This is a genomic window from Larkinella terrae (assembly GCF_009668025.1).
Lineage (GTDB): Bacteria > Bacteroidota > Bacteroidia > Cytophagales > Spirosomataceae > Larkinella > Larkinella terrae.
On record NZ_WJXZ01000014.1, the window covers coordinates 326119 to 383789 of the forward strand.

A 57671-nucleotide genomic window follows, 5' to 3' on the forward strand; every position below is an offset into this window, starting at 1 on the left:
AAAAAACCATTCTGGCCCGTTTTAATCTGCGGAATCCCAGTTCAGAATAATCCTTTGAATCTGTGTAATCCCAGTTCAGAAATCGTACAGCTATGCTAACGAACTACCTCAAAATTGCCTGGCGTAATCTCAAACGCAACAAAACATTTTCGCTGATCAACATCCTGGGGCTGGCCCTCGGCATGGCCTGCAGCCTGATCATTTTGCTGTGGGTGCAGGACGAACTTGCGATGGACCGGTTTCACGCGAACGACAGCCGGATTTACCGGGTCATGGAAAATCAGGCCTGGGCCGGGCAGGACGTCGGTTCGACATCTTCGACGCCCGGAATTCTGGCCGAAAACCTGAAAAAGGACTTTCAGGAAGTGGAAAAAGCCGCCATGATGACCTGGGAGCAGAATATCCTGCTGACCGTGGGCAATACGTTTGGGAAAGAAAAGGGGCGGTTTGCCAGCGGAGATTTCCTGAGCATCTTTTCGTTTCCGCTCAAGCAGGGCGACGCCCGAACCGCGCTGGCCCGGCCGGACGCCATTGTGATTTCCGAAAAACTGGCCCGGAAATACTTTCCCCACCAGGACGCGCTCGGAAAGGTGATTCGCGTCGACAATACCGACGACATGATGGTGACAGGCGTCATGGGCGAAATCCCGGAAAACAGCTCCCTGAAGTTTGACTACCTGATGTCGTGGGAGCGGTTTGTCAAATACAATAACTGGGTGAAAGAGTGGGGCAACAACGGGCCGCGGACGTTCGTGTTGCTGAGCAAAAATGCCGATTCGGAGAAGGTATCGGCCAAAATAAAGGATTATATCAAGCAAAAAACCAACAAGCAAACCAACAACATTGAGCTGTTTCTGCAAAAAAGCAGCGATGCGTACCTGCATTCCAATTTCAAAAACGGAAAGCTCAACGGCGGCCGGATCGAATACGTTCAGTTGTTTATCATCGTTGCGGTTTTTATTCTGATCATTGCCTGCATCAATTTCATGAACCTGGCCACGGCGCGGTCGGTAAAACGGGCCAAGGAAGTGGGTGTCCGGAAAGTAGTGGGGGCGGAACGCTCCTCGCTGATGGGGCAGTTTGTGGGCGAATCGATGCTGATTTCGTTGCTGGCCCTGTTGGTGGCGGTTTTGGTGGTGGTGATGACGCTGCCGGTTTTTAACGAACTCACGGAAAAACACCTGGCATTCCGATTCGATGATCCATTTTTCTGGCTGGTTTTGCTGGGGCTGACGCTGGTAACCGGCTTGGTTTCGGGGAGTTATCCGGCCCTGTTCCTGTCGTCGCTGAAACCGGTTGTGGTGCTGAAAGGCGTTCTGAAATTCAAACCAAGTGCGACGTTTTTCCGCAAAGGGCTGGTGGTTTTTCAGTTTTCGCTCTCCATCATTCTGATTGTGGGAATGATCATCATTTACCGGCAGATTCAATACATCCAGACCAAAAACCTGGGTTTCGACAAAGAGAACCTGCTGTATATGCCGCTGGAAGGCGATTTGAAAAAGAACTATCAGACGTTTCGCCGGGAATTGCTGACGCAGCCGGGCATCAAGGAGGTATCGGCCTCGTGGTCGGACCCGCTGGAGGTGGGCAGCTCGACCATAGGCGTCGGCTGGCGGGGCAAAGACACGACCCAGCGGATTCTGTTCAACCAGACCGCCGTGCATTACGGCTACCTCAAGGCGATGGATATCAAGCTGAAAGAAGGGCGGGATTTTTCGCCGGATTTTAGTACGGATACTACGAATTACATCATCAACGAAGAATCGGCGCGGAAAATCGGCTACAAAAACCCGATCGGGCAGGAATTGACGTTTTGGGGACGAAAGGGCATTATTGTCGGGGTCGTGAAAAATTACCACATTAATTCACTGCACGTGGCCATCGAACCGCTCATTCTGCACATGCAGCGGAAGGAATTTGACGGCGTGGTGCTGGTTCGCGCCGAAAAGGGCCGAACCCGGGAAGCAATGGCGAATCTGGAACGAACGTTCCATAAGTTCAATCCCCGGTATCCGTTCGAGTACAAATTCACGGATCAGGAGTTTGGCAATAATTACAAGAGCGAGAACATCGTGAGCAAACTGGCGAATTACTTCGCGTTTCTGGCCATTTTTATCTCCTGCCTGGGGCTGTTTGGCCTGGCGGCCTTTACCGCCGAACAGCGTACGAAGGAGATTGGCATCCGCAAAGTGTTGGGAGCCAGCATCACCAACATCGTGCTTATGCTTTCGAAGGACTTTTTGCTGCTGGTATTACTGTCGTCGCTGGTGGCCCTTCCGGTGGCCTGGTGGGCGATGAGCAGCTGGCTGGAAAAATACAAAAACCGCATCGACATCGAGTGGTGGATGTTTGCGGCCGCCGTTGTCGCTTCGCTCGCCATTGCGCTCTTCACCATCAGTTTCCAGAGCATTAAAGCCGCCCTGATGAATCCGGTGAAGAGTTTGAAGACGGAATAAAGACTATGATTACGCTGATTTCAGTGATTGATCTGATGGGCTGGCGCGGAAAATCGCCTAATCCGTTTCTATCAGGCAAATCATTGGAATCAGCGTAATCATCGTTACAGTATTTTTATCTCCTTTTACTCCTTTCATCTGCGGAATCCTGGCCGCGTCGGCGGTCCGATCAAGACAGTATGGAAAACTCCCGCAGATCCTTCCTCAAAAAAAGCACTTCGCTCGCTGCCCTGACGGCGGGCGGAATTCCAGTTGCACAGGCTGCAACGTCTTCGCAAAACCGCACGCAGTCGCTCGTTCGGGACGCCGGAATGCAGTTATGCGAAGCGTATTTCAGCGGGATGAACGAGCAGAAAATCGGATTGACGAAGCAGATGGACGTCCTCGGGGCCGTGGGCGGCATTAGCCCCGCGATGGTTGGTCTGAAGGACGTCAAACCCTGGGAATACAAAGCGGTTTTGGCGGTCAAGGAGGCCTGGGATAAGGTGGGGCTCAACCTGCGCGTCATTGAAGGGCCACCGGCTTTGGGCGAAAAAACCAAGCTGGGGCTGGCGGGTCGGGATGAGGAAATCGCGAATTTTATCACGCTGATGAAAAACCTGACGCAGGTCGGGATCGATACCATTTGCTACAACTGGATGCCGGTTATTGGCTGGTACCGAACGCAGAACGACCGTCCGGGCCGTGGTGGGGCGCTGGTGACGGCTTTTGATGCCGAAGCGATCAAGAATTTACCGTTGACGCAATACGGCGAAGTGTCGAAGGAAACCCTCTGGAAAAATCTGGCGTATTTCCTGAAAGCCGTGGTGCCGGAAGCGGAGAAAGTCGGGATGAAACTGGCGATGCACCCGGACGATCCGCAGGTGGACAGCATTCGGGGTATTTCGCGCATTATGAACACCGTCGATTCCTTCAGGAAATTGCTGGATCTGTATCCCAGTCCGAGCAACGGGATTACGATGTGCCAGGGAAATTTTGCGCTGATGGGCGACGATATTCCAACACTCATCGACTATTTCGGGAAACGCAAAAAAATCCACTTCGTGCATTTTCGCAACGTCCGGGGCGGCAAATTTTCCTTCGAAGAAACCTTTCATGACGAGGGGATCATCGACATGTACGAGGCCATGAAAGCCTATTACACCATCGGTTTTAAAGGCCCCATCCGCCCCGATCACGTGCCGACCATGTTCGGCGACAGCAACCAGAACCCCGGTTACAGCACCATCGGAACGTTGTATGCCCTGGGTTATATGCGGGGGCTGATGGAAGCGGTAAGCAAGCGAAAAACGTAATTACGCAACGGCTCCGATAATACAGGCTACTCCAATAATTGCCATTACAATTAATACAGACCACAAGGTACGCTCATTCACGGTAGAGTTGTTATTATGCATAAACTAAAGGATTAAAAGAGTAAAGCTACGGTGGTATATAGTCTACAAAAATAACATTGTTTTATATTAAAATGATTGATTTTTAGATAATTAACTACTATTTAATAGACATTAAATCAGATTAAAAATGATTAAAAATTAATGTGTTAGCTGGCCCGGAAAGCGGAAAACCCTGAGTGGAAAGAATAAATTACCGACCTTGCCGGGTTTGTCGGAAGGGTGAAAAATCCAATTTATTAGCAGTGCGAAAGGTAAAATGAATGGTCGGGCCCGGCAACCGTTTCACCACCCGCTATCTTTCCGGCAAATCAGAAAGGTGCCGATTTCGGCAACCAGGAGGTTGAAATGCGTGGCATCCAGACTGGGGATTTCGTAGGCCAGAAAGATCTCGTCGGACAGGAGAAAAGCCGCCCAGAGAGCAATGGTTACGGTCAACGCGCGGTACACGGCGGCTTTCTGCCCCGGAGTTTGTTGAACGACGGTCCCGAAAGCCCGCCAGAGCAAAACCGCCCCAATCGCCTGCCAACCGATAACCCCCGCGAAGAAAATGCCTGCCAGCCACGACGGCGGGTGGTAAATGCCGACCACCGAACGCACCATCTCGTAATTCCCCGAAACAAAAATCCAGTTGGCTGGCAGCCAGCCCAGCACCTTGAGCGCATCGCCGGTATTGCTGCACAGGACAATCGAGAAATAACCCGCCCAGAAAAAGAGTAAAACCGCCTGAATCCGACGGCCTGGAAGACTTTCCTTATCCATTGTTAATTCTTCATTTAATCAGAAAAGGACTGGAGACCGACACATTCCGGTGGTCTTTCAGGTAGAAAAAACCGTATTTGAATCCTTCTTTCGGCATCGGACTGGTGGCGGTTTGGGTGATCGGATCGATCATTGCCTTCTGTTTCGACCAGTTTCGCTGCTCGTTTAGCGAGGTGGTGTCAGCGGAATAATGAAATTCGGCGTTCAGAAGCGAAACCGGTGACTGATACGAAAAACGGAGCGTGGAATCCTGAACCGTAATCGGTCCGACCTGCACCAGCGGAACGTTCCCGTTCAGGATGCTTTCAAAGAAATACCGGATTTCGTGCGGAACCCAGCCCGCTTCGTGACCGTGCGCCATGTTCGGAATCAGGCATATTGTCCGTTGGTTCGGAGCAATCAGGCTGTAGGTTTTGTGGTAAGGAACGACGTTGTAAAACCGGTCTTTGTTGCCGTTTACGAACAGAAACTGCGGTTTGGCAAACGGCAGATAAACCGACGGATCAAAATACTTCATCCATCTTCGGTGGCTGCCCGCCGAAAGCTTCTCGATCGGAACTTTGAAAATATCGGATTCGTCGTAAAACGCGCAGCCATACACCGGCGCAGCCGCCTTAAACCGGTTGTCGAGACTGGCAACGAGGCAGGTCAGGTAACCACCCCAGCTAATGCCGGTTACCGCAGTTTTGGTCGCATCGACTTCGGGGAAACTCAGTAGGAGGGAGTGCGCCAGAATAGCCGCTGAAACCGCCTGATAGGTCCACATATCCCGGAGATCGGCTTTTTCCAGCTTCGAGAATTTATCGACATCGCCCTGATTGGGTCCGGCCTGAGCGAGCGGTTTTCCGGTGGCATCTTTCCCGGCCAGGTCCATCGCAATGGCGGCATAGCCGTCGGCGGCCCATTTTTCCACCCATTCCCTGAACGCTTTTCCGCCCCCGCCGTGGATCAGCACCACGCCCGGAAACGTCCGTTTGCTGGCCGGTTTTCCGCGGATCAGGTCGGGGTTGGAATAATACGCAAAAACCTGCGTTGGCTTTCCTTCGTAATCGACGCCTTTGTACAGCAGCGGACGCACGGTTCCGGTTTGGCTGAGCCACTCGACGGCCGGGGCTTTGCTCAGGGCGTTCAGATCCCACAGCAACGAATCGACTTTGACGACGCTGGCGTCGATGCGGGGAACGGTTTTCTTTTGGGCAAAACCCGCCGTTAGACCGAGCAGGAGAACGAAAAGCAAAGGTTTCATCAGGAAAAGCAGGGGACGGTTTAGGAATGGGCGAAAATACACAAATCCCGGCGGGTTTTACGGGAAAGCCCATGAAAATCATCCTGTTCACAAGCGGACAGCAACTGTCCGATTCCGTACAGTGCCTTTTCGGAAAAACAGCTAAAATGGCTGTTAAAAGCCGGTTTTTCCAAGTTGGCAAGGCATTTGATCAGCAAAAATAGAACTAATTGATAGCGATGAAACGAGGCTATTTAGGCGAGTTTGAAGAAATCGTACTGCTGACGGTAGCCGTCATGGAGGGAGGAGCGTATGGGGTTGCCGTCACGCACGAGATCGCGGAACAAACCGGGCGGTCGGTGCGGCTGAATCAGGTCCACGCGGCTCTCGAACGGCTGGAAGACAAAGGCATGCTGAAATCGGAGATGGGCGAGCCCACCGCCGAGCGGGGTGGTCGCCGGAAACGGCTGTTCACGACCACGGCCTATGGTCGCCGGACGTTGCAGGAAATTCAGGAAGTACGCGAAAGTTTCTGGGCCAAATTACTGAATCCGTTCCGGCCCGCGACGAGCCTTTGAGAAATGAACAATTAACAATGAATGTTGGACGCCGGCAGCGCCTGTTCATTGTACATTATTAATTATTCATTCAAAAAATATGAACCCGCCCCGACACGCCGACCGCCTTTTGCAACTTTTCTGTGCTCCACACCGGCTGGAGGAGATTCAGGGGGATTTGCACGAAGAGTTTCGGTATCAGGTTCGGCGGGTGGGGGTGCAGAAGGCAAAGTGGCGGTATTGGTGGGACATTGTAGGTTTTCTGAAACCCCGGGCTGGATGGCCATTCGCCATCAAACGCCGAAAACATTCAACAACGAATCAAATGAACGCAACCATGATCAGTAACTATTTCAAAATTGCCCGTCGGAATCTGATTCGCAACAAGGCTTTTTCGGGGCTGAACATCGCCGGTCTGGCGCTGGGCATGGCCTGTAGCCTGCTGATTATGTTGTCGGTGCAGGACGAACGGAGCGTGGACGGTTTTCACGCAAACGGCAGTCGGCTCTATCAGGTTTACGAACGCTCGTCCTACGACGGCAAGGTGGAGGCCAGTTACACAACGCAGGGTTTGCTGGCCGACGAACTGAAACGCGTCATTCCCGAGATTGAATTCGCCAGCAGTTACGAAGGAAACCACCTGTATCACTCGACGTTTGAGGTGGGCGAAAAGATCAATAAAGTGGAAGGCACGTACGCCGGAGCCGATTTTTTCCGGATGTTCAGCTACCCGCTGGTACAGGGAACGCCCGAAACAGCCTTGAACACGCCCATCGGCATTGCCATTTCCCGGAAAATAGCGGAACAGTTTTTTGGGAGCCCGGAAAAAGCCGTTGGCAAAGCCATTCGGTACGAAAACCGGGAAGATTTGATCGTCACGGCGGTTTTCGAAAATGTTCCGGCCAATTCGTCCCAGCAGTTCGATTTTCTGCGCAGTTGGCAGGCGTATGTGAAAGAAAACCAGTGGGTTACCAACTGGTCAAATACCAGCCCGCATACGCTGGTGCAACTGCGCCCGGCGGCTGATCCCGCCAAAGTGGAAGCCAAAATCAAGGACTTTATTTATCGCTATAAACCAAAAGATCAGGGTTCGCTGGTTGAACTGGCTTTGCAGCCGTACCCGGAAAAATATTTGCATTCGACGTTTAAAAACGGCCAGATCGACGGCGGGCGGATCGAATACGTCCGGCTTTTCAGCTTCGTAGCGGTTTTTATCCTGCTGATTGCCTGCATCAATTTCATGAATCTGGCCACGGCGCGGTCGACGAAGCGGGCCAAGGAAGTGGGCGTTCGGAAGGTGGTTGGTGCCGCTCGGACGGCGCTGATGGGGCAGTTTCTGGGCGAGGCCCTGTTGCTGACCTCCGTCTCGATCATCCTGGCCGTGGGGCTGGTTGCGCTGCTCTTACCGGTTTTCAATACGCTCACTGAAAAACACCTGGTTTTGCCGGTTGAACAACCGGTTTTCTGGGCCAGTTTGCTGGGATTGGTCGCGCTGACCGGTTTTGTTGCGGGCAGTTACCCCGCCCTTTTCCTTTCCTCGCTCAATCCGATCCGGGTGCTGAAAGGGAGCCTGAAATTCAGCGGTGGGGCTACGTTTTTCCGGAAAAGCCTGGTGGTTTTTCAGTTCTCGCTGTCGATTATACTCATCGTGGGCATGATTGTGATGTACCGCCAGATGCAGTTCATCCAGACCAAAAACCTCGGCTATGACCGCGAAAACCTCGTTTACATTCCAATTGAGGGCGATCTGATCCAGAAATACAATCTTTTTAAGGAAGAGTCGGGCCGGATTCCGGGCGTACGGTCGGTTTCCCGGATGCGCAATTCGCCGACCGTCAATGATCACGGCGTCAGCGACATCAGCTGGTCGGGCAAGGACCCCAACGTGGCGGTGTCGTTTTCCGATGAACTGGTTGGGTTTGATTTTGTGAAAACCATGAACCTGAAACTGAAGGAAGGACGCGATTTCTCGAAAGAATTCGGCGCCGATTCGGTCAGTTATTCCGGTTTTCTGCTGAACGAAACCGCCCTGAAGAAAATCGGCTACCAGAACCCGATTGGAAAACCGCTGTGGTGGGGCGGTCGGCAGGGAACGATCATCGGGATTGTGCAGGATTTCCATTTCAATTCGATGCACGAAGCCATTCAGCCGCTGGTGATCCGGCTGGATGAAACCAAACCGTACGGCACCATTCTGGTCCGGACCGAAGCCGGTAAGACCCGGGAAGCGCTGGCCGGGCTGGAAAAAACCGCCAAGGAACTGAATCCGAATTTTCCGTTCACCTACCAGTTTTCCGATCAGGAATACGCCAAGCTGTACAAAAGCGAGCAGATTGTGAGTCAGTTAGCAAATGCCTTTGCGGTTTTGGCCATTTTCATTTCGTGCCTCGGATTGTTCGGCCTGGCGGCTTTTACCGCCGAACAGCGGACCAAAGAGATCGGCGTTCGGAAAGCCCTGGGCGCGTCGGTCGCCAGCGTGGTTGCGTTGCTTTCGCAGGATTTCCTGAAACTCGTTGTCATCGCCATTCTGATTGCCTCGCCTTTGTCGTGGTACGCCATGAACCGCTGGCTCGACGGGTTTGCCTATAAAATCGACATCGGATGGTGGGTTTTTGCCCTCGCCGGTTTCCTCGCCATCAGCATCGCCCTGCTGACGGTGAGCTTCCAAAGCATCAAAGCCGCGCTGGTGAATCCGGTGAAGTCACTTCGTTCCGAATGAACAATGACCAATTAACAATGCATGTTGGCCATCGGCAGCGCCTGTTCATTATTCATTGTTAATTGTTCATTCAAAAAAATGAAACCGCCCCGCTTCGCCGACCATCTTCTCAAACGCTTCTGCTCCCCCGACCACCTGGAGGAGGTGTTAGGGGATTTGCACGAGGAGTTTGCGTATCAGCTTCGGCGGGGGAGCGAGTGGCGGGCGAGGGGGCGGTATTGGTGGGATGTGCTGGGATTTGTGCTATCGTTTGCGCTTAAAAGAAGATCAACTGAGTATTCAACAACGCATCTAACGAACCCGATGATGATTCGAAATTACTTCAAAATTGCCTCTAGGAATCTGGTTAAAAACCGGACTTACGCCTTAATTAACGTCACGGGACTGGCCCTGGGGATTGGCGCTGCGCTGTTGATTTTTGCGCTCGTTCGTTACCATTATGCCATTGATAAACACCATCTGAAATATGAAAGTATTTACCGGGTAACGACCCAGTTTGTGACGCCTGAAGGCAATTTTAGCATAACCGGTGTCCCTTATCAACTGGGAAAAGCCCTGAAGAACGACCATCCGGACATCGAAAATCTGGCGATGGTCGATCTATACTATGACCCGATCGTGGCGATTCCCGCAGCCAGCGGACCCGACCGGAAATTCAAGGATGCTCACCGAATGGGGGCGTTCGTGCAGCCTTCATATTTCAAAATCTTCGATTACGAATGGCTGGCGGGCGGCCCGACGGAACTCACGCAACCCAATACGGTGGTGGTCAGTGCTGAAAATGCCACGAAATATTTTGGTTCGACGCAGGTAATCGGGAAACTCATCAAAATCAACGCAACCCTGAACGCCCGAATTGTCGGGGTGTTTAAAGACTATCGGGATAACACCGACTTTGCCTATACCATCATGGCGTCCTGGGCCAGTCTGCCGGAATTTCGTGGCCACCCGCTGAACGAAGATTTTGACAATATTGACAGTGGTACGCAGTGCTTTGTGAGCCTGAATAACCATTTTACCCAGGCCGACTGGAATCGGCAGATGCCGGCCTTCGTAAAGAAATACAAGCCGCACGGCGTTAAGGATACCCGATTTCCGATGCAGCCCCTGCGTGATATTCACTTCTCAACCGATACCGGTGGAGTTAATCAGGGGTTGATCTGGTCGTTGTTTGCCATCGGTATTTTTCTGCTCATTACCGCCAGCATCAACTTTGTCAATCTGGCCACGGCGCAGGCGCTGAATCGCTCCCGGGAAGTGGGCGTCCGGAAAGTGCTGGGCAGCACCCGGGGCCAGTTATTCTGGCAATTCATCGGCGAAACCGCCTTACTGACTCTCACGTCCACGGGCATTGCACTCCTGCTTTTTCAGCTTGGCCAACAACTGGTTCAGGAGTATTTACACGGCGCCTTCCGGTTTACGTTCTATTTTGACCCCTCCGTTATTGGCTGGTTGGTACTAATGGTGGCCGGGGTGATTTTCCTGTCCGGTTTTTATCCGGCGCTGGTATTGACGGGCTTCAAACCGGCCCTGGCACTCGCCGGGCGAATCACCAGTCGGCAGGTTGGCGGTTTTTCAGTCCGCCGGAGTCTGGTCGTTGCCCAGTTTGCCATTTCGCAGATGCTGATTGTTGGTATGATCGTGGTGGCCAATCAGTTGCAATACATTCAGACGAAAGATCTCGGTTTTAGGCAAAACGCCATTCTGACGGTTCGATTGCCGCTTTTACCCAAACAGGATATCGGCAAAATGGAGAATTTTCGTCACCGGGTCATGGCGATTCCTGAGGTGGAAAAGTTGAGTTATTCCATGAGCGGCCCACCCCAAACGGGTTGGATCAGCCAAACCATCATCAAATTTGACAACCGGCCCGAACCGGAAAAATTTACACCCCAGCAAAAGCACGTCGATGCGGCTTATGTCGATTTATATGGGTTGAAACTGGTGGCCGGGCGTAACCTTCAGCCCGCCGATACGTCCCGCGAAGCGTTGGTTAATGAAACCTTTGTCAGGCAACTGGGCATTAGTGACCCGGCCCAGGTGGTGGGCAAAATCCTGCATTCGTCGAGAAAGCTGGAAATCGTGGGCGTGGTGAAAGACTTCAATGAGCGCGATCTGAGAAATGGAATTGGGCCGCTTTTCATGACCACCCGGGCGACTAATTATTTTATCGCGAGCCTGCAATTACACAACGGCAATTTTGAGCGGGTCATCCACCAACTGGAAAAAGAGTATAGTCAGGTGTATCCGGACAGTTATTTCACCGCGCAATTTGTCGATGAGCAATTGCAGGAAAACTATAGCCAGGAACAAACGATGGCCAAACTGGTCAATTTCTTCGCCGGAATCGCGGTGGTGATCGGTTGTCTGGGCCTCTACGGGCTGGTGTTGTTCATGGCCGCTCAAAAAACGAAAGAAATTGGCGTTCGGAAGGTGCTGGGAGCCAGCATCAGCAATATTCTGTGGCTGTTTGGCAAGGAGTTCGCCCGGCTGATTATCGTGGCTTTCGCGGTCGCAACGCCGGTGGCGTGGTGGGTGATGACGCACTGGTTGCAGGATTTTACCTACAAGATCGATATAGGACCCGGTATTTTCGGAATCGCCCTGCTGGCGACGGTGGTCGTAGCGGCAGTGACGGTCAGTTTCCAAAGCATCAAAGCCGCCTTGATGAATCCGGTGAAGTCACTTCGTTCCGAATGAACAATGACCAATTAACAATGCATGTTGGCCATCGGCAGCGCCTGTTCATTATTCATTGTTAATTGTTCATTCAAAAAAATGAAACCGCCCCGCTTCGCCGACCATCTTCTCAAATTCTTCTGCTCCCCCGACCACCTGGAGGAGGTGTTGGGGGATTTGCACGAGGAGTTTGCGTATCAGCTTCGGCGGGGGAGCGAGTGGCGGGCGAGGGGGCGGTATTGGTGGGATGTGCTGGGATTTGTGCTGTCGTTTGCGCTTAAAAGAAGATCAACTGAGTATTCAACAACGCATCTAACGAACCCGATTATGATCCGAAATTACTTCAAAATCGCTTTCCGAAACCTGGCTAAAAACAAGGGGTTTTCGGCCATCAACATCGGCGGATTGGCCGTCGGCATGGCCGTGGCTATGCTGAACGGGCTGTGGATCTGGGACGAACTGTCGTTCGATACCTACCACCAGAATTATGACCGCATTGCGCAGGTCATGACGCAGGAAACGGAGGACGGCAATGCCTGGACGAATAATTCGATGCCGTATCCGCTGTCGACCGAACTCAAGACCAATTACCGGAAAGATTTTGTGCGCATTGTGAACGGGTCCTGGATCAGTGAATACATTCTGTCGGCAGGCGACAACAAAATAGCCCGAAAAGGCCAGTTTCTAGACGAGGAAGCGCCGGATATGTTGAGCCTGAAGATGATTTACGGTTCGCGGGCCGGTTTGCACGACCCCAATTCCATTCTGCTTTCGGCGTCAACGGCCGAAGCGCTTTTTGGAAAAACCGACCCGACAAACCGGGCGATGCGGCTCAATAACAAAATAGATGTGAAAGTAACCGGCGTTTACGAGGATTTGCCCCTGAATACGCAATTCAATGAGATCAAATTTCTCTCTCCTTTTGAGTTGTGGGTGAGCCAGAATCCGTGGATCAAAGAGCGGTCGCTGCACGACTGGAGCAACCATTTTCTGCGGATTTATGCCGAAATCAAACCCGGCGACAGTTTTGATGCGGTTTCGGCCCGGATCCAGGATGCGGAGCTGAAAAACCTCGCCGATTTCAAAGAAGATGCGGCCCGCAATCCCCAGGTTTTTCTGTTTCCGATGAGCCAGTGGCATTTGCACAAATTCAAGCGGGGCACGCCTGATCCGGAGCCCCTGCGGATGGTCTGGATGGTGGGCGTTATCGGCACGTTTGTGCTGCTGCTGGCCTGTATCAACTTCATGAACCTCTCAACGGCCCGTTCCGAGAAACGCGCCAAAGAAGTCGGCATTCGGAAGGCGGTGGGCTCGGTACGCACCCAACTGATCAACCAGTTTTTCAGCGAATCCTTTCTGGTGACGACGTTGGCCCTGCTGGTGGCGCTGGTTTTGGTGACGCTGTCGCTGGACTGGTTCAACAGACTGGCTGCCAAGCAGATGGCGATGCCCTGGAGTAATCCGTGGTTCTGGGCCGCCAGCCTGGGGTTTGTGTTACTGACCGGTTTGCTGGCGGGTAGTTACCCGGCTTTGTACCTGTCGTCGTTCCAGCCCGTCAAAGTGCTGAAAGGGACGTTTCGGGTGGGGCGGTTTGCGTCCGTTCCCCGCAAGGTGTTGGTGGTGGTTCAGTTTACGGTTTCCATTGCGCTGATCATCAGTACCATCGTGGTATACCGGCAGGTTCAGTTCGCCAAAAACCGCCCGGTGGGTTACACCCGGGAAGGGCTGATTACGATGGCGATGAAATCGAATGATTTCGATGGAAAGTACGAGGTGCTCCGAACGGAATTGAAAAATACGGGGGCGGTCGCCGAAATCTCCCAGTCGATGGGAAAAATGACCGAGGTGGTATCCGGCAATGGCGGTTTCGATTGGAAAGGCCGCGATCCCCGGCGGGGCGAAGATAATTTCGGCACGCTGGCGGTGAGTCTGAACCACGGAAAAACCGTCGGCTGGCAGTTTGTGCAGGGGCGCGATTTTTCGAGCAAGCTGGCTTCTGATTCCGCCGGCATGGTCATCAACGAATCGGCCGCCCGCGACATGGGATTGAAAAATCCGGTAGGGAAAACCGTCCGCTGGACGTGGTCGCGAACGGGTAAGGTTCTGACGTATACTATTTTAGGTGTTGTCCGGGACATGGTTATGCAGTCGCCCTACGACCCGATTCAACCTGCCATTTTCTATCTGAAGGGACACAACGGTGGTGTCAGTACTATCAACATCAAACTGAATCCGGCGGTCAGCATCCGGGATGCGATGCCGAAAGTCGAAGCGGTTTTCAACAAAATTGTTCCGCTGGTTCCCTTTGAGTACACGTTTGTCGATCAGGAATATGCGCTCAAATTCGCAGCCGAGGAACGGGTTAGTAAACTGGCAACTTTCTTTGCGGTTTTGGCCATTTTCATCAGTTGCCTAGGCCTGTTCGGGCTGGCGTCGTTCGTGGCCGAGCAACGGACGAAAGAGATTGGCATTCGCAAGGTGCTGGGCGCGTCGGTGGCGAATCTGTGGCAGCTATTATCGAAGGATTTTGTGGTACTGGTGGTGATTTCCTGCCTGATCGCTGGACCGCTGGCCGGGTATTTTATGGATGCGTGGCTGCAGAAATATACGTATCGAGACAACATTGCGTGGTGGATTTTCGCCGTATCGGGCGTCGGTGCGCTGATGCTTACGCTGCTGACGGTCAGTTACCAGGCCGTCAAAGCCGCGCTGGTGAATCCGGTGAAATCCCTTCGTTCCGAATGAACAATTAACAATGAATAATGAATGTTGGACGTCGGCAGCGCCTGTTCATTGTTAATTATTCATTGTTCATTTATTAAAAACATGAAACCGCCCCGCTTCGCCGATCGCATCCTCCAATTCTTCTGCGCTCCCCACAACCTGGAGGAAATTCAGGGGGATTTGTACGAGGAGTTTCAGTATCAACTCCTGCGGGTGGGCGAACGGCGGGCCAAGTGGCGATATTGGCGGGATGTCCTGGGATTTGTGCTGTCGTCGGCGCTGAAAAAAAGGCCAACTGAGTATTCAACAACATATTTAACGAACCCGATTATGCTTCGGAATTATTTCAAAATTGCTTTTCGAAACCTCGTCAAGAACAAGACGTTCTCGGCGGTGAATATGCTCGGGCTGGCGTTGGGTCTGGCGTGTAGCCTGATGATCATGCTCTGGGTGCAGGACGAACGAAGTGTGGACGGTTTTCACGCGAACAAGGATCAACTGTACCGGATTTACATGCGTGAATACTTCAGCGGGAAAGTGCAGGGCGTTATCTGGACCCCCGGCCCCCTGGCGGAAGAGTTAACGAAATCGATCCCGGAAATTCAGTATGCAACGCCCTACGAGTGGGTCAGTGACCAGACGTTTTCGGTGGGCACGAAAGTCCACAAACAGGCTACCAACAGCGTGGGGCCGGATTTCTTTAAAATGTTTAGCTACAAACTCCTGGAGGGGACAGCTGAAGCGGCTTTGAAAGATCGCAATGGCCTGGCAATTTCCCGGCGCATGGCCGAACTCTTTTTCGGAAGCCCCGAAGCCGCCATCGGCAAACCGATCCGGTTCGACAACCGCACGGATTTGCGGGTCACGGCGGTTTTTGAAAATGTTCCGGCGAACAGCACCCTGAAATTTGATTGCCTGCGGAACTGGGACGCTTATGTGGCCGATGGCAACGACTGGGCGAAAGGATGGGGCAGTACGGACCCGCTCACGTTTTTCATGCTTCGCGCCGACCGCAACGGCGTACCGGCCGATCCGGCCAAAGTCGAAGCCAAAATACAGCACTTGCTGGACAAGTTTAATCGGGATGAAGGAAAACCGTTTCGCACCGAACTGGCCATGCAGCCCTTCCACGACTATTACCTCAACAGCAACATCAAGGATGCCCACATGGACGGCGGGCGGATCGAATACGTCCGGCTTTTCAGCTTCGTAGCGGTTTTTATCCTGCTGATTGCCTGCATCAATTTTATGAATCTGGCCACGGCGCGATCGGCCAAACGGGCCAAAGAAGTGGGCGTTCGGAAGGTGGTCGGTGCCATGCGGGCGGTTTTGATCGGGCAGTTTGTGGGCGAAGCGATGCTGCTGACGATCTGCTCCGTTTTCCTGGCGGTTTTATTCGTCGGGTTGTTGCTGCCGTCCTTCAATACGCTGACCGGAAAGCAAATTGAATTACCCATCTACGGTTTTTCGTTTTGGGGCGTTCTGGTCGGGTTGACGTTCCTGACGGGTTTGCTGGCGGGCAGTTATCCGGCTTTTTTCCTGTCGTCGATGCAGCCGATTCGGGTTCTGAAAGGTAGCTGGAAAGTGGATACGCAATCGACTTGGTTTCGGCAGGGGCTGGTGGTTTTTCAGTTTTCGCTGTCCATTATTCTGATTGTCGGCATGATCATAATTTACCGGCAAGTGGAGTATGTGCAGACAAAAAATCTGGGCTACGACCGCGAAAACCTGGTTTATTTCCCGGTCGAAGGCGATTTGAAGAAGAATTATGACGTACTGAAAACGGAGCTGTCGCAACTTCCGACTGTCCGGCAAGTCTCGCACATGACCGCGTCTCCGGCGTCGAACGGCTCCGGAACGGAGGGAATCAGCTGGGCGGGAAGCGATCCGAACGACAAAGTCCGGTTTACGCCGGTCGGGGTTGGCTACGATTTCGTAAAAACCATGAATTTAAAACTGGTCGATGGCCGGGACTTCTCGAACGCTTTTCCAACCGACTCCACCGGTTTCCTGATCAACGAAGCCGCCCTGAAAGTGATGGGTTTTAAGCATCCGATCGGGCAAACGATTACCTGGGGCGATAAAAAAGGAACCATCGTTGGGGTACTGAAAGACTTCCATTTTCAGTCTCTTCACACGACCATCCGCCCGCTCATTGCCTACCTGCGCGAAAAACGACCCGACGGCAATGTACTGGTCCGGATTAAAGCGGGCAAAACCACCGAAGCCCTTGCGCAACTGGAAGCGGTTTGCAAAAAACTGAATCCGGATTTTCCATTCACGTACCAGTTTACCGATCAGGAATACGCCCGTCAATACCAGAGTGAACAGGTAGTCAGTCGGTTATCCAATTATTTTGCGTTCCTGGCTATTTTTATTTCCTGCCTCGGTTTGTTCGGACTGGCGACGTTCACCGCCGAACAACGCACGAAAGAAATTGGCATCCGCAAAGTGCTGGGCGCGTCGGTGGTGAGTATTGTAGGGCTGCTTTCGCAGAAATTCCTGAAACCGGTCGCCATTGCCATCGTCATTTCGTCGCCCGTCGCGTGGTGGGCCATGAACCAGTGGTTGCAGGGCTTTGTCTACAAAACCGACATCGAGTGGTGGATTTTCGCCCTGGCCGGTGCGCTGGCAGTTTTGATCGCCCTGCTCACCGTCAGTTTCCAGAGTATTAAAGCAGCTTTGATGAATCCGGTGAAGTCGCTGCGTTCGGAATGAACAATTAACAATGAACAATTAACAATGAATGCTGGACGGCGGCAACGCCTGTTCATTGTACATTATTCATTAAAAAAATGATGAAACCGCCCCGCTACGCCGCCCGCTTATTGAAATTCTTCTGCGCTCCCGACCGGCTGGAGGAGGTGCTGGGGGATTTGCACGAGGAGTTTGCAGGACGGGTCCGGCAGATGGGCGCAGGGCGGGCCCGCTGGTACTATTGGTGGGAAGTGCTGGGGTTTCTGAAGCCCCGGTTTTTGATGAAACGAAAAACCGATGCGTATTCAACAACTTACGTAAACCCGATTATGATTCAGAACTATTTCAAAATTGCGTGGCGCAACCTCTGGCGAAAAAAGGCGTTTTCGGCCATTAACATTGCCGGGCTGGCCGTTGGGCTGGCCACCTGCCTGCTCATTGTATTGTTTGTGCAGCACGAGCTGAGTTACGACAGTTACAACACAAAAGCCGACCGGCTGTTCCGCGTGGCGTTGAGCGTGCGCATTGCCGGCAAGGAAATGGACATGGCCTACGCCCCCGCCCTGACCGGGTCTTCGCTGGTGCGCGATTATCCGGGTGTTGAAGCCACCACGCGGCTGGAATCGGATGGCAGTTTTGTGGTTAAATACGGTACGGAACGGTTCAAGGAAGACCGGGTGGTGTTTGCGGATTCCAATTTCTTCGAGCTGTTCTCGATTCCGTTGCTGAAAGGCAACGTCAAAACCGTTTTGAACGAACCCAATACCATCGTTCTCACCCAAACGACGGCCCGGAAGTATTTTGGCCATCAGGACCCCGTGGGCAAAAGCCTGACGCTGGGGGACAAGCTTTACCGGGTGACGGGCGTATGCCGGGATGTGCCGTCCAATACGCACTTTCACTACGATTTTTTCGCTTCGTACACCTCGCTGAAACAGAGTGAAAAGTGGCTGGCCAGCGGTTCACACACGTACGTTTTGCTGCAGAAAAACTACCCGGTAGAGAAACTGCTGGCCCAAAGCTCCAACTTCATTCGGAAATACATGGGGCCGGAAATTCCGGAGTTCCTCGGCATGACCTACGATGAGTATTTGAAAAAAGGCGACTGGATTGCGTTTGATTTCCAGCCCGTTACCGCCATTCATCTCGGCCCCAATCGGGAAAACGAACTCGAAGCGAACAGTGATCCCAAATACGTCTACATTTTCTCGGCCATTGCGGTTTTTATCCTGCTGCTGGCCTGCATCAATTTTATGAATCTGTCGACGGCAGGTTCGGCAAACCGGGCCAAGGAGGTTGGGATTCGGAAAGTGCTGGGTTCGGTGCAGCAGCAATTGATTCGTCAGTTTCTGTCCGAATCGGTGCTGATCACGTTTCTGGCGTTGGTGGTGGCCGGTGGACTGGTGGCGATGGCCTTGCCGACGTTCAATCAACTGGCGAATAAAGAGTTCGATCTGGGGACTTTATTGAATGCCCGGATGATTACGTACACGCTGGTGGGCTGTCTGCTGGTGGGTTTGCTGGCGGGTAGTTATCCGGCCTTTTTTCTGGCATCCTTCCGGCCGGTCAGCGTTCTGAAAGGCCGGATTCAGGCTGGAATGCGAAGTGGCTGGCTGCGCAATACGCTGGTAACCATTCAGTTTGTGGTGTCTATCGGCATGATTATCGGAACGCTGGTGGTCTATCAGCAACTGCGGTTTATTCAGAACAAGAAAGTCGGTTTCGACAAGGAACAGGTGCTCATTCTCCACGATACCTACGTGTTGGGCAATAAACTGAACGCGTTCCGAAATGAGCTAACCAAGCAGTCGTCCATCGTCAGCGCGAGTCTGGCGGGTTACCTGCCCGCCGGGAAATCCAACTCCGGCTATGACGGTTTTCGGGATGTGAACGCCCCGACGAAAACGACGCCTTTCCGGGTGAAAACCTACCGGGTCGACGACCAATACCTGCCGACGCTGGGCATTCAGGTAGGGCTGGGGCGTAACTTCTCCAAAGCTTTTTCGGGCGATACCGCTGCGGTTTTGGTAAACGAAGCCGCTGTTAAGCAGTTTGGCTGGAAAAACCCGATCGGGCAGCGCATTGCCACTGTGGGCGACGGCTCGCCGGGCGACCGGCACACGTACACGGTGGTGGGCGTCACGAAGAATTTTCACTTTGAGTCGATGCACGAGCACATTGCCCCGCTGGTCATGTATTACGGCGGAGACTGGTATCAACTGGCCCTGCGCATCCGGACGGACAACGTCCCCGCGCTGCTCAAAACGCTGGAGCAGCGCTGGAAAGCCGAAACGGATACGCCATTCTCGTATTCGTTTCTAAATGAGCGGTTTAACAAAATGTACCAGGCCGAACAGCGCGTCGGGGAGCTCTTCGGCGTTTTCGCGGGCTTGGCGGTTTTCATTGCCTGCCTGGGCCTTTTTGGCCTGGCGGCTTTCACGACGCTCCAGCGGACCAAAGAAATCGGGGTTCGGAAAGTACTGGGCGCTTCCGTGGCCAGTATTGTGGCGCTGCTGTCCAGGGATTTTCTGCGGCTGGTGGTGGTCGCCATCGTCATTGCCACGCCAATTGGCTGGTACGCCATGAACCAGTGGCTGGCGGATTTTGCCTACCGCATCGATCTCGAATGGTGGGTTTTCGCGCTCGCCGGTTTGCTGGCCGTGGCCGTCGCCCTGCTGACCGTCAGCTACCAAAGCATCAAAGCCGCGCTAGTGAATCCGGTTCGCTCGCTGCGCTCGGAATAATGAATTAAGAGTGAAGAGTTGGTTGACGCAAGCTGAAACAACTCATAATTCTTAACTCATAATTCTTAACTCATAACTCTTTACTATGAAACCACCCCGCTTCGCCGACCGCCTTCTCAAACTCTTCTGCGCTCCTCACCGCCTGGAGGAAGTGCAGGGAGATCTGCATGAGGAGTTTGCGTATCAGGTTCGGCGGGTGGGCGAACGGAGGGCACGGTGGCGGTACTGGCGGGATGTGCTGGGGTTCTTAAAACCGTTTGCCATTAAAAGGAAATCAACTGATTATTCAACAACTACGCTAACGAACCCACTCATGCTTCGCAATCATCTGAAAATTGCCTGGCGGAATCTGCTGAAAGACCGCCAGTTTACGCTGCTGAATCTGATCGGTTTATCGACCGGTTTGGCCTGCACGCTGTTGATTTACCTCTGGGTGAACGACGAGCTGCACATCGACAAATACAACGAAAAAGACGACCAGCTTTTTCAGGTAATGGCTAATCACTTCCACGAAGACGACGTTAAAACGATCAGCCACACGCCCGGTTTGCTGGCGGATGCGCTGGCGGCCGAACTGCCCGAAGTGGAACACGCCGTGACGGTGGTTCCGGCGTCCTGGTTTGCGAGCAAAGGAGTGATCACGACCGGTGAAAACCACCTGAAAGCGGGCGGCCAATTTGTGGGCAAAGATTACTTCAATGTCTTTACCTGTCCTTTTTTACAGGGTGATCGGAACAGCATTTTTGCGGATAACCACACCGTTGCCCTCTCCGAGGAAATGGCGGTAAAACTGTTTGGCAACACGAAAGACGTGCTCGGCAAGGCCGTCAAATGGGATAATGCCGAATTTACCGGAACGTATCGGGTGGGCGGTATTTTTAAAAATAGTCCGTCCAATTCAACCGAGCCGTTTGACATGCTCTTTAGTTTCAACGTCTTTTTTGTTCGGCGGCCCGGCATGGAAAACTGGGGAAACAGCGATCCCAGTACCTTCCTGATTTTGCGGAAAGGCACCGATCTGGCCCAATTCAACACCAAAATCCGGAATTTTTTACAGACGAAAGACAAAACGAAAACGCAGCTATTTGCGATCCACTATTCCGAAAAATACCTCCACGGGCAGTTTGAAAACGGCGTGCAAACCGGTGGACGGATTGCCTACGTACGGCTTTTTTCGATCATTGCGGTTTTTATCCTGGTCATTGCCTGCATCAATTTCATGAACCTCTCGACGGCCAAAGCCTCGGGCCGGATCAAGGAAGTCGGTATCAAGAAAGTGGTCGGTGCGTTTCGGAGTTCGCTCGTGGTTCAATACCTCGGCGAGTCCATTCTGATGGCGTTTCTGTCGCTGATCGGTGCGGTTTTTCTCCTGATTTTGCTGCTTCCCCAATTCAATACCATTACCGGGAAAAACCTCAGTCTGGGAGTTGACGCCCCGCTGCTGCTATCTGGTTTGGGAATAACGCTGCTAACCGGATTGATGGCGGGCAGTTACCCGGCCCTATACCTTTCCGGTTTTAACCCAACGGCGGTTTTGAAAGGCAAACTCAGAACGTCGGTCGGTGAGCTCCTGGTGCGGAAAGGGCTCGTGGTTTTTCAGTTTGCGGTTTCGATTCTGTTCATTGTCGCCGTGCTGGTCATTTATCGCCAAATCGACTACATCCAGACCAAAAATCTGGGTTATAACCGCGACAATATCATCCATTTCGAAATTCCGCTCAACAACGACTCGCTCAAACTGAAATCCGCCGAAGCGTTTCTGGCCGAGATCAAGGCCCTTCCGGGTGTGCTCAATGCCTCGAGTTATTACCACACCTTAACGGGCGATCACGGCGCCATTTCCGGTGTTGAATGGCCGGGCCGGCCAGCGGGCAAGGACATCGATTTTGCGAACCTGGAAGTGGGCTACAATTTCATGGAAACCGTCGGGATGGAACTGAAGGAAGGGCGCCACTTTTCCAAAAATCAAAATGCGGATAATGAGATCATTTTTAACGAAGCCGCCATCAAAAGCATGGGTTTAAAAGACCCGATCGGCAAAACGATCAAGTTCTGGGGCCATGAACGGCAGATCGTCGGCGTGGTGAAAAATTTCAATTTCGAATCGCTCTACGAAAACGTCAAACCGTGCTTTTTTCAGGCCGATCCGGTGCTGCCCAACATCATGGTGAAAGTTCAGGCCGGAACGGAAAAACAGACCATTGAACGCATTCAGAAAACGTTTGAAGCTTACCATGAGGGACTGGTTTTTGACTACCAGTTTCTGGACGAAAACTACCGGGCACTTTATGCCGCCGAACGCCGGATCGGGGTTTTATCGCGGTATTTTGCCGGACTCACCATTCTGATTTGCTGTCTGGGGCTGTTCGGTCTGGCGGCTTTCACGGCCCAACGGCGGCAGAAGGAAATCGGCATCCGGAAAGTGGTGGGAGCCACGGTCGGCAACGTCGCCGTCATGCTATCGATGGATTTCCTGAAACTGCTGCTTATTGCGCTGCTGATCGCTTTCCCGATCATCGGCTGGGTGTTGAGTCGCTGGCTGCAGGAATTTGCGTTTCACGTTGATCTGGGGATGGGCGTATTCATCCTCGCCGGACTTTCCATCACGCTCATCACCTTGTTGACCGTCGGTTACCAGGCCATCAAAGCCGCGCTGATGAATCCGGTGAAGTCACTCCGGAGTGAATAAATCGCAACGGGCAAAGGGGCAAGGGCAGAGGATAAAAATCCCGATACGCTTTCCCCTCTGCCCAACGCCCCATGCCCTATGCAAAACAGAAAACCGCCCCATCTCGCCGACCGCCTTCTCAAACTCTTCTGCGCTCCCCACCGCCTGGAGGAAGTGCAGGGTGATTTGCATGAGGAGTTTGCGTACCAGGTTCGGCGCATTGGTGAACGGCGGGCCCGGTGGCGATACTGGCGGGATGTGCTGGGATTCTTAAAACCGTTTGCGACGAAACGCAAGTCAACACCTTATTATTCATACTCTTCCTTAAGTCCTGTTATGATCCGTAATTATTTTAAAACCGCTTGGCGGAACCTCCTGAATAACAAGGGATATTCGGCCATCAATATCGTTGGTTTATCGGTGGGTATGGGCATTGCCATGCTGATCGGTTTATGGGTGTACGACGAATTGTCGTTCGATCATTACCACCAAAACCACGACCGGATTGCGCAGGTGCTGGAAAACCAGACGCTGGAGCAGGGCATCGAAACCTATGGCTCATTGCCCTTTCCGCTAAGCCGCGAACTACGGACTAAATACCCGGACGACTTCAAAAGCGTCGTGGCAAATTCCTGGGCGGAACAGATTCTGGCCTATCAGGACCAGAAATTTACCCGGCTCGGGAGTTTTGCCGAACCGGATTTTCCTGAACTGTTCACGCTGAAAATGCGGAGTGGCACGCGTCAGGGCCTGAAAGATCCCGCTTCGATTTTACTTTCCGAATCGGCCGCCAAAGCCCTTTTTGGCGATGCGGATCCGCTCCGTAAAGTCATTAAAGTGGGCAACAAATACTCGGTGCGGGTGACGGGCGTCTACGAAGATGTGCCCCACAATACGCAGTTCAAAGGCATGGCTTTTGTGGCACCCATCGAACTGATTTTCTCCGAGGACAAAGACCGGGTATATGTGAATAACTGGCGCAGCAGTTCCTTCGAAATTTACGCGCAACTCCAGCCAAACAGCCGCTTTGACGATGTTTCCCGGAAAATCAAGGATGTTTTTCGCCAGCATACGGAAAGTAAATCGAAGCCGGCCCTGTTTTTACACCCCATGAACCGCTGGCACCTGTATTCGGACTGGAAAAACGGCGTGAATACCGGCGGGCGCATTCAGTTTGTCTGGTTGTTTGGGATCATTGGCATTTTTGTGCTGCTGCTGGCCTGCATCAACTTCATGAATCTCAGCACCGCGCGCTCGCAGAAACGGGCGAAGGAGGTCGGTATCCGGAAAGCCATCGGGTCGCAGCGGAGCCAGATCATCGGTCAGTTTTTTAGCGAATCGTTTCTGGTCGTGGCGCTGTCGTTTGTGTTTTCCTTATTGCTGGTGCAACTCGCCCTGCCGGTTTTTAACGAAGTGGCCGACAAGCAGATGACAATTCTGTGGTCCGACGTTCGGTTCTGGTTGCTGAGCATCGGTTTTAGCCTTTTCACGGGCATCGTTGCGGGCAGTTATCCGGCGCTGTATCTTTCTTCGTTTCAGCCCATTAAAGTACTCAAGGGAACGTTCAATATCGGTCGTTTAGCGTCCATTCCGCGCAAAGTGCTGGTGGTGGTGCAGTTTACAGTTTCGGTCACGCTCATCATCGGAACGATCATTGTGTTCCGCCAGATTCAGTTCGCCAAAAACCGCCCCCTTGGCTACGACCACGACGGGTTGGTCAACATCATGATGAATACGCCCGAACTGCAGGGGCGGTATGATGCGCTCCGCAACGAATTGCTGGCTACCGGGGCCGTGGTCAACGTGGCCGAAGCGTCGAGCCCGGCCACCAATATCTGGTCGTCGGCCAATAACCTGGAATGGCGGGGTAAAGACCCGAACGGAACAGCCGCTTTTGGAACCATCTGCGTGACCCCGGAATTCGGAAAAGTCGTAGGCTGGAAAATCAAGGAAGGCCGCGAATTCTCCCGGCAGTTTTCGACGGATTCGATGACGTTTGTCCTGAACGAAGCGGCCGTGAAACTGACCGGACTCCAACATCCGGTTGGCGAAACCATCCGCTGGCACGATCAGAACTGGAAGGTGATCGGCGTTGTGAAAGACATGGTCATGAAATCGCCTTTTGACCCGGCGACCCCGACGATTTTTATGATGAACACCCACGAACGGACGCTCAATTACATTTATATCAAACTGAATCCGGCGATGAGCGCCGGGCTGGCGCTGGAAAAACTGGAGACGGTTTTCAGGAAGATCAATCCCGATGCGCCGTTCGAGTACAAGTTTGCGGATCAGGAGTTTGCAGCCAAATTCGCGGCCGAAGAGCGCATTGGCAAACTGGCCACTTTCTTCGCGGGTTTGGCCATTTTTATCAGTTGCCTGGGCATTTTCGGGCTGGCGTCGTTCATCGCCGAGCAGCGCACGAAAGAAATTGGCGTTCGCAAAGTGCTGGGCGCTTCGGTGGTCAATTTGTGGGGGTTACTGTCGAAAGATTTCGTACTGCTGGTCATCATTTCCTGCCTGATTTCATCGCCAATTGCCTGGTATTTTCTGGACGATTGGCTCCAGAAATACGAATACCGCACGGAAATCAGCTGGTGGATTTTCGTAGCCGCCGGTTTGGGCGCGCTGCTGGTCACCCTGTTGACGGTGAGTTTCCAATCGATTAAAGCCGCATTGATGAATCCGGTGAAGTCACTTCGTTCCGAGTGAATAATTAACAATGAATAATTAACAATGAACAATGAATGTTGACCATCGGCAGCGCCTGTTCATTATTCATTATTCATTCAGAAAATATGAAACCGCCCCGCTTCGCCGACCGTCTCCTCCAGTTCTTCTGTTCTCCCGACCACCTGGAGGAGGTGTTGGGGGATTTGCACGAGGAGTTTGCGTATCAGGTTCGGCGGGTGGGCGAACGGCGCGCGCGGTGGCGCTACTGGTGGGATGTGGCTGGTTTTATCCTCTCCTTTGCGCTAAAAAGAAAGTCTCAAAATAATTCGACAACAATAACGAATCCGATCATGATCCAGAATTATATCAAAATCGCCTGGCGGAATCTGCTTCGCTATCGGCTGAACAGCACATTGACGATCGCCGGGCTGGCACTGGGGCTGGCCTGCGGTTTACTCATTATTCTGCACGTCAGGGAAGAGTTGAGCTACGACAAAGGATTTGCGAAAGCCGACCGGATTTACCGGCTCAATTCGGAGAATATTGGCGAGAAAACCCGGCGCTGGGCGGCCACTTCGCCCATTCTGGGAGTCGAAATGAAACGCCAGATTCCGGCGATTGAAACCGTAGCCCGTTTCCTTCGCCCGTACCCGGACCGGGTATTCAGCTATGCGCCGTCGGGTGGTGATTCGAAGCAATTTGAGGAAAAAACCGGTTTTTATGCCGATTCGACGGCGGTCGACGTGTTTGATCTGTCGTTTGTTGAAGGTGATCCGCAAACGGCTCTGAAACAGCAGGATGCCATTGTGCTGACCGAGACGATGGCCCGGAAGTACTTTGGGGATGCCGATCCGCTCGGCAAAATCATTCAGGATGATCTGGACAAACGACCGCTGACGGTGACGGGCATAGTCCGGAATTTTGGGTTTCCGACGCATCTGAAATTCGACTACCTCATTTCCATGTGCACCTATTATAAATACGCCGACAAAGGATCGTTGGAAAGCCGGACCTGGTCGGGATTTTACAATTATGTGTTGCTGAACGCAAATGCGTCGCGTCCGGCGGTGGAATCGAAAATTCCGGCGTTCATGGTGAAATTTTACGAGGTGAACGGCGAAAACCGGAAGGATATTCTGACCACCCGGAAAACGCTTCTCCAACCGATTACGGATATTCACCTGCACTCAAAACTGGAAAAGGAAATGAGTCCGAACAGCGATATTCTGTACGTCTACGTGTTTTCGGTAGCGGCTTTGTTTATCCTGCTGGTGGCGTCGGTTAACTTCATCAACATGGCGACGGCGCAGGCTTTTAACCGGATGAAGGAAGTGGGCGTTCGGAAAGTGCTGGGCGCCCGCAAAGAACAGCTCGTCAACCAGTTTCTGGGCGAATCGTTCCTGCTGACGCTGGCGGGCGCGTTGCTGGCGCTGGGGCTGTTCCGGCTGGCGATTCCGTTTTATAACGACCTGACGGCGAAAGATCTGCGTTTTGGGCAGTTGTTTACGGTTTCCAATGGGCTGATGATGTTCGGACTGGCCGCGTTGATCAGCCTGATTGCCGGTCTGTACCCCGCGTGGTTCATCTCGAATTTCGAACCGGTTACGTCGTTAAAAGGGAGGAGAAGTCCGGTTTCGTCGGTGACGCTGGTGCGGAAAGGGTTGATTGTCTTTCAGTTTGCGGTTTCGGTTTTCATGATTTTCAGTACGATCGTCGTGTACCGGCAAATGCAGTTTTTCCAGCGTAAGAAATTGGGTTTCGACCAGGAGCAGGTCGTGGCCGTGAAACTTTACGGCCAGAGTGTGCACGAAAAAGCCGCGTTGATTCAGAATGAGTTGCGGCAAAATGCCGCCATCTCGGATGTCGCCCTGACGTCGGTGCTGCCCGGCGACCGGTTTAGTACCGACATGCTCGTTCCGGTGGGAAAAGCGGACGATGCCAGCCAGATGCGGTTTATGTGGGCCGACGAGCACCTGCTTCCGGTCCTGAAAATGGGCCTGAAAACCGGTGGTAATTTCGTACCGCGAAACGTCAGTTCTCACTTCGCTTATATCCTGAACGAAGCGGCTGTGAAAGCGCTTAAATTGCAATCGCCGATCGGACAGAAAATGGTTTCACTGGGTGATACGGGCGAGGTTGTGGGTGTCGTCAATGATTTTCATTTTGCTTCTTTGCACAGTGCAGTCGAACCGCTGGTGATCGTTCAGCACCCGGGACAGGCCAATTATTTCCTGCTGAAAATCAATGGAAAAAACCTGCCCGAAGTCTTGCAGTTCACCCGGTCGCTCCTCGCCCGCGTTTCGCCGGAGAGTCTGTTCAGCTACACGTTTCTCGACGAAAAACTGGCCCGGCTGTACGATTCCGAACAACGCGTGGGCAACGTGTTGAAAGTGTTTGCGGTTTTTGCTATTTTCATTTCGTGCCTGGGATTGTTCGGGCTGTCGGCCTACGCGGCTCAACTGCGAACCAAGGAAGTCGGGATTCGGAAAGTGCTGGGCGCTACGGTTTCGGGGGTGGTCATTCTACTTTCCAGCGACTTCCTGCGGCTGGTAATCATCGCGACATTGCTGGCGTCTCCGCTGGCGTGGTGGGCGATGGGGCGCTGGCTCGAAGGATTCGCCTACGCCATCGATATGGAATGGTGGATGTTCGCGCTGACGGGCTTCCTGGCGGTTTTCGTCGCGATTTTGACCATTGGTTTTCAGTCCATCAAAGCCGCCCTGATGAATCCGGTGAAGAGCCTGAAAAGTGAGTGAATTATTTGAATAACCGGGCCAGATCCAGTTCAATGCCTGTGGCCGGATCTCGTAAAATTCCTGTTGAAAATGGCTTTTTCGAGCCATCAGGCAACAAAAGATGAATGGTCTGTAGAACGGGAATAATCAGCCAGACGCTTTGGACGCCAGCCGGAAAATATTGCTTGTAAGCCTTGTCAGTCAATTCATTGACGGCCTGTTTGGGAGAAAGGATTTCAATGGCTGTAACCGGTGGCTGGTTGTAATAAATGATGTCATTCAGCCAGTCAACCGGTAAATTGTGATAAATACTGATATCCGGTTTGCATTTGCCGGTGGATAGCTCCAGTTCGAGTTCCGGTAAGATGTCGAACTGTTCATCATAACGACTAAAAGCAACGCTGATCCGGTGAATAGTGCGCGAATGATTAACAGACATAATGTCTTCCGATTGGTATTCTTCGATTAGATCATGGTAGGGAGTTTCCATCGCGCAGTAATTTTTCGGGAGAGTTCAAATATAACTAAATTTTAAGTGAAACCCGGTACCCAATCGCCCCGAACGTCTTTTGACGTTTTTCTGTGCTGGCTATCAGTTTCCAAAGCATCAAAGCCGCGCTGATGAATCCGGTGAAGAGCCTGAAAGCGGAATAAAACTAAATATCGAACACGGAATAAGGAATATCGAAGTAATGGTAGGTCATCCTTTCGATATTCGATATTTTGCAAAGGAATTGCTAACGCTTAATCCAGTCATACCATGATCCAGAATTACCTCAAAATCGCTTTCCGAAACCTGACGAAAAACAAGGGATATTCGGCCATTAACATCGGCGGTTTGGCCGTCGGAATGGCCGTTGCGCTGCTGATCGGATTGTGGATTTATGACGAGTTTTCTTTTGATCAATACCATGAAAACTACGACCGAATTGCGCAGGTGATGCAGCAGCAAACGCTGAATAGCGAGGTGAAAACGTCACCGGCGGTTCCCATTCCGCTGGCACGGGAGCTGCGCAACAGTTTTGATGCGGATTTTAAACACCTCGTTTTGTCGTCCTGGACCAACCGCCACGTGCTGACGTTCGGGGATGCGAAATTTACCCGGACCGGCAACTACATGTCGCCCGAAGCACCGGCGGTTTTATCCCTGAATATGCGGAAAGGGACGTGGAAAGGACTGAACGAACCGGCTTCCATTCTGCTCTCCGAATCGACGGCCAACGCCCTTTTCGGAAAAGCCGATCCGCTGGGGAAGATGATGAAAATCGACAACAAACTCGATGTGAAAGTCACCGGCGTTTATGAAGATTTACCGTACAACACCGAGCTTCGTGATCTGCGGTTTATTGCGCCTTGGGAGTTGTACGTAGCCTCGACCGACTGGGTAAAAACAGCTCAGGACAACAGCGAATGGGGCAACAACTCCTTTCAGATTTTTGCCCAGATTTCCGATAAGGCCGATATGGGAGCGGTTTCGGCAAAAATAAAAAACATCAAATCGAATAAAGGCGATAAGGAAGAACTCAAGTTCAAACCCGAAATCCTGTTGCATCCGATGAGCCGCTGGCATTTGTATTCGGAATGGGAAAACGGCGTCAATGCCGGTGGCCGCATTCAATTTGTCTGGCTTTTCGGGATTATTGGAGCTTTTGTGCTGCTGTTGGCGTGCATCAATTTTATGAACCTGAGCACAGCCCGGTCGGAAAAACGCGCCAAGGAAGTCGGCATCCGCAAAGCCATCGGCTCAGCCCGGACGCAGTTGATCGGCCAGTTTTTCAGCGAATCGCTGCTGGTCGTTGCCATCGCGTTTGTCGTTTCTTTGCTGCTGGCGCAACTGAGCCTGCCGTTTTTCAACGAAGTGGCCGACAAGAAAATGATTCTTTTATGGTCAAATCCCTACTTCTGGCTGGCCGGTCTGGGTTTCAGTCTGCTGACGGGTTTGCTGGCGGGCAGCTATCCGGCTTTTTATCTGTCGTCGTTTCAGCCGATTAAAACGCTCAAAGGAACCCGGTTTCGGACGGGCCGGATGGCGGCTCTGCCCCGCAAGGTGCTGGTGGTTTTGCAATTTACGGTTTCGGTCACGCTCATCATCGGCACGGTGGTGGTCTACCGCCAGATTCTGCACGCTAAAAACCGCCCCATCGGGTACACGCGCGAAGGGCTGGTGTCGATGCACGTCAGCACCCCGGATATTCACGACCACATTGACGCCATTCGCAACGAGTTACAGAAAACCGGTACGGTACTGGAGCTGGCCGAATCGCAAAGCCCGACTACCGATGTCTGGTCGAACAATACCGGTTTTAGCTGGGCCGGTAAAAGCCCCGGTTTGCAGGCCGATTTTGCGACCATTGGCGTCTCGCATGCGTTTGGCCGGACGGTAGGCTGGAAGTTTATCGATGGCCGGGATTTCTCCAGAGCCTTCTCCTCGGATTCGTCGGGCTTCGTGTTGAACGAGACGGCGGTGAAATTTATGGGGCTAAAAAACCCCGTCGGCGAAACCATCCAGTGGAACGATCGCCGTTTCAAAGTCGTCGGCGTCGTGAAAGACATGCTCATGTCGTCACCTTACGAGCCGGTGAAGCAAACCATCTATTTCATTGCCCGACGGGCCGGAAATTTCGTCACGATTCGCATCAATCCGGGTTCCAGTACGAGCGCGGCCCTGGAAACTATTGAGAAAGTTCTCAAAAAATACAGCCCAACTTCCCCGTTTGAATACGATTTTGTCGACGTGGAATATGCGCTCAAATTTGCGGCTGAAGAACGCATTGGTAAACTGGCACTGGTCATTACGGTCCTCGCCATTCTTATTTCCTGTCTGGGCTTGTTTAGTCTGGCGTCGTTCATGGCCGAGCAGCGCACGAAGGAAATTGGCGTCCGGAAAGTGCTGGGGGCGTCGGTGGCTAATCTCTGGGGATTGCTATCGAAAGATTTTGTGATTCTGGTACTGGTGTCGAGCCTGCTTTCCGGCCCGATTGCGTATTATTTCCTGAACGACTGGTTGCAGAAATACGAATACCGCACGGATCTGTCCTGGTGGATTTTCATTGCCGCCGGATTGGGTGCCCTGCTCATTACATTGTTGACCATCAGTTATCAGGCCATTAAAGTGGCTTTGATGAATCCGGTGAAGTCGTTGCGGAGTGAGTAGGGGCAGAGGGGCAATTTTTATTACAAATCCATTACTTTAAAAGCGGGAATTGTCACTGGCATACAGCTATTAGCGGTTTGGCTAACTATAAACTCATGTAATTATTTTTTACTAATTATATATATTACTAACCTTTATATTGAAATTTCTTATCTTGGATCGATTGAGTATAATATTACCAAAACCGGTACTCAACAATTGAATTTCTAAATTCAATTTAATGACTAAGCAGGCCGGATAGCTAACCGATTTTTATCCCTAAATCCCAATATGCTAAACAATTACCTCAAAATTTCGCTGCGTAATCTCTGGCGCAACCGGCTTTCGAGCGCCATCAGTACTTTTGGATTGGCCGTCGGGCTGGCGAGTGGTCTGCTGATTTTTCTACTGGTGAGCTGGCTGTTCAGCTTCGACCGCTACCACGCCAAAGCCGATCGGACCTACTGGATTGTGACCGATGTGCAGCACGACAATGTTATTCCGAGTGATGCCACACCGCGGCCGTTGGGGGAGGTTCTGCGCCGGGATTATCTCTTTGTGGAAAGTGCCGTTCGCATGGAACTGGCCTTCGGAAAAATTATCGGTACGCCGGACGGAAAAGGCGGTTTAGCGAAGAAGTTTGAAGAATCCCGGAACGTTTGTTTTACCGAGCCGCAGTTTTTTGAGGTATTCGACGTCGAATGGGCGGAAGGAAATCCAAAAACCGCTCTGAATGAACCCAATACGGTCGTCTTATCGGAGCGATATGCTCAAAAATACTTTGACGGTGCCGACCCGATCGGGCGGACAATCCGGTTTGACAATCAGGCCAATCTGACGGTTACGGGCGTTATCCGGAATCCGCCTTCCAATACAAAGCTTGGTGTCGAAGTACTTATTTCCTACGCGACACTTCCCGGTCTGACTGGTAATCCTCAACTCCTGCAGCAGTGGGGGAGCCCCGGCTCCCTGTGTTTCGTTGCGCTCCGGGAAGGAACGCCCGTCGAACGGCTAACCAGCACGTTCCCCATCATCCGCCGGAATTATTTAGCCCCTCAGGAAGCCAAGCGCCTTGATTTTCACGCCCTACCACTCAGCGATTTGAACCACAATCCGCAGTATGGTGGTCGGGCTCCGCGTCCTATCCTGTACGCACTCATCATCGTGGGCGTGTTTCTGGTTGTTGCGGCCTGTATCAACTTCATCAATGTCGCCACGGCGCGGGCCATCAAACGGTCCAAAGAAGTCGGTATTCGGAAAGCCGTTGGAAGCACACGCGGGCAATTGATCGGGCAATTTCTGACGGAAACCACCCTGGTGACGCTGGCGGCTGTTGTGCTGGCGCTGGTGCTCACGCAACTCAATCTGCCGTTGCTGAATAACGCGCTGGCGATGCTGAAAGCCGATCTTTCCGTGCTGGACGTATTCCGGCCCGATTCGCTGCGGTGGTTTAGCGGGTTGATTCTGGGCGTCGTTCTGATGGCGGGGTTTTATCCTTCGCTGGTGCTGTCGCGGTTTAATCCGGTAGCGGCTTTGCGCGGACGACTCACGACGCAGCAGATCGGGGGCTTGTCGGTTCGGCGGGGGCTGGTGATCGTGCAGTTTTTCATTACGCAGCTTTTTGTGATCGGTGCCATCGTGATGACGATGCAGGTGCGGCACCTGCAGCAGGCCGATCTGGGATTTGATAAAGAGTCGGTTCTGACGGTTCCCGTGCCAACCACAAATGGGTTAAAGCAGCAAACCCTGCGCGAGCGGCTGGGGCAGATTCCCGGCGTAACCCAGGTGGCGCTGGCGGGCGATCCACCGGCTTCGTTCCGTCGACCGCCGGTGCCGTTCACGTTCGACAGCCATACCGAGCCGGAGAAGTTTCCAATCACCGTGAAAGTGGGCGACAAAGATTATGTTTCGCTGTTCAAACTGAAGCTGGTTGCCGGACGTGATTTTCGCACCAACGATTCGACGGTGAACGAACTGCTGGTCAATCAGGCGATGATCAAACAGTTGGGGCTGCGCTCGCCCGCCGATATTCTGGGCAAACGACTGACGGTTTTTGGAACCCCCCGAACCATCGTTGGCGTGGTAAATGATTTCCAGTTGGGCGAAGCCCACGGCAGTATTCCGCCCACGGCGTTGATCAATCTTTCTACCGAAATGACGATTGCTGCCCTCAAAGTGGCCCCGACCAATCTGCCAGCAACGGTTCAGGCGGTTGAAAAGGTCTGGAATGAACAGTTTCCGGAGAACGTCTTCAAGGCGGTTTTTGTGGATGACCTGATCGATCAGTTTTACACCACCGAAAAGATTTTGCTGGGGCTGATCCAGGTGTTCTCCCTGATCGCCATTTTGATTGGCAGCCTGGGCGTCTACGGCTTGGTCACGTTTATGGCCGAATCGAAAACGAAGGAAATTGGAGTACGCAAGGTGCTGGGAGCCACCCGCTCCCAACTGCTCTGGCTGTTTGGCCGGGAGTTTGGCAAACTGGTGTTGTTCGGGTTTCTGGTGGCCGCACCGCTGGGTTGGTGGCTGATGAACAACTGGCTCCGGGGCTACGAATACCGGGTTGAACTCAGTTGGTGGATTTTCGCCCTGACGATTCTGCTGACCGGAGGCATTACCTTCCTGACGGTTTCGTATGAATCCATCAAGGCGTCGTTGACGAATCCGGTTGCCTCACTGCGTTCGGAATGAATAATGAACAATGAACAATGAACAGACTCTGTACTTTCATTATTCATTGTTAATTATTCATTATCTATTGCTTATCAATAGATTATAGAAACTCATTCAAGTCCAATTGAAGCACTTCCGAAAACGAAGACGCTGAGATGACGCTTTCGTCACCTTTGCGATACCGAAACCATTGGCGGGCGGTATAGTCATAGACGAAGCTTTCCAGAATACCGTAGTTGTCTTCATTCGTCAGTTGAACCACTTTTTTCAGGTCTTTCTTCAGTCCTTCGGTGTGGCAGACCTCGATAATGATCGGCGTCTGCCGGGTTTCGTTATCATAGAGAATTAAATCAGGTACCGGACTAACCTCGCCTTCGTTGAGCATCGTTTCGGGCAGTGGTTCCAGCGTGATTTGTCGTTCGTGGTAAAAAAGCGGACCTAAACCGGAGTTTAATTTTGAAATGATCCGCTGGTGAGCCTTGGGGCCGTAGATGGCAATTTCTTCGCTAACAAAAGGGAGGTGAGGTGTGGAGGAGATATACATATACGTGCCGGGTTTGAACAAATTTAGCATAAAACCGTGTGGGGGCAAAGGGCGTGGGGCGGTGGGCATAGGAGGAAGGGTCGAGTAGAAAGTATTGACCCTCTGCCCAACGCCCCATGCCCTCTGCCCCTTGTCCGTTTTGGTACATCGATTGTCCGCTTTTGGACACGTTTCTCTTTTGATATTTTCTAAAACCGCTGTTTGAAGCCCCTGCAGGGGTTTTTTTGTTGGTTGGCACTGCATTTGATCGACATTATCGTATAAAATAACCTTTATCATGAAAAGGGCTTTTTTGGGTGAATTTGAAGAGGTGGTTCTGCTGACCGTGGCCGTTCTGGACGAGAGCGCGTATGGGGTTACCATTACGCAGGAAATCGAGCAGAAAACCGGTCGGGCGGTGGGTTTCAGCACCGTGCATACGACGCTGCAGCGGCTGGAAGAAAAAGGCTACCTGTCTTCGAAAATGAGCGGAGCGACGGCCGAGCGCGGTGGTCGCCGGAAGCGGTTTTTTACGGTGACAACGGCCGGTCGGAAAGCCCTGATGGAGGTGAAAAATATTCGCGAACAATTGTGGGATGCGCTTCCTCCGCAGACCCTGCAATTGATGGGAGGGTGAAGGGAATGAAAAAAAATCCGCCCCGCTGGGCTTCAAAACTGCTGGAATGGTGGGGCGATCCCGAAACCGCCGAGGAAGTGCAGGGCGATTTGCTCGAACTGTACGCGTATTGGGCCGAAACCGTGGGCGAGCGCGAAGCCCGCTGGCGGTATGGCCTGAGTGTATTGAAGTTAATGCGGCCCCTGGCCAAATGGAAAGAAACAGAATCTTCAACCCCCTTTTTCCTGCGTCCCGATATGATCCGAAATTATCTGAAAATCGCCTGGCGGAATCTGGTTCTTCACAAAGCCTTTACCTTCATTAACATCATCGGGCTGGCCGTTGGCATGGCGACCTGCCTGCTCATTGTGCTGTTTGTGACCCACGAACTGAGCTACGATCGGTATCACGCTAAATCGGACCGGACGTACCGGATGACTATTTACGGTCAGATTGGCGGAAAAGAGATCAAAGCCGCTCAGGTCAGCGTACCGGCGGGCCCGACGCTGGCGCACGACTACGCGGGCGTTGAAATGCTGACCCGTTTGACACCGGACGGGACGTTTATTGTCAAACAGGGGCCGAACAGTTTCAAGGAGGAACGCGTCGTTTTTGCTGATTCTAACTTTTTCGAGGTTTTTTCAATCCCGCTGCTGAAAGGAAACCGGAAAACCGCCCTGCTGGAGCCGAATACGATCGTCCTGACAGAAACCGTAGCCCGGAAATATTTTGGCGAACAGGACCCCATCGGCCAGTCGCTGAAACTGGGCAACCGGGGCGTTTTTCGGGTAACGGGCGTGTGTCAGGATGTTCCCGCCAACACCCATTTTCACTACGATATGTTCGGGTCGCTGCGCTCGATTCAGTTGCGCGATACCTGGCTGTCGAGCGGCATTCTGACGTATATCGTGCTGCAACCGGGCTATTCGATTCACCAGCTGGAAGTGAAAATGCCGGAGATGATAAAGAAATATGTCGGTCCTGAAGTTCAGCAACTTCTGGGCATGAGTCTGTCTGATTTTAACCAGAAAGGCAACCGTTTCGAGTTTCGGTTTCAGCCCATTACCGACATTCACCTGCATTCTGACTACGAAGGCGAAATCGAGGCCAACAGTGACATCAAGTACATCTATATTTTTTCCCTCATTGCGGTTTTTATTCTGCTGGTGGCCTGTATCAATTTCATGAACCTGGCCACGGCGGGTTCGGCGGGCCGGGCCAAAGAAGTAGGGATTCGGAAAGTGCTGGGTTCGCTGCAGAAGCAGCTTATCGGGCAGTTTCTGAGTGAGTCGGTTTTGGTCACGATGCTCTCGCTGATCGGGGCGCTGTTGCTGGTGTGGGCCGCTCTGCCGGTTTTTAACCAGCTGACCGGGAAGGAATTTGGACTGAGCGAAATAACCGGCGGCTGGATGTTGCCGGGAATCCTGCTGACCAGCCTGCTCATCGGTTTGCTGGCGGGGAGTTATCCGGCTTTTTTCCTGTCGGCTTTTAAACCGGTCAGCGTACTGAAAGGCAGCATCCGGGCCGGTTTTAAGAGCGGCTGGCTGCGCAACTTGCTGGTAACCATTCAATTTGCGGTTTCGATTGGCATGATCATCGGAACGATGGTCGTGTATCAGCAACTGCAATTTATCCAGAACAAAAAAGTCGGGTTCGAAAAAGATCAGGTGCTTATTCTGCACGATACCTACACGCTTGGCAAACAGATCAATGCCTTCAAAACTGAACTGAAAAAACTGACGCCGGTGCTGAACGTTACGCTGGCGGGTTACCTGCCCGCCGGGGCTACCAACAACGGAACCGACGGTTTTCAGCCCGACAACGGCGACCCGCAGGCGACGGTTTACCGCGAGAAAAGTTATTACATCGACGAAGATTACCTGCCCACGATGGGCATCAAACTGGCGCAGGGCCGAAACTTCTCGAAAGCTTTTCTGTCTGATAGCGTGGGGATTCTGGTCAACGAAGCGGCTGTCAAGCGGTTTGGTTGGAAAAAACCGATCGGCCAGCAACTCTGGCGAATAGGAAATGGCAACCCGGACAGTCACCGGAAATTCACCGTCGTTGGGGTGGTGAAAGACTTCCACTTCGAGTCGATGCACCAGCACATTGCGCCACTGGTGATGTTTTACGGCTCCGATAACTTTCAGATGGCGCTCCGGATTCGCACTGAAAACCTGCCGGAATTGCTGAAAATGGTGGAGCAGAGATGGAAAGCGCAAACCGATAATCCCTTTGCTTATTCGTTCCTGAACGACCGGTTTAACAAGATGTACCGCTCCGAACAGGTTGTTAGTCAGTTGTTTGGTATTTTTGCCGGACTGACGGTGATCATTTCGTGCCTCGGTTTGTTCGGGCTGGCGATGTTCACGGCCCAGCAACGGACGAAGGAGATCGGTGTTCGGAAAGTGCTCGGCGCTTCCGTCGCCAGTGTCGTAGCCCTGCTGTCGAAAGATTTCCTGAAACTGGTGCTGGTGGCCATCCTGATCGCGACGCCGATTGCCTGGTACGCCATGAATCGCTGGTTGCAGGATTTTGCCTACAAGATCGATCTCGCGTGGTGGGTTTTCGCCCTGGCGGGTTTGCTGGCGGTTCTGATCGCGCTGCTCACCGTGAGTTTCCAAAGCATCAAAACCGCGCTGGTGAATCCGGTGAAGTCGCTGCGCAGTGAATAAATGGCATTGGGCTTGGGGCATAGGGTGAAAGAACTCTAAGCCCTGCGCCCTCTGCTCCATGCCCTTACCCCCATGCAAAATCAAAAACCGCCCCGCTGGCTTTCCCTTCTGCTCTCCCGGTTAGGCGACCCCAACACGCTGGAAGAAGTGCAGGGTGACCTGCTCGAACTGTACGCACACTGGGTCGAAACTGTGGGTGAGCGGAAGGCCCGCTGGCGGTATGGCCTGAGTGTCCTGAAGTTAATGCGGCCTTTTGCCCAACGAAACGAAGAGTATTCAACATCATTATTGAGCCCTGTCATGATCCGTAATTATGTAAAAATCGCCTTTCGAAACCTTGCCAAAAGCAAGGGATATTCCTTCATCAACGTCACGGGGCTGGCCGTCGGGATGGCTTGTACCGTCGTGTTGTTTCTGGTGGTCAAACACGAAACGAGCTACGACCGGCACTACGCCAACGGCGACCGGATTTACCGGTTAGAAACCGAAAATATCAAGGAAAAACATTCGTATCCGGGCACGTATACGGGTATGGCCAACGCCCTGCACGCCGACCTGCCCGAAGCGGAACGGGTGGTGCCGCTGCTCCAGGTTGGAGGGACCACGTTTGCCGATCCTTCGTCCGAAAACCGGTATAAGGAAAAATTCGTGTTTGCCGGGAATGAGTTGTTTCAACTGCTGGATTATCAGTGGCTGGCGGGAAATCCCAAAACCGCTCTGTCGCAACCGAACACGATCGTTTTAACCCGGACGTATGCCGAAAAATATTTCGGCAGCACCGATGTGATGGGAAAAACGATACGGCTCGATGACAAGCAAAACCTGCAGGTGGCTGGCATTTTGGAAGACTACCCCGTTACGACCAGTTTCCCGTTCAACATGCTGGTGTCGTTCTCCACGATCAAAAACGTTAATCCGGATTATGACCTCAACAGATGGAACGGCTGGAACGACAATTTTCAGGTGTATGTACTGCTCAAAAAAGGTATTGACCCGGAATCGCTAACGAAGCGGTTTCAGGGAATTGTGGTAAAATACATGGGCAAAGAAGCCTTGCCGGACAAGCGGTTTTTTCTGAATTCGGTATCCAACCTGCATTATGGCATGAACATGAGTGGCCGGACGGCGAACGTAAGCCTGCTCAAAACGCTGTCGTTCATCGGTTTGCTGGTGTTGCTGATTGCCTGTTTCAACTTCATTAACCTCAGCACCGCACAGGCATTCAAGCGCGCCAAAGAAGTCGGCATCCGGAAGGCGGTGGGCAGCAACCGCTGGTCGCTGGTGTATCAGTTTCTGACCGAAGCCGGTTTGCTGACGTGCCTGGCGATTCTGATTGCGGTTTTGCTGGCCCAACTGGTTCTGCCGATTGCGGCTGGCGCACTGGCCGTTCCGATCACCGCCACCGATTTGTTCTCGTGGCAGACGGGTTTGTTTACCGTCGCGCTGGCGGGCCTGACCACCTTGCTGGCGGGCGTTTATCCGGCGTTCCGGCTGTCGGGCATGGAGCCGATCTGGGCGCTGAAAAACAACACGCTGGCGCAGGGAAGACCCTGGTTTTCACTGCGACAGGGGCTGGTGGTCGTGCAGTTTACGGTTTCACTGATTCTCATTAGCTGTGCGATGCTCATCAACCAGCAGCTCACCTTTTTCCAGAAAGCGGATCTGGGTTTCAACAAAGAAGCCATCATTACCGTCGGATTGCCCAACAATAAGCCCGAAAAACTGCAAACGTTTCGGAACCAGTTGGCGGAACTTCCGCAGATAAAAGACGTGAGCTTTTCGTTCAACAGCGCATCGGCCGAAAGCAACTGGATGCAGAGCATGCAATACCGCAAGGGTGCCGAAGCCATCGACGTCAAGACCCAGATGAAAATGGGCGACTCCCGTTTTCTGGATACCTACGGCATTCAGTTGCTGGCCGGCGAGAAACTCAGGGATTCCGATACCTCTTCCACCTCGTTTAAACTCCTGGCCAATGAAATATTCCTGGACCGGATCGGCATCAAACACCCGGCCGATGCCATTGGGGAAAAGGTGTATTACGGTGATGGTAAGGAGTTTGCAACGATTGTTGGGGTTGTGAAAAACTTTAATGTCAATTCCCTGCACCAGAAAATCGATCCGACGGTGATACAGGTTGTCCCGAATAATTTTTACCAGGCCGGTATCAAATTACAAAGCGAAAAACCGACCGCCGAGACGATTCAGGCGGCCTTGGCGCGCATCGAAGAAGCCTGGACCGCCACGTTCCCGAATCAGGTTTTTGACTACAGTTTTCTGGACGAAACACTGAAACAGGCCTACCAGTCGGAAACCCGGACGGCGAAACTGATCGAAGTATCGACCTTTTTAGCGGTTTTGATTGCCTGCCTCGGTCTGTTCGGTCTGGCGACGTTCACCGCCGAACAGCGGACGAAAGAGATCGGCGTCCGCAAAGTGCTGGGCGCGTCGGTGGGCAGCATCATCGGGTTGCTGAGCCGGGATTTCCTGAAACTGGTGCTGATCGCCGTTGTGCTGGCGTCGCCGATTGCCTGGTACGCGATGAGCGAGTGGCTCCGGAATTTCGAGTTCAAGATTGAAATCCAGTGGTGGATTTTTGCGCTAACCGGTTTATTGATGGCCGCCATTGCCCTGCTGACGGTTTCGTTCCAAAGCGTGAAAGCCGCGCTGATGAATCCGGTGAAGTCGCTGCGGTCGGAATGAACAATTAACAATGAATGTGAATTGGTTGAGTGGTTGATTATCAATGGTGTTATGGGCCGTTCATTGTTAATTATTCATTGTTCATTATGACAAAACCGCCCCGCTGGCTTTCCTTTCTGCTTTCCTGCTTCGGCGACCCCAACACGCTGGAAGAAGTGCAGGGCGACCTGCTCGAACTGTATGCGTATTGGGTCGAAACCGTGGGGGAGCGCAAAGCTCGCTGGCGGTATGGCCTGAGTGTGTTGAAATTGTTGCGACCCCTGGCCCGCCGAAACGAAACTGATTCAATAACCCATTTCCTGAGTCCCGCTATGTTACACAACTATCTGAAAATTGCTTTTCGAAACCTGACCAGAAACAAGGCTTATTCGTTCATCAACATTGGCGGACTGGCGGTGGGCATGGCCGTGGCCATTCTCAATGGTCTGTGGATTTACGACGAACTGTCGTTCAATACCTACCACAAAAACTACGACAGTATTGCCCAGGTTACTGAGCGGGGCATTCGCAAGGAGGGAAACCGGTATTCGGGAACATCACTTCCGTATCCGCTGGCTACCGAACTGAAAGCGAACTACCAAAACTATTTCAAACACATTCTGATTTCGCAGCAGCCCGAAGATTATATTCTGGCAACAGGCGACACGAAACTGACCAGAAAGGGTCAATTTATCGAAGCCGGAGCTCCGGAAATGCTCAGTCTGAAAATGATCCGGGGCACCTGGTCGGGGCTGAACGATCCGCATTCCATCTTACTGTCCGCATCAGCCGCTGAAGCCCTGTTTGGCAAAACTGATCCGCTCGGTAAGCCCGTCCAGATCAATACTAAAATGGACGCGAAAGTGACGGGCGTTTACGAAGACCTGCCTCACAACACCGGTTTTTACGATATTAAGTTTCTGGCTCCCTTTGACTTATGGACTTCGGTCAATCCCTGGGTGAAGGAACAGCAGTGGGACAACTGGTTCCTGTTTATCTACGCCCAGATTCAACCCAATGCGGATTTTGATCGGGTTTCGGCCCTCATCAAAGACATTGAACTGAATAAACTGAAGAGTCTGAAGGGCCGCCAGGAAATGATCGACCGCCAACCGCAGATTCACCTGCTGCCGATGAGGGATTGGCATTTGCACGGGCATTACAATATGGATGATACGGGCCCGGTGCAGATGGTGTGGCTGATTGGCCTGATTGGTATTTTTGTGTTGCTGCTGGCCTGCATCAACTTCATGAATCTCAGCACGGCCCGGTCGGAAAAACGCGCCAAAGAGGTCGGAATTCGTAAATCCGTCGGGTCGTTGCGAACGCAGCTGGTAAGCCAGTTTTTTAGCGAATCGTTTCTGGTGGTGCTGCTGGCTTTCGGGCTGTCGCTGCTGCTGGCGACGCTGTCGCTGCCTTGGTTTAATACCATTGCTGCCAAGCAGTTGAGCGTTCCCTGGGCGAACCCTTCCTTCTGGCTGGCGAGCCTTGGGTTCACGCTGCTGACCGGTTTTGTTGCGGGTAGCTACCCGGCCCTGTATTTGTCGTCGTTTCAGCCGGTCAAAGTGCTCAAGGGCGTTATTCGCGTGGGGCGGTTTGCTTCGGTGCCGCGCAAGGTGCTGGTGGTGATTCAGTTTACGGTTTCGGTCACACTCATCATCAGTACAAGTATCGTCTATCGACAGATTCAATACGCGAAAAACCGCCCGATCGGTTACAATCGCGATGGGTTGCTGCTGGTTCAGAAGAAAACGGCGGAGTTTTCGGGGAAATTTGATGTGCTGCGAACCGAGCTGAAAAACTCCGGCGCGGTGGTCGAAGTGGCCGAATCCCGCAGCTCGGTCGCCAACATCACCATGTGGAATGCCGGTTTTTCCCGGAAAGGAAAAGAAATTCCCTGCCCCAATGGCTGCGGTACACTCTCGGTGACGCCGGAATACGGTAAAACCGTGGGTTGGGAATTTTTGGCAGGCCGGGATTTCGACCGAAGATTTTCAACCGATTCGTCGGGACTGGTCGTCAATGAATCATTTGCCAAAATGATCGGACTGAAAAAACCCGTCGGTGAAGCGCTTGCCTGGAATCCGGGTTGGCGTAATACGAAGTATTTCAATGTTTTAGGTGTCGTCAAAGACATGGTGGCGATGTCGCCTTACGAAAAAACCGTGCCGACGGTTTTCTTTCTGGAAAACTACCACGACTGGATTAACATTCGCATCAATCCGGCGATGAGTCCGGCGGAAGCGCTGCCCAAAATTGAAGCGGTTTTTAAGAAAATCATCCCCAGCGCACCCTTCGACTACAAATTTGCCGATCAGGAATACGCGCTGAAGTTTGCCGCCGAAGAGCGGATCGGCAAACTGGCGGGTGTTTTCGCCGGTCTGGCCATTTTCATTTCCTGTCTGGGGCTATTCGGGCTGGCGTCGTTCATGGCTGAGCAGCGCACCAAAGAGATTGGCGTTCGCAAAGTGCTGGGCGCTTCGGTGCTGAATCTCTGGGGATTGCTGTCGAAAGACTTTGTGATTCTGGTGCTCATCGGTTTTGGCATTGCGACGCCCATCGCCTATTATTCCCTCAGCGACTGGCTTCGGAACTACCAATACCACACCGACATCTCCTGGTGGATTTTTGCCGCATCCGGCATCGGCGCGCTGATCATTACCTTATTGACGGTTAGTTTCCAAAGCATCAAAGCCGCGCTGGTGAATCCGGTGAAGTCGCTGCGGTCGGAATGAACAATTAACGATGAATGTGAATTGGTTGAGTGGCTGATTATCAATGGTGTTATGGATCGTTCAATGTTAATTATTCATTGTTCATTATGACAAAACCGCCCCGCTGGCTTTCTTTTCTGCTTTCCTGCTTCGGAGACCCCAACACGCTGGAAGAAGTGCAGGGTGATTTGCTCGAACTGTATGCGTATTGGGTGAAAACCGTGGGGGAGCGCAAAGCCCGCTGGCGGTACGGTTGGAGTGTGCTGAAACTGTTGAGGCCCCTGGCCCGCCGAAAAAAAGATGATTCAATAAACCATTTCCTGAGTCCTGCTATGTTACGCAACTATCTGAAAATTGCTTTTCGAAACCTGACCAGAAATAAGGCTTATTCGTTCATCAACATTGGCGGACTGGCAGTCGGCATGGCCGTAGCCATGCTGATTGGCCTGTGGGTGTACGACGAACTTTCTTTTGATAAAACCGTCCCGAACTACGCCCGGATTGCCAAACCCATGCTGCACCAAACCGTAGATGGGATGACAACGACGAGCGAATGGGTGCCTATTCCGTTGAGTACAGCTCTGAAGAACGACTACGGCAGTGATTTCAGCCGCGTGATTCTCGCGCATTCAAGCGGGGAGCAGATTCTGGCGCACGGCACAAGCCAGTTCACCAAACGGGGCAGTTACGTAGAACCGGGGTTTACGGAGATGCTGTCGTTGCCCATGCAGCGGGGAATCCGCAGCGGACTGAACGACCCGGCGTCCATTTTGCTATCGGCCTCGGTGGCGGATGCGTTGTTTGGCAAAACCGATCCGATTAACCAGATCGTCAAAGTCAACAATAAAGTAGCCGTTAAAGTGGCTGGGGTTTACGACGATTTTTCGACCAATTCGGAGTTCCGCGACATGGCTTATTTGCTGCCGTGGGCGCAGTTCGTGGCCGATCAGGAGTGGGTAAAACGCAGTGAGGATAACTGGAGTGTCAATGCGTTTCAGCTATTCGTCGAAATGGCACCCAACACCAATCTGGACCAGGTTTCGGCCAAAATTGAATCCGTGAAGGCAAGGCACGCCAAAGACGAGGCTAAATACAATCCCAGGGCGTTCCTGCATCCGATGAGCCGCTGGCATTTGTATTCGGAATGGGAAAACGGAATTCCGGTTCGGGGGCGTATTCAGTTTGTCTGGCTGTTCGGAATTATCGGCGGTTTTGTGCTATTGCTGGCCTGCATCAACTTCATGAATCTCAGCACGGCCCGGTCGGAGAAGCGCGCCAAAGAAGTCGGGATTCGCAAAGCCGTGGGGTCGGTTCGCAGCCAGCTGGTGAGCCAGTTTTTTGGCGAATCGTTTCTGGTCGTATTTTTTGCCTTCGCGCTGGCTCTGCTGCTGGTTCAACTGACGCTACCGGCATTCAACGAAATCGCCGACAAAACCATGGGGATTTTATGGGATAATCCGCTGTTCTGGGCCATTGGCATCGGTTTTAGCCTGATTACCGGTTTGGTAGCAGGCAGTTATCCCGCTTTTTATCTGTCCGGTTTTCAACCCGTGAAAGTGCTGAAAGGCACGTTTCGGGTCGGGCGGTTTGCGTCATTGCCACGAAAGGTATTGGTGGTGATGCAGTTTACGGTTTCGGTTACGCTGATCATCGGAACCATCATCGTTTTTCGCCAGATTCAGTACGCCAAAAACCGCCCGCTGGGATTTGATCGGAACGGGATGGTGACGGTTCGGATGAATACGCCGGATCTGATGACGAATTACCCGATTATCCATACGGAATTACTGCAAACCGGTGCTGTTCAGCATGTAGCCGAATCCAACAACACGACTTCCGGCGTTTACTCGAGCGACAGTCGGCTGGACTGGAAAGGGCGGGACCCCAATCGGCCGGTCGATTTTAACGTGGTAACCTGCACGCACGATTTTGGCAAAACCGTCGGCTGGCAGATTAAGGAAGGGCGCGATTTTTCGCGGGCGTTCTCCACCGATTCGGTCGGGCTGATCATGAACGAAAGCGCGATCAAGTACATGGGACTAAAGAAACCAATCGGTGAGCGGGTCAAATGGGGCGAAGAAATGTACACCATCATTGGCGTGGTCAAGGATCTGGTGACGGATTCACCCTTTGAACCTGTTAAGCAGACGGTTTTCCGGCTGAATTACACCTGGACGAATTTCATTACGATCCGGCTTAATCCGCAACTGAGCGCCCGCGAAGCGCTGGATAAAATCGAACCGGTTTTCCGGAAATACAACCCCGGCGGCCCTTTCGATTATAAATTCATGAGCGACGAATACGATCAGAAATTCCGCGCTGAAGAACGGATCGGCAAACTCGCGACCCTGTTTGCCATCCTGGCCATTTTTATCAGTTGTCTGGGACTATTCGGGCTGGCGTCGTTCATGGCTGAGCAGCGCACCAAAGAGATTGGCGTTCGCAAAGTGCTGGGTGCTTCGGTGCTGAATCTCTGGGGATTACTATCGAAAGACTTTGTGTTTCTGGTGTTGATCGGTTTCGGCATTGCGACGCCCATCGCCTATTATTCCCTCAGCGACTGGCTCCGCCATTACCAATACCGCACCGACATCTCCTGGTGGATTTTTGCCGCATCCGGCATCGGCGCACTGGCAATTACGTTGCTGACGGTCAGTTTCCAGAGCATCAAAGCCGCGCTGATGAATCCGGTGAAGTCGCTGCGGTCGGAGTAACGAAACCTGCCAGGCGGTTTTTAGGTAATCAAGCGGCAGCGGGAAATGAAAATCGTCAGCAGACGGAGCATGTCGGTTTTGAATTTGGAAAACCGGAATTTTGATTTGATAGCCGCCTGTCGACGCGTCAATTTGTCCGGAGGAATAGACCAGAAAAACGTGTCGTAACAATAATCGAAGAACAACTGGAGTTGTGGTTTTCGGTACGGTTTAAAAAGAAAATCCTCTTCAAGCTGATATGCATAATCCCCGTAAAGATTAAAAAAACCAATCAATTCGCTGGTTATATCCGGATTTTGTAGAATCTGTTCCTCTTTTAAGGCACTACTCAAGAGTGTTTGAAGGTAATCAAGATCGTAGGCGGTATAGGCATCCGATCCGGTTAATGCGGCAAGCCACGGATGAAAATTGCTTTCATCAAACACGGAAATAGAATTCGCGGCAATGAAATCGGCAATTTGATCGATCCGAGAAAACAGCAGAATCCGGTTTTCCGGATCGAGCAGGAGCTTGTCCTGCTGCTCGCTGTCCGCCATATCCGTACCCCACATCATGTAGTAGAATGCCTCATTTAGTTTAACCTTGATGAGGTATTTGCGGTATGTCTCCGATACGGCATTATTGTGCGTTTCTTCCATTGGTTTCGGGTAGGAACAAGTCGTTCAGAAGAGCCAGTCCGGCATTGCTTAAATGTAGGTATTTTAACGAATTCCATTTATTTTCTCCCTGTCCGGTTTTGATTCATTCGTTGTCCAAAAGCGGACAGGAATTGTCTGTGCAATTTTCAAAATCGACTTCTATTGCGTATTTAGCGCGTTTTTGCCTGACTGGCACTTCATTTGTCCGATACCGTTGAAAGAGTAACAAAACGAAATCAGTGGAAGGCAGCAGATTACTCTTTTCATTCGGGACCGCCCGGCGTTCATTCTCCATTGTTCATCAAAAACCATGATCCGCAACTATCTGACCGTCACGCTCCGCACTTTGCGCCGGTATCGCACCTACAGCCTGTTGAACATCACCGGTTTGGCGGTGGGGCTGGCGTGCGGGATTCTGATTTTTCTGGTGGTGAATTTTCAACTGGGTTTTGATCAGTACCACCGGAAAGCCGACCGGACGTACCGCATCGTCACGGAACTCCGGCACGAAATCGTTTCTTACAACCGGGGAACGCCCAAGGCGCTGGCCGAAGTCCTGCGCCGGGATTATCCGCTGATCGAAACCGCAGCCCGGATCAAGCGCGTTCGGAGCGGAATGCTGAGCTTGCCCCGTCCCGATGACGGTTTTCAGCAGAAATTCCAGGAAGACCGGGCGATTTGTTTTGCCGATCCCGAATTGTTCAACGTCTTTGATTTTCAGTGGAAAACCGGTTCACCTTCGTCCAGTTTGACGAGGCCGAATTCGGCAGTCCTGACGGAAAAATACGCCCGAAAATATTTTGGCGATGCCGATCCGATCGGTCGTGTCCTCCGGCTGGATAACCAGTGGAACCTGACCGTCACCGGTGTTTTGAAGGATCATCCGGTCAACACTAACCTGGGCGATGACGTCTATATTTCCTACAGTACGCTGGCCGGTTTGAGTGACGAAATGGCGCAGTCGCTCCGGAACTGGCCGGATCTCGACAGTGAAGAAATGACGTATATCACCCTGCCCGAAACCGCTGCCGTTGAACCGGTAAATGCGGTTTTTCCGGCCATTGCCCGAAAATATTATAATTCGGAAGATGCCCGGGTGTATCATTTCCGCTTGCAGCCGTTGACAGCCGTTGAGCGATGTGCATTTTAACGGTCAGTTCGGGGGTCGGATGCAGAAGAAATTCCTGTATGCAATGGCGTTTGTGGGCCTGTTCCTGATCGTCGCAGCCTGCATCAACTTCGTCAATATGGCCACGGCCCAGGCGCTTCGGCGGTCGAAGGAAGTGGGCGTTCGGAAGGCGATGGGCAGCACGCGCGTACAGTTGTTCGGGCAGTTTATGGCCGAAACCGCCCTGATCACGGTGGTTGCGGTCGTGGTGGCGCTGGGACTGGCGCAGACGGCCATGCCGCTGATCAACCTGTCAATGTCGGTTTTTAACGCCAATCTGGGCCTGACGGATCTGTTACAACCCAAACCACTGGCGCTGTTGCTGGCACTGGTGCTGCTGGTAATTCTGCTGGCCGGTTTTTATCCGTCGATCGTCCTGTCCGGTTTCAATCCGATTGCGGCTCTGCGGGGGCGGGTCAGCACGACGCAGGTTGGCGGAATTTCGGTTCGGCGCGGGTTGGTGGTCGTGCAGTTTTTTATCACCATTCTGTTCACTATCAGCATGCTCGTGATCATGTCGCAGCTGCGGTTTGTGCGGCAGGCCGATCTGGGTTTTACCAAAGATGCGGTTTTAACGGTTCCGCTTCCGACGGCCGACCCCATCAAACAGCAGACGTTGCGAAACCGCCTGCTGCAAATCGGGGCGATTGAAGAGGTGGCTTTTGACAACGCGCCACCGGCATCCAGCAACATCAACCAGTCGTCGTTTACGTACGATACCCGCACGGAACCGGAGAAATTTGAAACCCAGACCAAAATTGCCGATAAAAGTTACCTGACGCTATTCGACCTGAAACTGCGGGCCGGGCGCAACTTTTTCTCCAACGATACGGTCAGTAACGAGGTCATTGTCAATGAAATGATGGTGAAAAGGCTGGGGCTCAAATCGGCGAACGAGATACTGGGTAAACGGCTGAACGTCTGGGATGCCGACCGGACGGTGGTGGGGGTCGTCAAAGATTTTCACGTCAATTCCCTGCGGATGCCCGTCGGACCGCTTGTCATTTTCAAAAAGGCTTCGGCCAATCGAATGGCCGCCCTGAAAGTGGGCGCGGGCAACCTGCCCGAAACGATCAAAACCGTTGAAGCGACCTGGAATGAACTGTTTCCCGAAAACGTCTTCACCTATCAGTTTCTGGACCAAATCCTCGAGCGGTTTTACACCGCCGAAAACATTCTGCTGGTGTTTGCACAGGTCTTTTCCGTAATCGCCATTCTGATCGGTTGCCTGGGTTTATACGGTTTGATGGCATTCCTAGCCGAATCGAAAACGAAAGAAATCGGTGTTCGGAAAGTGTTGGGTGCCAATATGTTGCAAATTCTGTGGCTGTTTGGTCGGGAGTTTAGCCTGCTCATTCTGGCGGGTTTTGCGGTAGCGGCTCCGCTGGCGGGCTGGCTGATGAGCAAGTGGTTGCAGGATTATACGTACCGGATTGAGCTGGAGTGGTGGGTTTTCGGGCTGGCGATCCTCCTGGTTACGGGCATTACAATCCTCACGGTTTCGTATCAATCGATCAAAGCCGCACTCACGAATCCGGTCACTTCCCTTCGGGCGGAATAGCAAATACCCTATGTCTAAATTTTAAAATTTACCTTTTCCGGTTTGCCCCCAACCCCCTAAAGGGGGCTTTTGCCACTAGATGCGAAAAGTCCCCTTTAGGGGGTTGGGGGCAAAGCGAAGAAAGGGGAAATCTGAATTTTAGATAGTCTCAAAAAACCTGTAAGGTCTTTTTAAACCTTACAGGTTTACTTACTTCAATGCTGTTCAACTGCGGACAGGAATTGTACGATTTCGGACAAAGGAGCAAAGGTTGGTCTGGTAATTCATTGTAAATCAGCGTAGTTTTAGGTACGGCACAGATGTTGAGCGACTCAAACCAGCCTAACCTATTTTTTCCTGATCCTATGCTAAAAAATTACCTGACCATTGCCTGGCGGAATATTCTCAAGGACAAATTCTACAGCCTGATTAATATTCTGGGACTGACCATCGGCGTCACCTGCGGTCTGTTGCTGCTGCTCTACGTGACGGATGAGTTAAGCTACGATCGGTACCATAAAAAAGCCGACCAGATCTACCGCATCGTCTCGTACATCACCGAGCCGGACAAAATCAATAACTGGTCGAGCACGCAGCCTCCGCTGGCGAAATCGTTGAAACAGGACTATCCGTTCGTCGAAAACTACGTGCGGTTTTTTTCCAACGGCCGGGTGCCCTTCCGGAAGGGTGAGAAGCGGTTTTACGAAGAAGATGTCTACGGGGCCGATTCCACCGTGTTCGACGTGTTTACCTATAAATTTATTGAGGGTGATCCCAAAACCGCATTGGCCCGTCCCGGCAGCCTGGTGTTGACCGAGAAAACCGCCCGGAAGTTTTTCGGAGAAGGTAGTGCGCTGGGCCAGACGCTACAAACCAACGATACGACCTCCTATCAGGTGACGGGCGTGATCGAAGATGTACCCCGAAATTCTCATTTCACGTTCAACGCGCTGATGTCGTTGAACCCGAATCAACGCCGGGCCGACGGCTGGGGCGGTTTTTATATCCTTAGCTACCTGGTTCTGCAGAAAAACTTCGATACGAGAATTCTGGAGAGCAAGTTTCCGCAACTGTACGACAAAAATATGGCGTCGATCTTCAAGCGGATGGGCATCAAGATCACCTACCGACTGCAGCCGTTGACGAGCATTCACCTGCATTCAAAAATGGACGGTGAAGCGGGTGGCGACATCAGTTACGTCTACATTTTCAGTGCGGTCGCCTTCTTTATGTTGCTGTTGGCCAGCATTAATTACATGAATCTCGCCACCGCCCGCTCGGCCAAACGATCCAAGGAGGTTGGCTTGCGGAAAGTGATGGGGTCGCTTCGAAGCGCGCTCATGGGGCAGTTCCTGACGGAGTCGGTGTTGATGACGGTGCTGGCGCTGACGGCAAGTTTTATCCTGGTGGCCCTACTGCTGCCATTTTTCAATACGGTTTCGGGCAAGGAAATCCACTTTTCAGAGTTGCTGCGGCCACAATTTATCCTGATTGCCCTGTCAATTGTGGTGTTTACCGGTTTTGTCAGCGGCAGTTATCCGGCGTTTTATCTGTCTTCGTTTGAACCGGCAACGGTTTTGAAAGGCTCGTTCAATTCCAAAGGCGGCAGTTTTTTCCGGAAAACGCTGGTAGTGATTCAGTTTGCGATTTCGCTCATCATGCTGATTTGCACCTGGATCGTCTACGAGCAGTTGAATTACATGCGGGACAAGGATATGGGCTACAACCGCGAACAGGTGTTGACGATTGATTACCAGAACGGTCAACCCCGGGATCGCTATAACCTGCTGCGCAACAGCTTGATGGCCAATCCGAACATCCGCAGTGTGGCCACGGCTTCGTCGCCCACGAGCAACATTGGCGGGCGGATTATTTTTGGCGTTGAATCCAATACCGGGCTGAAAGAAATGGGCTTCAAACCCATGGGCATCGATCACGATTTCCTGAAAACGATGGGGATGAAGGTGGTGGCCGGGCGCGATTTTTCGGATAAAATTCCGGCCGATACGTCCAATGGCGTGCTGGTGAATCAGGCTGCCGTCAAACGCATGGGCTGGAAAGAACCGATCGGCAAAAAAGTGGTGTTGGGGGGCTTACCGCAGGCGGGTCAGCCCGCTCCGCCGGAGGCAAAGGTCGTGGGCGTGGTGAAGGATTTTCACCAGCAGTCGCTCTACAGCCCCATCGAGCCAATGATTATGCTGTACCGGCCGAATAACGGCGTGATCCACATTAAGATCGATGCGAAAAACGCCGACAAAGCGATTGAGTTTATCGGTCAGAAATGGCGCGAAACTTACCCGGATAAGTTGTTCGAATACCGGTTTCTGGACCAGGATTTCGAATCGGCCTACCGCGCGGATGAGCTGCGTGGCCGGATTTTCACGGCGTTCTCCGCCCTGACCATCCTGATTGCCTGTCTGGGTCTGTTCGGACTGGCGACCTTTACGACCGAACAGCGTGTCAAGGAAATTGGCGTCCGGAAGGTGATGGGCGCGTCGGTGTCGAGCGTGGTGATGCTGCTCTCGAAAGACTTTACGAAACTGGTATTGTTCTCGTTTCCCATCGCGATTCCGGTTGCCTGGTACTCGATGGATCGCTGGCTGCAGCATTTTCCGTACAAAACGAGCATTGGCGTCGGAATATTTGTTGCCGCCTGTGTCATTACGCTCCTGATCTGCTGGATCACTGTCGTGTATCAGTCCGTCAAAGCCGCCATCGCCAATCCGGTGAAGTCACTTCGTTCGGAATAAATGGCGGGGGCATAGGGGTGAGGGCAGAGGGCAAATAAATAAACCCCTGCCCCGCTCCCTCTGCCCCGCTCCCTCTGCCCCATGCTAAAAAACTACCTCAAAATCGCTTTACGGAATTTGACCAAAAACCGGTTTTATTCCGTGATCAAAATTGCCGGACTAGCCGTGGGCCTCGCGGCTGGCATTTTGATCGCTTTGTTTGTCTACGAAGATTTCTCGTACGACGGTTTTAATACCAAAAAAGACCGGATTGTGCGGGTGCTGACCATCGATCAGGCCGAGGGCGTCAAGAGCAAGCTGGTGGGAGTGAGCTATCCCGGTTTGGCCCCGGCCATCACGCGCGACCTGCCCGAAGTGGTCAATAGCGTCCGGATTTCGGAGCAGGGGCGGGTGCCGCTGAAAGTGGGCGATAACCTGATTAGTTCCGAAGGAACGTTCCGCACCGAAAGCTCTTTCTTCGAAATCTTTGATTATAAAGTACTGACCGGGCCGTCGGAAGGCATTCTGGACGAACCGCAAACCGTGGTGCTGACCGAAACGCTGGCGAAAAAGCTGTTTGCCGGTGAAAATCCGGTCGGCAAAACCATTCAGTCGGGCACGCAAAACTTCAAAGTGAAAGCCGTTATGGCCGATCCGCCGACTAATTCGCACCTGCGGTTCGACATGCTGCGGTCGATGGTGCCCGCGCAGGGTGATACGAATTACGCCCGGTTTCTGACTTCCTTCAACGGCATCAGCGTCTACAGCTATCTGTTGCTCGATCGGGCCCGCGATCTGAACACGATTATTCCGAAACTGAAACAGGTGGCCGATAAAAACCAGGGCTACGCCTTTTTTGTCCCGACTCTGCAGTACCTGAAAGACGTTCACCTCAATTCGGGCGAAATTCTGTTCGAACACAATACAAACAAAACCGATGCGGCCAACCTGTACGTTCTGGGCACGATTGCGCTGCTGGTGGTGTTACTGGCCGCCGTCAACTTCATGAATCTGGTAACGGCCCACGCCACCGGGCGGGCCAAGGAAGTCGGTTTGCGGAAAGTGGCCGGGGCCGTGCGAACGCAGCTGATCTGGCAGCACTTGCTGGAATCCATCGTCGTGACGGCCATTTCAGCGGTTCTGGCGGTTGGGCTGGCGGTGGTTTTGTTGCCGGTCTTGAACAACATTTACCAGCGAAACGCCAATCTGGTCAAACTGCTGACGCCCGAAGCGATTCTGGGGATAACCGGTTTTGTGCTGATAATTGGCTTAGTGGCCGGTAGTTATCCGGCTTTTGTGCTGTCGAAATTTCGGCCGGTCGTGGTGCTGAAAGGCGCTTTCAAAAATACCAACAGCGGTATTCCGCTCCGGCAGTCGCTGGTGGTGATTCAGTTCACGATTTCCATTGCGCTGATGGTCGGCACGGGCGTAGTTTTCCGGCAGATGCGCTACATTCAGAACAAAGACCTCGGATTTAGTCGCGAGCAGATCATTTCCGTTCCGTTCAAAGGACAACTGGCCATTCAGCGCGCGCGGACATTTCAGGCCGAACTAAAGCAGAATCCGAATGTAATTGGCACCGGCACCACCAGCAACCGAATGGGGCAGCAATTGGGCCGCACGACCTTTGTGCCGGAAGGAAAACCGTCGACCACGAATTACATCGCCAGCGTGATGGCCGTCGATGAATCGTTTGTGCCGACGATGGGTATGCACATCCTGAAAGGTCGCAATTTCTCACTGGATTTTCCGGCCGATTCAGCTTCGTCGATGGTGATCAACGAAGAAATGGCGAAGATGCTGGGCTGGAAAGAGCCGATCGGGAAAATTGTTAGACTGCCGTCCGGCCCCAACCCAACCGATGCGACGCCCTACACCGTGATTGGTCTGGTCAAAGATTTCCATTTTGCCACGATTCGGCACAAGGTGGAGCCGTTGTTCATGCTGTATAACAAAAACAATAACCAGCTCGCTGTCAAAATCAATATCGCCAACGCGCCCGAAACGCTGGCGTTTATCGAGAAAACCTGGAAGCAGATTAACCCGGAAACGCCGTACGAATACAGTTTTCTGGATGCGGATTTCGGGAAACTCTACCGCAGCGAACAGGCGTTTGCAACGATGTTCAGCCATTTTACGGTTTTAGCGCTGTTCATTGCGGTGTTGGGCCTGTTCGGGCTGGCGGCTTTTACGGCCGAGCAACGCCGGAAAGAGATTGGGATTCGCCGGGTGCTGGGCGCCGAAACCGGGTCGCTGCTGTACCTACTATCCCGCGAATTCATCAAGCTGGTTGTGATTGCCTTCGTGATTGCCAGTCCGCTGGCGTGGTACCTGATGAATCGCTGGCTCGACGGTTTTGCCTACCGCACCGACCAAAGCGCACTTCTGTTTGCCGTCGCTGGCGTTGCTGCGGTTCTGGTTACGCTAATCACCGTCAATCTCCAGGTTTTCAAAGCCGTCAATACGAATCCGGTTACTTCGCTACGCTCAGAATGAATAATGAACAATTAACAATGAACATTGGACAATGAAAGTCGGCAGGTTACTCTGTTCATTTTTCATTGTTAATTGTTCATTCGAAAGAATATGCTAAAAAACTACCTCAAAATCGCCTTACGAAACCTCCGCAAGCAGCGCGGGTTTGCATTTATCAACATCCTGGGGCTGGCGATGGGCCTGGCCTGTTGCCTGCTGATTACGCTCTACGTCGTCGATGAATTGAGCTACGACCGGTTTCACGAAAAAGCCAACCGGATTTATCGGATCAATTCCGACATCAAGTTTGGCGGCAACGACATGCACATGGCGGTTTCGCCCGATCCGATGGGGCCAACCTTGCTGAAGGATTATCCGCAGGTGGAGAACTTCGTCCGGCTGCACGGCCGGGGAACCTGGCTCGTCAAGCAGACGGGGAAAGCGAATAGCCTGCGGGAAAGTGATATCCTTTTTGCCGATTCCACGCTATTCGATGTGTTTACGCTGCCGCTGGTACACGGTAACCCGAAACGGGCGCTGGTGGAACCGAATACCGTGGTGATCAGCGAATCGGCGGCCCGGCGTCACTTCGGCAACCAGAACCCGATGGGAAAAACGCTGCTGTTCGACAATCGGCTGACCTTCCGGGTGACGGGCGTTATGCGCGACATGCCGACCAACTCCCATTTCCGCACCGATTTTTTCCTCTGCATGCGGAGCGACAATTATGAGTGGGGAAGATGGCTTAGCAATAACCACCAAACCTATATTCTCCTGAAAGATGGCGTTGATCCAAAACAGTTTAGCAAGAATTTTGAAACCATCATTCAGAAATACGTCGGGCCGCAGGCGTTTCAGTTTATTGGAACAACGATGAACGAGTTTCGGAAAGCCGGAAACCGGATCGACTACTCGTTTATTCCGCTGACCGACATTCACCTGCATTCGAAACAGAACATCGAACTGGCTCCCAACAGCGACATTCAGTACGTGTACGCGTTCTCGGCGGTAGCGGTTTTTATCCTGCTCATTGCCTGCATCAACTTCATGAATCTGTCGACGGCGCGCTCGGCAAACCGGGCGAAGGAAGTGGGCGTTCGGAAAGTGCTGGGCTCTGTGCAGCATCAACTGGTCGGGCAGTTCATGACCGAATCGATTCTACTGACGGTTTTGTCGATGGTCCTGGCGCTGGTGATCGTTCAACTGGCCATCCCGTTCTTCAACGACATTTCGACCAAACAACTGACGATCAGCAACCTGTTTGTTCCGCAGTTCCTACCGATTTTGCTTCTTTTGCCGCTGGTGGTTGGACTGCTGGCGGGCAGCTACCCGGCTTTTTTCCTGTCGTCGTTCCGGCCGATCAGCGTGCTCAAGGGAAAAATTAATCTGGGGTTGAAAAGCGCTGGTTTGCGGAGCGGTCTGGTGGTTTTCCAGTTTATGATGTCCGTGATTCTGATCGTTGGCGCGATGGTGGTCTATCGCCAGATCAATTTTATTCAGACGACCAAAGTGGGTTTCAACCGCGATCAGGTGCTGACCATCAACGAAGCTTATGCCCTGGGTAATCAGACGCAGACGTTCAAAGAAGAAGTCCTGAAACTGCCGGGTGTCCTGAACGGTTCGGTATCCGGTTATCTGCCGGTGCCCTCAAACCGGAGCGATAGTCCGCTGTTTCCGGAAGGAGAGATCAACCAGAGCGGGGCGGTTTCGACGCAGCAATGGGGTGTCGATTATGATTACATCCCAACGCTGGGCATGGAACTGGTGAAGGGCCGTAATTTCTCGCGGGAATTTGGTTCCGACTCAACCGGAGTCATTCTGAACGAAACCGCCGTGAAGGTTTTCGGTTTTAAAAACCCCATCGGAAAGCGGGTGATGCAAATGCAGGACAATGAAGGGAAAAAATACAAGGCTTACACCGTGATTGGAGTGGTGAAAAACTTCCATTTCGAGTCGCTGCGGCAGAACATCGGTTCGGTTGCTCTGTTCATGGATCCTAACCGGGGAGCCGTGTCCTTTCGGCTCAGCAACCAGGATATTCCGGCTTTGGTGAAACAGATTGAAGGAAAATGGGAGCAAATGGCGCCGGGCATGCCGTTTAGCTATTCGTTTCTGGAAGACAGTTTCGATGCCATGTACCGCGCCGAACAGCGCGTCGGCCAGATTGTGCTGACGTTCTCGGTTTTGGCGATTCTGATTGCCTGTCTGGGCCTGTTCGGTCTGGCGGCTTTTATGGCCGAACAGCGGACGAAGGAAATTGGCGTTCGGAAAGTGCTGGGCGCCAGCACCTCCAGCATTGTGGGTCTGTTGTCGAAAGATTTTCTGCGCCTGGTACTGATCGCGATCCTGATTGCCACGCCGATTGCCTGGTACGGCATGAACCAGTGGTTGCAGGATTTTGCCTATAAAATCGACGTTCCGTGGTGGGTTTTCGTGCTGGCGGGCCTGGTTGCCATTCTGATTGCGTTCGCAACGGTTTCGTTCCAGTCCATCAAAGCCGCTCTGACCAATCCGGTGAAATCGTTAAAAGCCGAGTAAAGATTCTGAACTGGGATTACGCAGATTCAAGAATTAACCAGGATTGCTACGCAATCAATTTTATCCTCTTAATCCCGCTACGGCGGACCGTTTTAATCCTTGTAATCCCAGTTCAAGACGGTCCGTCCGTTCCCGGACAATTTTAGAAAATCAATTACTAGTAACTTGTTGAAAAATAGCGTATTACGGCTTATGGCCTGTTATTTGCAAAGCTCTAAAACGGAACTGGTGCAACTTAACCTACCTATTCTGCATCTTTCCGGCAAACTCTCTCTCAATCTCACAACACAAATACCATGAAACGTTCATCTTTCCTGTTAACCGCTCTCGGAGCACTCGCCATCTCTTTCAATACCCTAGCTCAGGACAAAGACGAAACCCCTTACGAAACCAAAAATTTCAACGGCAGTCTGAATAACGTCCGGGTGGAAACGTCCGGCGGCAGCATCTCGGTAGAAGGGAGTCAGTCGAGTGGCGTGAAGGTAGAAATGTACGTGCGGGGCAACAACTGGCCGAGTAATAAACTTTCCAAAGACGAAATCGAAGAACGACTGAAAGAATACGAAATCAAACTGGGCGTCGAAAACAATACAGTCATCGCAACCGCCAAGCGGAGAAAGAACGACGACTGGGATTGGAAACGATCGATCAATATTTCGTTTAAGGTGTACACCCCCAAAAACTTTGCAACCGATCTGCACACCAGCGGTGGCAGCATTCGCCTGAGCAATCTGGTAGGTAGCCAGAACTTCGCGACCAGCGGAGGAAGCCTGCACCTGACCGGCGTGGAAGGTCTGATCAAAGGCCGGACGTCGGGTGG

At 52.4% G+C, this 57671-nt stretch carries 30 protein-coding genes (2 of these 30 only partly in view); 25 read left to right on the top strand and 5 right to left on the bottom strand.

What is annotated here, in order from left to right:
• The 3 genes from GJJ30_RS23340 to GJJ30_RS23350 all read left to right on the top strand — a co-directional run.
• Position 1 carries a 1-nt sliver of an ABC transporter permease gene (locus GJJ30_RS23340; RefSeq protein ID WP_154177610.1) on the top strand. It extends 2408 nt beyond the left edge of the window, so just 1 of its 2409 coding nucleotides falls inside the window; its start codon lies off the left edge, out of view; the stop codon is cut by the window's left edge — 1 of its three bases falls inside, at position 1.
• A gap of 91 nt (positions 2-92) precedes the next feature.
• The gene (locus GJJ30_RS23345) at positions 93-2456 is read left to right on the top strand and encodes an ABC transporter permease (protein ID WP_154177611.1); all 2364 of its coding nucleotides are present in this window, start codon (positions 93-95) and stop codon (positions 2454-2456) included.
• Between the two features lie 179 nt (positions 2457-2635).
• Positions 2636-3751, top strand: a complete 1116-nt coding sequence (locus GJJ30_RS23350) for a mannonate dehydratase (protein ID WP_154177612.1) — start codon at positions 2636-2638, stop codon at positions 3749-3751.
• A 384-nt stretch (positions 3752-4135) separates the two neighbouring features.
• On the opposite strand, the gene GJJ30_RS23355 is transcribed toward GJJ30_RS23350, so the two are convergent.
• Together GJJ30_RS23355 and GJJ30_RS23360 are read right to left on the bottom strand one after the other, a co-directional pair.
• Positions 4136-4612 (bottom strand): hypothetical protein, encoded by a 477-nt coding sequence (locus tag GJJ30_RS23355; protein ID WP_154177613.1) that lies wholly within the window; start codon positions 4610-4612, stop codon positions 4136-4138.
• Between the two features lie 10 nt (positions 4613-4622).
• Complete coding sequence (locus tag GJJ30_RS23360) at positions 4623-5858, bottom strand: dienelactone hydrolase family protein (RefSeq protein ID WP_154177614.1); 1236 nt, start codon at positions 5856-5858, stop codon at positions 4623-4625.
• A 218-nt stretch (positions 5859-6076) separates the two neighbouring features.
• Between GJJ30_RS23360 and GJJ30_RS23365 the strand changes: the two genes are divergently transcribed.
• From GJJ30_RS23365 to GJJ30_RS23405, 9 genes are all read left to right on the top strand, one after another.
• Positions 6077-6415: a PadR family transcriptional regulator gene (locus GJJ30_RS23365; RefSeq protein ID WP_154177615.1), complete on the top strand. Its 339-nt coding sequence runs from the start codon at positions 6077-6079 to the stop codon at positions 6413-6415.
• Between the two features lie 79 nt (positions 6416-6494).
• On the top strand, positions 6495-9113 hold the full coding sequence (locus GJJ30_RS23370) for an ABC transporter permease (protein WP_229313362.1): 2619 nt from the start codon (positions 6495-6497) through the stop codon (positions 9111-9113).
• 78 nt (positions 9114-9191) lie between these two features.
• Positions 9192-11813 (top strand): FtsX-like permease family protein, encoded by a 2622-nt coding sequence (locus GJJ30_RS23375; RefSeq protein WP_229313364.1) that lies wholly within the window; start codon positions 9192-9194, stop codon positions 11811-11813.
• Positions 11814-11891: 78 nt separating this feature from the next.
• Complete coding sequence (locus tag GJJ30_RS23380; protein ID WP_154177616.1) at positions 11892-14537, top strand: ABC transporter permease; 2646 nt, start codon at positions 11892-11894, stop codon at positions 14535-14537.
• An 81-nt stretch (positions 14538-14618) separates the two neighbouring features.
• Entirely contained in the window at positions 14619-17234 is a 2616-nt protein-coding gene (locus GJJ30_RS23385) for an ABC transporter permease (RefSeq protein ID WP_229313366.1), read from the top strand.
• A gap of 77 nt (positions 17235-17311) precedes the next feature.
• Positions 17312-19957, top strand: a complete 2646-nt coding sequence (locus tag GJJ30_RS23390; protein WP_229313368.1) for an ABC transporter permease — start codon at positions 17312-17314, stop codon at positions 19955-19957.
• Positions 19958-20042: 85 nt separating this feature from the next.
• Complete coding sequence (locus GJJ30_RS23395) at positions 20043-22646, top strand: permease prefix domain 2-containing transporter (protein WP_229313370.1); 2604 nt, start codon at positions 20043-20045, stop codon at positions 22644-22646.
• A gap of 78 nt (positions 22647-22724) precedes the next feature.
• Complete coding sequence (locus GJJ30_RS23400) at positions 22725-25337, top strand: ABC transporter permease (RefSeq protein ID WP_154177617.1); 2613 nt, start codon at positions 22725-22727, stop codon at positions 25335-25337.
• Between the two features lie 86 nt (positions 25338-25423).
• Entirely contained in the window at positions 25424-28054 is a 2631-nt protein-coding gene (locus GJJ30_RS23405) for a permease prefix domain 2-containing transporter (protein WP_229313372.1), read from the top strand.
• 1 nt (position 28055) lies between these two features.
• On the opposite strand, the gene GJJ30_RS23410 is transcribed toward GJJ30_RS23405, so the two are convergent.
• A complete protein-coding gene (locus tag GJJ30_RS23410; protein ID WP_154177618.1) occupies positions 28056-28523 on the bottom strand; it encodes a Uma2 family endonuclease in 468 nt (155 codons plus the stop codon).
• A gap of 270 nt (positions 28524-28793) precedes the next feature.
• Here GJJ30_RS23410 and GJJ30_RS23415 point away from each other — a divergent pair, with 270 nt between their 5' ends.
• Both GJJ30_RS23415 and GJJ30_RS23420 read left to right on the top strand, forming a co-directional pair.
• On the top strand, positions 28794-31187 hold the full coding sequence (locus GJJ30_RS23415) for an ABC transporter permease (protein ID WP_154177619.1): 2394 nt from the start codon (positions 28794-28796) through the stop codon (positions 31185-31187).
• 270 nt (positions 31188-31457) lie between these two features.
• Positions 31458-33857, top strand: a complete 2400-nt coding sequence (locus GJJ30_RS23420; RefSeq protein WP_154177620.1) for an ABC transporter permease — start codon at positions 31458-31460, stop codon at positions 33855-33857.
• Between the two features lie 82 nt (positions 33858-33939).
• Here the strand turns inward: GJJ30_RS23420 and GJJ30_RS23425 are convergent, their stop codons facing one another.
• Positions 33940-34452: a hypothetical protein gene (locus GJJ30_RS23425; RefSeq protein WP_229313374.1), complete on the bottom strand. Its 513-nt coding sequence runs from the start codon at positions 34450-34452 to the stop codon at positions 33940-33942.
• Between the two features lie 208 nt (positions 34453-34660).
• On the opposite strand from GJJ30_RS23425, the gene GJJ30_RS23430 reads away from it, so the two are divergent.
• From GJJ30_RS23430 to GJJ30_RS23450, 5 genes are all read left to right on the top strand, one after another.
• Entirely contained in the window at positions 34661-34999 is a 339-nt protein-coding gene (locus tag GJJ30_RS23430; RefSeq protein WP_154177621.1) for a PadR family transcriptional regulator, read from the top strand.
• Between the two features lie 5 nt (positions 35000-35004).
• Complete coding sequence (locus GJJ30_RS23435; RefSeq protein ID WP_154177622.1) at positions 35005-37653, top strand: ABC transporter permease; 2649 nt, start codon at positions 35005-35007, stop codon at positions 37651-37653.
• 72 nt (positions 37654-37725) lie between these two features.
• Positions 37726-40356: an ABC transporter permease gene (locus GJJ30_RS23440; protein ID WP_154177623.1), complete on the top strand. Its 2631-nt coding sequence runs from the start codon at positions 37726-37728 to the stop codon at positions 40354-40356.
• 86 nt (positions 40357-40442) lie between these two features.
• On the top strand, positions 40443-43070 hold the full coding sequence (locus tag GJJ30_RS23445) for an ABC transporter permease (protein ID WP_154177624.1): 2628 nt from the start codon (positions 40443-40445) through the stop codon (positions 43068-43070).
• Positions 43071-43156: 86 nt separating this feature from the next.
• The gene (locus tag GJJ30_RS23450; RefSeq protein ID WP_154177625.1) at positions 43157-45763 is read left to right on the top strand and encodes an ABC transporter permease; all 2607 of its coding nucleotides are present in this window, start codon (positions 43157-43159) and stop codon (positions 45761-45763) included.
• A 20-nt stretch (positions 45764-45783) separates the two neighbouring features.
• Here GJJ30_RS23450 and GJJ30_RS23455 read toward each other — a convergent pair whose 3' ends face one another.
• Positions 45784-46401: a hypothetical protein gene (locus GJJ30_RS23455; RefSeq protein WP_154177626.1), complete on the bottom strand. Its 618-nt coding sequence runs from the start codon at positions 46399-46401 to the stop codon at positions 45784-45786.
• A gap of 310 nt (positions 46402-46711) precedes the next feature.
• On the opposite strand from GJJ30_RS23455, the gene GJJ30_RS32415 reads away from it, so the two are divergent.
• From GJJ30_RS32415 to GJJ30_RS23480, 6 genes are all read left to right on the top strand, one after another.
• Positions 46712-47551, top strand: coding sequence for an ABC transporter permease (locus tag GJJ30_RS32415; protein WP_229313376.1), 840 nt, complete (start codon positions 46712-46714; stop codon positions 47549-47551).
• A 19-nt stretch (positions 47552-47570) separates the two neighbouring features.
• Positions 47571-49130 carry an FtsX-like permease family protein gene (locus GJJ30_RS32420; RefSeq protein WP_229313378.1) on the top strand — a complete coding sequence of 520 codons (1560 nt, stop codon included), beginning with the start codon at positions 47571-47573 and terminating at the stop codon, positions 49128-49130.
• A 344-nt stretch (positions 49131-49474) separates the two neighbouring features.
• The gene (locus GJJ30_RS23465) at positions 49475-51859 is read left to right on the top strand and encodes an ABC transporter permease (RefSeq protein WP_154177627.1); all 2385 of its coding nucleotides are present in this window, start codon (positions 49475-49477) and stop codon (positions 51857-51859) included.
• A gap of 81 nt (positions 51860-51940) precedes the next feature.
• On the top strand, positions 51941-54334 hold the full coding sequence (locus GJJ30_RS23470) for an FtsX-like permease family protein (RefSeq protein WP_154177628.1): 2394 nt from the start codon (positions 51941-51943) through the stop codon (positions 54332-54334).
• A gap of 90 nt (positions 54335-54424) precedes the next feature.
• Positions 54425-56851, top strand: coding sequence for an ABC transporter permease (locus GJJ30_RS23475; RefSeq protein WP_154177629.1), 2427 nt, complete (start codon positions 54425-54427; stop codon positions 56849-56851).
• Between the two features lie 296 nt (positions 56852-57147).
• Positions 57148-57671 carry the 5' portion of a DUF4097 family beta strand repeat-containing protein gene (locus GJJ30_RS23480; protein ID WP_154177630.1) on the top strand. Its footprint extends 517 nt past the window's final position, so 524 of the gene's 1041 nt are visible here — the first part of the coding sequence; its start codon is at positions 57148-57150; the stop codon falls past the right edge of the window.

What these genes read in the sequence shown, in the direction of transcription:
- GJJ30_RS23345 (WP_154177611.1), top strand. Translation starts at nt 93, where the DNA reads ATGCTAACGAACTACCTCAAAATTGCCTGGCGTAATCTCAAACGCAAC.
- GJJ30_RS23350 (WP_154177612.1), top strand. Translation starts at nt 2,636, where the DNA reads ATGGAAAACTCCCGCAGATCCTTCCTCAAAAAAAGCACTTCGCTCGCT.
- GJJ30_RS23355 (WP_154177613.1), bottom strand. Translation starts at nt 4,612, where the DNA reads ATGGATAAGGAAAGTCTTCCAGGCCGTCGGATTCAGGCGGTTTTACTC.
- GJJ30_RS23360 (WP_154177614.1), bottom strand. Translation starts at nt 5,858, where the DNA reads ATGAAACCTTTGCTTTTCGTTCTCCTGCTCGGTCTAACGGCGGGTTTT.
- GJJ30_RS23365 (WP_154177615.1), top strand. Translation starts at nt 6,077, where the DNA reads ATGAAACGAGGCTATTTAGGCGAGTTTGAAGAAATCGTACTGCTGACG.
- GJJ30_RS23370 (WP_229313362.1), top strand. Translation starts at nt 6,495, where the DNA reads ATGAACCCGCCCCGACACGCCGACCGCCTTTTGCAACTTTTCTGTGCT.
- GJJ30_RS23375 (WP_229313364.1), top strand. Translation starts at nt 9,192, where the DNA reads ATGAAACCGCCCCGCTTCGCCGACCATCTTCTCAAACGCTTCTGCTCC.
- GJJ30_RS23380 (WP_154177616.1), top strand. Translation starts at nt 11,892, where the DNA reads ATGAAACCGCCCCGCTTCGCCGACCATCTTCTCAAATTCTTCTGCTCC.
- GJJ30_RS23385 (WP_229313366.1), top strand. Translation starts at nt 14,619, where the DNA reads ATGAAACCGCCCCGCTTCGCCGATCGCATCCTCCAATTCTTCTGCGCT.
- GJJ30_RS23390 (WP_229313368.1), top strand. Translation starts at nt 17,312, where the DNA reads ATGATGAAACCGCCCCGCTACGCCGCCCGCTTATTGAAATTCTTCTGC.
- GJJ30_RS23395 (WP_229313370.1), top strand. Translation starts at nt 20,043, where the DNA reads ATGAAACCACCCCGCTTCGCCGACCGCCTTCTCAAACTCTTCTGCGCT.
- GJJ30_RS23400 (WP_154177617.1), top strand. Translation starts at nt 22,725, where the DNA reads ATGCAAAACAGAAAACCGCCCCATCTCGCCGACCGCCTTCTCAAACTC.
- GJJ30_RS23405 (WP_229313372.1), top strand. Translation starts at nt 25,424, where the DNA reads ATGAAACCGCCCCGCTTCGCCGACCGTCTCCTCCAGTTCTTCTGTTCT.
- GJJ30_RS23410 (WP_154177618.1), bottom strand. Translation starts at nt 28,523, where the DNA reads ATGGAAACTCCCTACCATGATCTAATCGAAGAATACCAATCGGAAGAC.
- GJJ30_RS23415 (WP_154177619.1), top strand. Translation starts at nt 28,794, where the DNA reads ATGATCCAGAATTACCTCAAAATCGCTTTCCGAAACCTGACGAAAAAC.
- GJJ30_RS23420 (WP_154177620.1), top strand. Translation starts at nt 31,458, where the DNA reads ATGCTAAACAATTACCTCAAAATTTCGCTGCGTAATCTCTGGCGCAAC.
- GJJ30_RS23425 (WP_229313374.1), bottom strand. Translation starts at nt 34,452, where the DNA reads ATGCCCACCGCCCCACGCCCTTTGCCCCCACACGGTTTTATGCTAAAT.
- GJJ30_RS23430 (WP_154177621.1), top strand. Translation starts at nt 34,661, where the DNA reads ATGAAAAGGGCTTTTTTGGGTGAATTTGAAGAGGTGGTTCTGCTGACC.
- GJJ30_RS23435 (WP_154177622.1), top strand. Translation starts at nt 35,005, where the DNA reads ATGAAAAAAAATCCGCCCCGCTGGGCTTCAAAACTGCTGGAATGGTGG.
- GJJ30_RS23440 (WP_154177623.1), top strand. Translation starts at nt 37,726, where the DNA reads ATGCAAAATCAAAAACCGCCCCGCTGGCTTTCCCTTCTGCTCTCCCGG.
- GJJ30_RS23445 (WP_154177624.1), top strand. Translation starts at nt 40,443, where the DNA reads ATGACAAAACCGCCCCGCTGGCTTTCCTTTCTGCTTTCCTGCTTCGGC.
- GJJ30_RS23450 (WP_154177625.1), top strand. Translation starts at nt 43,157, where the DNA reads ATGACAAAACCGCCCCGCTGGCTTTCTTTTCTGCTTTCCTGCTTCGGA.
- GJJ30_RS23455 (WP_154177626.1), bottom strand. Translation starts at nt 46,401, where the DNA reads ATGGAAGAAACGCACAATAATGCCGTATCGGAGACATACCGCAAATAC.
- GJJ30_RS32415 (WP_229313376.1), top strand. Translation starts at nt 46,712, where the DNA reads ATGATCCGCAACTATCTGACCGTCACGCTCCGCACTTTGCGCCGGTAT.
- GJJ30_RS32420 (WP_229313378.1), top strand. Translation starts at nt 47,571, where the DNA reads ATGCAGAAGAAATTCCTGTATGCAATGGCGTTTGTGGGCCTGTTCCTG.
- GJJ30_RS23465 (WP_154177627.1), top strand. Translation starts at nt 49,475, where the DNA reads ATGCTAAAAAATTACCTGACCATTGCCTGGCGGAATATTCTCAAGGAC.
- GJJ30_RS23470 (WP_154177628.1), top strand. Translation starts at nt 51,941, where the DNA reads ATGCTAAAAAACTACCTCAAAATCGCTTTACGGAATTTGACCAAAAAC.
- GJJ30_RS23475 (WP_154177629.1), top strand. Translation starts at nt 54,425, where the DNA reads ATGCTAAAAAACTACCTCAAAATCGCCTTACGAAACCTCCGCAAGCAG.